Source organism: Rhodoglobus sp. GW821-FHT12B09, from assembly GCF_058809925.1.
Genome location: NZ_JBXATB010000007.1, coordinates 1 through 55,462 on the forward strand (window position 1 = coordinate 1; position 55,462 = coordinate 55,462).

Consider the following 55,462-nt stretch of genomic DNA (forward strand, 5'->3'; position numbering starts at 1 on the left):
GCGCGGGGCGGCGGCGGGGCCGCCCCGCGGCGGCGGCGCGGCCGCGGCGCGCGCGGCTAGAACAGGGGCAGGGAGCGCGGGGCGCGCTGCGTTCCGGCGACGGTCGGGCCGAGGCGCAGGGTGCCGGAGGTGAGGGGCTCGCAGCGCATGCCGCCGTGGCCGCGCAGGGCCTTGAAGGCGCCGGGGGCGAGGGCGACGTCCATCCAGGCGCAGGGGTTCGCGGGCCGGTGGGCGCGGAACAGGATGCCGCCGAGTGCGAAGTCCTGGCCGCGCAGGGAGTCGATGTCGAGCCCGCGCACGATGATGTTGCGGCGGGTGTCGGCGGGGTCGAGGCCGGGGCCCAGGCGCTCGACGGACTCCGCCGCCATGACGGTCACCGACGCCGTGCGGTGCGCCCGCTGCCCGAAGTACCTGTCACCCAGGATGCCGAGGCCGGCCCGGACCTCGATGGAGGCGTGCAGCTCGGGCCCCGTGGCATCCCGAGGCCCGTCCGAAGGACGTCCCTCGTACCGGTGCAGCGGTGACGCCAGCAGCAGCTCGATCGTCACGTCATGGGAGAACACGGATCCAAGCTACCTTTAGGCAGTGGCACATCTCCTGGGCGCTGAGGCGCTGCACCTCGAATTCCCGACGCGCGTCATCTTCGACAAGCTGACCATCGGCCTCGACGAGGGCGACCGCATCGGCATCGTCGGCCGCAACGGCGACGGCAAGTCGACTCTGCTCCGGATGCTCGCGGGCCGCCTAGAACCGGATTCCGGCCGCGTCACGCGCCGCGGCGGCGTGACCCTCGCCATGCTCGACCAGGCGGACGAGCTCGACGGCACCAAGACCGTCCACCAGACCGTCATCGGGGACATCGACGAGCACGTCTGGGCGGGCGACCCCAACGTGCGCGACGTGATCGCCGGCCTCATCGCCGACCTCCCGTGGGAGGCCCTCGTGGGCGACCTGTCGGGCGGCCAGCGCCGGCGCGTGGCCCTCGCCGCGCTGCTCATCGGCGACCACGACATCATCTTCCTCGACGAGCCCACCAACCACCTCGACGTCGAGGGCATCACCTGGCTGGCCGGCCACCTCAAGCGCCGCTGGTCGTCGAACGCCGGCGGGCTCGTGGTCGTGACCCACGACCGGTGGTTCCTCGACGAGATCTGCACCGCCACGTGGGAGGTGCACGACCGGCTCATCGAGCCGTTCGAGGGCGGGTACGCGGCGTACATCCTGCAGCGCGTGGAGCGCGACCAGATGGCGGCGACCATGGAGTCGAAGCGCCAGAACCTCATGAAGAAGGAGCTCGCGTGGCTGCGCCGCGGAGCCCCCGCCCGCACCGCGAAGCCCAAGTTCCGCATCGACGCCGCGAACGAGCTCATCGCCAACGAGCCGCCGGCCCGCGACAGCGTCGCCCTGTCGAGCATGGCCATGCAGCGCCTCGGCAAGGACGTCGTCGACCTCGAGAACGTCAGCGTCGCCTATGGAGACAAGACCGTGCTGACGGATGTCACGTGGCGCATCGCCCCTGGCGAGCGCACGGGCATCCTCGGCGTGAACGGCGCGGGCAAGAGCACGCTGCTCTCCCTGGTGTCCGGCACGCTGCAGCCCACCAGCGGACGGGTCAAGCGCGGCAAGACGATCAAGGTCGCCACGCTCACCCAGCAGCTCGCCGAGCTCGAGGACGTGTGGACCGACCGCGTGAGCGACGTGATCTCCCGCCAGAAGAGCACCTACGTCTCCGGCGGCAAGGAGATGACCCCGAGCCAGATGCTCGAGCGCGTCGGCTTCGCGAGCGCGCAGCTCTCCACCCAGGTCAAGGACCTCTCGGGCGGCCAGAAGCGCCGGCTGCAGCTGCTGCTCATCCTGCTGAGCGAGCCGAACGTGCTCATTCTGGACGAGCCGACCAACGACCTCGACACCGACATGCTCGCCGCCATCGAGGACCTGCTCGACACCTTCCCCGGCACCCTGCTCGTCGTGAGCCACGACCGGTACCTCCTCGAGCGCGTCACCGACAACCAGTACGCGATCCTGAACAAGCACCTGCGCCACCTGCCGCGCGGCGTCGACCAGTACCTGGAGCTGCGCGCCGTCGAAAGCGGGTCGAGCAGGCCGCCTGCGGCCGTGTCGAAGCCGGATGCGCCCTCCAAGCTCGGCGGCGCCGAGTTGCGCAACGCCCAGAAGGAGTACGCGGCGGCCGGTCGCAAGATCGAGAAGCTGAGCGGCCACATCGCCGACGTGCACTCCCGGATGGCCGCCCACGACCAGTCCGACTACACCGGGCTCGGCGCGCTCGCGAAGGAGATCGCCGATCTGCAGGCGCAGCTCGACACCGTCGAGTTCCGCTGGCTGGAGCTCGAGGAGCTGCTCGCCTAGCCGCTAGGGTGTGAGGGTGACTCAGCAACGATCGACCGAACTCCTCCGCGCCAAGCGGCCCCGTCTCACCGGAATCGTCGGCGTGGTCATCGCCGTGGCCCTCGTGGTTCTCGCGGTGCTCTGCTTCTCGGTGGCGTACTTCGCGCCGGCGTCGACCGGGGTCGCACTGGCTGTCGTGTGCGCGGCGATCTCCGTGCTCGCGCTCCGCATCGAGTCACGTGCGAAGGCCGAACTCGTGCCGCTGCGAGTGCTGACGATCGTCGCGTTCGGGGTCGGAGTCGTGGGCGCCGGGATCGGCTTCTACCTCGGCGTCGTGCAGCAGACGCCGTGGGCGATCGGTGCGGCAGTCGGGATGTTCTTCGCCTCCGTCGTCGTCGCCCTGCTGGGCGCGCTCGCCTACGGCGCTGCCGACCAGCGCAGGGTCGCGCTGGGCGGTTAGGCCCCGAGCTCCTGCTGCCAGTCGGCGGGGACGCGCGACGCGGGCCCCGGCACGGTCTGGTCGAGCGGGTGGCAGTCGGGCTCCGCGAGCTGCGGGCCGCTGAACGACTCGCTGGTCTCGTAGTTCCAGAACCAGTCCTCGCCCGGCTCGAACGACTGCATCACCGGATGCCCCGACTCGCGCCAGTGCGCGGTCGCGTGCTTGTTCAGCGAGTCGTCGCAGCAGCCGACGTGCCCGCACTCGGCGCACCGTCGCAGATGGAGCCACCAGGAGCCGGTTGCCTCGCACTCCACGCAGCCGGTGCCGCTCGGGGGAGTTGTCGTGTCGATGCCCAGAGTCGTCATGCACCCCAGTATTCCGAATAGGCTCGCCCTCGTGCCCGTGCCTCTCGATCAACGCAGCGCCTCCGCCCGAATCGCCGGGATCGGAATCTACCTGCCGGACGAGACCCGCACCACGAAGCAGACCGAGCGAGACCTGCGCTCCCAGAATCCCAAGCTGAAGCTGGCGACCGGGTTAATTGGGCGGCTGACGGGCGTCGAGACCGTGCACCTCAGGCCCGAGGGCTGGCAGACCTCCGACCTGGCGGTGGCCGCGGCCGAGCGGGCGCTGGAGCAGAGCCCCGGCGACATCGACCTCGTCATCTTCGCGAGCGCCAGCCAGGACCTCATCGAGCCCGCGACGAGCCACATCGTCGCCGCCAAGCTCGGCCTCGAGTGCCCCGTCATGGATATCAAGAACGCGTGCAACAGCGTCATCAACGCGATGCAGGTCGCCGAGGCGCTCATCGCCGCGGGCCAGTACCGCCGCGTGCTCATCGCGAGCGGGGAGCAGCCGTCGCACGGGGTGCGGTGGGAGCTCGCGGACCACGAGCAGTTCATCCGATCCTTCCCCGGCTACACGATGAGCGACGGCGGGGCGGCCGTGATCCTCGAGGCGACGGACGACGGGGCCACGGGCATCCTCGATTCGAGCTTTGTCGCGGTGAGCCGGCACTGGGGGATCGGCACGCTGCCGACCGGCGGGTCGATGAACCCGCGGGACATGGACCGTGCCTACTTCGACATGGACGGCTCCGGGCTGCAGCAGGCGTTCCTCGAGCTCGGGCCGCAGCCGGTGCTCGACCTGTTGGAGCGCAACGGGCTGGCATGGGACGACTTCGACCTCGTCGCGATCCACCAGGTGGCGCTGCCGTACCTGCCCCCGATCTTCGACCGGCTGGGCGTGGCGGCCGACAAGTCGGTGATCACGATCGCCGACCACGGCAACCTCGCGTCCGTCACCCTCCCGCTCCAGCTGCAGCTCGCGCGCGAGCGCGGGCTCGTGCGCGCGGGCAGCCTCGTGCTGCTCATCGGCCTCGCGGGCGGCATCAGCCTCGGGCTCATGGTGGTGCGGCTGTGAGCCTCGCGGTGGTGGTGCCGGTGTACAACGAGGCGGCGGGCATCGCCGCGACCCTGGACGCGCTCGAGGCCCAGACCGACGGCGACTTCGACGTCTGGTTCGTCGACAACGGCTCGACGGACGACTCCGCAGCGATCATCGCGGCGAGGGGCCGTGCGCGCTGGCACATTGTGCACGAGCCGCAGAAGGGCACGGGCGCCGCAGCAGACACCGGGATGCGCGCCGCCATCGCCGCGGGCGCGACCCTGCTGGCCCGCACCGACGCGGACTGCCTGCCCCGCGCGGACTGGACGGCGGCAGTCCGCCGCTCGCTCGGCACCCTCGGCCTCGTGGGCGGGGAGCTCGTGCCGCGGCACGACGAGGGGCTCCCGCTCCGGCGGCGGGTGCTGCTGCGGGCCGCCGTGGAGCTCGCGGAGGCGTTCGGGCGCATCCGGCCGGGCAACCGCGACCCCGAGTACCGCGGGCCCTACATGATGGCCGCGGGCTGCAACGTGGGCATCCGGGCCGACCTTTATGTCGCGGCCGGCGGGTTCCCGCGCACCGCCATCGAGGACCTGCACGAGGACCGCGCGCTCGTGAACGCCGTGCGGAGGCTCACCGGCAACTACGCGCGGCGCCGGGACGTCGTCGTCTACGGCAGCTCCCGCCGCGTGAGCGCGTGGGGGCTCAAGAACACGCTGCTCTGGTACAAGGACCACGCGTACAAGCCGGAGCACGTCGACATCCGATGACGATCGCCGACGCCGTGAAGTGGGAGGAGCGGGTGATGCGCGCGGCGCACCCCGTCGTCTACCCGCTGCTGCAGACCGCGCGCCGGCCCGTGCTGCGCGTGCCGGGCCTCGGCGTGCTCGTGCGCGACGCCGGCCTGCTGCGCTCGACCCTCCTGGACACGGAGACGTTCACGAAGACCGGCCCCGGCAGCCCGAGCGACCTGTGGACGCCCGTGCTCGGTCCGGCCGTGCTGCTCAACATGGAGGGCGCCGACCACCTCGCACTGCGGCGCAAGCTCGGGAGCCTCTTCGCCCCCTCGTACGTGGAGCCCTTGGCCGCGGCATCCCTGCCCGCCTCGCAGTTGACCGCGCGGCTGAGGGACGGCGGGACCGTGGACATCGTGGCCGAGGTGAAGCGGTACGCGAGCGCGATGATCGCCCAGCTCGTGGGCCTGCCCCTGGAGAGCCTCGACGACGAGCTGTTCGACCGGGTGTCGTCGATCACCCGGTTAGTGCGCCTGGCCCGGCCCCGGCTCACCCCGGCCCAGGTGGGCGTCGCCCGGGGCATCCTGGACGAGCTCACCGCGCACGCGCGCCAGGCCTATCGCTCGGGCGACGAGCAGACGGTGCCCGGCAGGATGCGCGCGCTCGGGCTCACGGAGGACGAGGCCATGGGTGCCGTCGGCGCGTTCGTGCTCACCGGTACCGAGACCCTGGTCTCGTACATCCCGCGCCTCGTCGCCGTCCTGGTGGACTCCGGCTGGCTCCCGCTCATCGCCGCCGACCGGTCCCTCGCCGAGCCCGCGATCGCGGAGGGTCTGCGGGTCACCACGCCGTCGCCCGTGATGCTGCGCAGCGTTGTCGCGCGGGGCGCGATCGGCCCCGTGGCCGTGCGGCCGGGCGACCGCGTGATCCTCGCGACCTACGCCGCGAACCGGGCGCTCGGGCCGTTCGACCCGTCCACGAACGTCGCTGCGCAACTGAAGCAGCTGTGGTTCGGCGCGGGCACGCACTTCTGCCTCGGGGCACCGCTCGCCATGGCGCAGATCCGGCTGGTGCTGGATGCGCTGCTGGACGCGGGGGAGCTGCGCATCGTGTCGCGGACCCCGGCGCGGGGCGTGCTGATCCCGTCGTACGCGTCGCTGAGGGTCGCGCGTGGCTGACATCCTCGCGGCGCTGCTCGAGTCGTGCGAGCGCACGCCAGACGCCCCTGCCATGACGTTGGGGAGGACGACACTCCGCTACCGCGACCTGCGCGACCGGATTCACGGCGTGGCGTCCTCCCTTTCCGTTCGCGGTCTCGTACCCGGCGACCGCGTGCTGTTCTCGGTGCGGCCCGGCCTCGGGGGCATCTGCCTCGCGCTCGGCGTGATCGCGGCGGGCGGGACGATCGTGTTCGCCGATCCGGGAGCGGGGGAGGCGATGTTCCGCGCGCGGGCGGGCCTCGCGGCGCCGAAGTGGGTGGCTGCCGAGTCGCTGCTCTACGCCGTGTCGCGCGGGCCGCTGCGCAGGCTCGCCCGCGCGCGCGGCCTCGAGCTGCCCGACTACGGCACCGTCGTGCCGGAGGCGCGGCACATCTACGCGGGGCCGTGGCTGCCGGGCGTGCCCTGGGGCGCGATCGCCCTCCGCGGGCTGAGCGGGCCCGCCGGGGCCGTATCGGAACCGGGCACCGAGGCCCTCATCATCTTCACCTCCGGCACCACCTCCCACCCCAAGGCCGTGGTCCACTCCCGCACCACCCTCGGCACGGGCCTGGCCGACTTCGCGGCGCACGTGGGGTTTGCCGCAGGCGAGAGGGTGCTCACCGACCAGCTCATGGTGGGCATCCCGGCGCTCATCTCGGGCGCGCACTGGGTGCTGCCGCCCGCCGGCGCGGACCCCGGTGCCAAGCCCGACAAGTACCTGCCGCTGCTCCGGGACGCCGACGTGCTGTTCGCCGTGCCCGCCGCCCTCGACGCCCTGCTGCGCGCAGGGATCGACCCGCCGCACCTGCGGATGCTGCTCGTGGGCGGCGCCCCGGTGCTGCGGCCGCTGCTCGAGCGGGTGCGCGCGCAACTGCCCGGCACGGCCGTGCGGGCGATCTACGGCATGACGGAGATCCTGCCGGTCGCGATCGCCGACGGCGACGAGAAGCTGGCCTTCGACGGGCCGGGCGACTACGTCGGGGAGCTCATGGGCGCCATCGACGCGCGCATCGACGGCGGCGAGCTCGTGGTCGCGGGGGAGGGCCTCGGCAGCTACCTCGGCGAACCGCCTCTCGCCGAGCTCCGCACCGGCGACCTAGCGCGGCTCGAGAGCGGCCGCCTGGTGCTCGGCGGGCGCAGCAAGGACATGTTCATCCGCGGCACCACCAACGTGTACCCGGGGTTGTACGAGCCCGTCATCGCGGGCATCCCGGGCGTGCAGGAGGCGGCGCTCGCGGGCGTGCCCAACGAGATCGGCGACGACGAGCTCGTGCTCGCGATCGTGGGCGACGCGAGTCGCGTGGCGGCCGCGCTGCCGGGCCTCATCGACGCGGCCGTGATGCCCGACCGCATCGTGGTGCTCGACGCGCTGCCGAAGAAGGGGCGCAGCCAGAAGCTCGACCGCGCGGCGCTGCAGGAGCTGCTGTGAGGGTCGCCGTCACCGGCGCGGCCGGATTCGTGGGAGGGGCGGTAGTGAGGGCCCTCAGGGAGCGCCACGAGGTGGTCCCCCTCAGCCGCCGCGAGTGGGACATCACGGCGGGCCCCATCGACGGCCGTGCCGACGCGGTAGTGCACTGCGCGGCGCTCGCCGACGACTCAGCCCCGCTCGGCGAGGCGATGCTCGTGAACCGCATCGGAACCCGCAACGTGGTCGCCAGCTTCCCCGGCGCGCGGCTCGTGCACATCAGCACGTCGAGCGTCTACGACGCGTTCACGCCGTCCGTGAGCATCTCCGAGGACACCCCGCTGCCGAGGAGGTTCCTGAGCAGCTACTCGGAGTCGAAGGCCGCGGCGGAGGCCGAGATCCCCGCCGGCGCCGTGGTGCTGCGGCCGCACGCCGTGTACGGTCCGGGGGACCGCACGCTCCTGCCGAGGGTTCTGGCGGGCATCCGGGGCCGTCGTCTGGTTCTGCCCGAGGGGGCCGAGGTACGGCACACGCTCACCCACATCGACAACCTGGCTGCCGCCGTCGAGCTCGCGCTCACCGGACCGCCCGGCGTCTACAACGTGGGGGACGACACCGACGTGCTGCTCTCGGCGGTGCTCAGGGAGTTCCTCGCGCGGCGGGGGCGGCCGGATGTCGCGATCCGCAGCATCCCGTACGGTGCGGCGTTCGCGGCGGTGGGCGCGCTCGAGAGGCTGTCGCGCCGGCCGCGGCTCACGCGCTACGCGGTGAGCCAGCTCGGCCTCGAGCGGACCCTCGACCTGCGGCGCGCCCGCGAGATGCTCGGCTACCGGCCAGGGCCCACGACTCTGGCCGGCGCAGAGGGCTGGTGACAGTACAGCCTGCGCTGTACTGTGGGGGAATGATCACGCTCGCCTCGCGCCTCGACGTCATGACCCGGCTCGGTCGCGCGATGGCGGATCCGACCCGCTCGCGCATCCTCATGACCATCCTCGAGCGCCCGTCGTACCCCGCGGCGCTCGCGGAGGAGCTGGGCCTCTCGCGGCAGAACGTGTCGAACCACCTCGCGTGCCTGCGGGACTGCGGTCTCGTGGTGGCGGAGCCGGAAGGCCGCCAGTCGCGGTACGAGATCTCAGATCCGCTGCTCGCCCACGCGCTCTCCGACCTCATGCGCGTCGTGCTCACGATCGACGAGGGCGCCGCGACGCACCGCGCTCCGGAGGACTGCTGCTGATGACGGCCACCCTCGAACGGCCTGTGCGCGTCGACGTCCTTCGCCGCCGCATCCGGTGGATCGTCGGCGCGACCATTGCCTACAACGTCGTCGAGGCCGTCGTGGCGATCTCCTCCGGTGTCGCATCGTCGTCGATCGCGCTGCTCGGCTTCGGCCTCGACTCGGTGGTCGAGGTGCTGAGCGCCGCAGCCGTCGCGTGGCAGTTCACCCGGAAAGACCCGGAGCGCTGGGAGAAGCCCGCCCTTCGCGTGATCGCGCTCTCGTTCTTCCTCCTGGCGGCCTATGTCGGCGTGAGCGCTGTGCTATCGCTTCTCGGCGCGGTCGAGCCGCGGCACAGCACGGTCGGGCTGGTTCTCACCGCCCTGAGCGTGGTCATCATGCCGGTGCTGTCCCTGGTGGAGTACCGCACGGGCCGTGAACTCGGCTCGTCGACCGCGATCGCCGATTCGCGTCAGACGCTCATCTGCAGCCTGCTCTCCGCCGCAGTGCTCGTCGGGCTCGCCCTCAACTCGCTGTTCGGCTGGTGGTGGGCCGACTCCGCGGCGGCGCTCGTGATCGTGGGCTTCGCGGTGCGCGAGGGCGTCGAGGCCTGGCGCGGCGACACCTGCGCAACCCCGATCGGGATGCTGCTCGACGACGAGGACCACAACGACGGGAACGGCGACTGATGGCCGAGCACGAGCACGACCACGCCGACTCGGGCCGCGGCCGACTCGCGATAGCCCTGGGCATCACCGCCGCCGTGCTCGTCGCCGAGGTCATCGGCTCGATCATCACCGGCAGCCTGGCGCTCCTCGTCGACGCTGCCCACATGCTCACCGACGCGGGCGGCCTCGCCATCGCGCTCCTCGCCGCGACCCTCGTGAAGCGTCCCACGAACTCGAAGCGCACCTGGGGTATGGCGCGGGCCGAGGTGCTCGGAGCAACCGCCCAGGCCGCGGTACTCCTGGCGGTCGGGATCTTCGTCCTCGTCGAGGCCGTGCAGCGGCTCTTCCACCCGCCGGAGATCACCGGCAGCCAGCTGGTCGTGTTCGGCATCATCGGGCTGCTCGGCAATGTGGCATCCATCATCGTCCTGGCGTCCAGTCGCGGGAAGAACCTCAATCTCCGCGCGGCCTTCCTCGAGGTGCTCAACGACGCGCTCGGGTCGGTCGCCGTCATCGCGGCGGCGATCGTCATCGCCACCACGGGGTTCCAGCTCGCGGACGCCATCGCCGCGATCCTCATCGGAGCCCTCATCCTGCCGCGCGCGGTGCTCCTGCTGCGCGACACCACGAGCGTGCTGCTCGAGTCGACGCCGAAGGGCCTCGACCTCGACTCCGTGCGCGACCACCTGCTCGCGCTCCCGCACGTCACAGCGGTGCACGACCTGCACGTGAGCCAGATCGCCACCGGGATGCCCGTGCTCACCGCCCACGTCGTCGTCGACGACTCGTGCTTCTACGACGGCCACAACGCCCGGATGCTCGACGACCTGCAGCACTGCGTCGCCGAGCACTTCTCGGTGCAGATCGAGCACTCGACGTTCCAGCTCGAGCCCGCCGGGCACGGGGAGCACGAGCACCCCACGCACGACTGACGGGGCGGGCTAGACCCTCCGCCTCCACGCGACGATCGCGATCGCGGCAGCGACGAAGACCACGCCCGCGCCGCCGATCACCCACGGCAGCCAGGCGAAGTCCTGGGAGCCGCTGCTCGGCACCGGGTCGGGCGTCGGGCTCGGCGACGGGGTGCGCGTGGGTGACGGGGTCGGAGTCGGCGTCGGCGTGTGAGTGGGAGTGACGGTCGGAGTCGGCGTCGGGGTGGGGGCAACCGCGGTGACCGTGACCACCCCGGGCAGGAACGTGATGGCGTAGTCGGTCGAGCTCACGCCGGAGGGCTGCACGGGGTAGCTGCCCGGCCCGCTCGTGATGCTGGCGGCCGTCGTGAAGATGAGGGTGCCGGTGAGGTTCGCGAGAGTCTGGCCGTTGACGAAGCCGGTCGCGGACGCCGTGAAGGTGCCGTTGGGCTCGCCCTGGAGCCGCGACTTGCCGAGCGCCGTGATCGTGAGCGGGGCGGGCGTGATCGTCGTGGTGCCGCTCGCGCCGTACCCGATCGTGTAGTTCGTCGCTGCGGCCCCCGTGCAGCTGGTGGTGCCGGGGTAGCCGCCGACGTGGGCGGTGGCACCGGCGGAGGTGGTGCAGGTGGGCTGGGTGCTGAGGGCGGCCTTGGTCTCGCCGTTCACGAACCCGGCGAAGGCCGGGGTGACGGGCGCCGCGGTGCCGTAGGCGGCGTGCGCGTTGGAGGGCGTGATCGTGAGCGTGGCCTTCGTGATCGACATGAGTCCGTCGACGAACGAGGGCGCGTAGTTCGCGGGAGTGCCCGAGCACCGGGTCGGGGCCTGGGGGAAGCTCCCGGGCGCGACCACCGCGCACGTGATGCCGCTCACCGACGACTCCCCGTTCATGAGCCCCGAGTAGCCGGGCGTGACCGCGGGCAGAGCGCCGTAGACGCCGGAGCCCGTCGAGGCGGTGACGGTGAGGGGCGCCTTGCCGATGACGACGGGGCCGGCGTCGTAGACGAAGTTGTAGGCGAAGCCGGGTTCCGCCACCGCACCGGAGCAGAGCCCGGAGGTCGCGTACGTCCCGGCCGCGTCGGTGAGAGCGGTCGAGGACGTGCAGGTGACGCCCGACGTGTCGACGCCGGTCATACCCGCGGGATACACGGGGCCCACGGTCGCCGCGGAGCCGTAGGTCGCGCTGCCGCTGGCGCCGATGTGCAGGTCGGGCACGACCGCGGTTACCTGCACCGAGACCGCGCTGTTCGTGACCGGGGTGGTGCCGTCGGTCACATCGATCGTGAACGTCGTCGTCGCGGTGAGCCCGACCGTGGGGGTGAAGACAAGGCCCTGGAGGCTCGCCGTGACCGCGGCGGGCAGTCCGGTCGCAGTGGTGCTGCCGGCCGAGCTCGTGAAGCCGGCACCCGCGAGCGTGCCGTTGGCGGCGGTCCACGTGATGGTCACGGTGAGGCTGTCGTCGTCGGCATCCGTCACCGAGTCCGTGGCGAACGGCGTGGAGGTGGTGGTGTCGTCCGTGATCGTCACGGGGGTGTTCACGACAATGCCGGGGGGAGCGGCTGCCGCGGAGAGCGGAGCCGTGAGCACGAGCGCGCCCAGGAACAGGACCGCCGCACCGAATACCAGGGGACGCTTCATCCTCACACCGCCTTCTGTACGACGAGGCTCTCATACGCGGGGATCAGCACTCGCTTGCCGTACCGGCGCGAGACGATCCGGAACGGCCGCCCGTCGCCGAGGAGCAGCTCGATGACCTTCGTCAGCTCGGCGCGGGCGAGCGCGCCGCCGAGGCACAGGTGCCGGCCGGCGCCGAACCAGAGCTGCCGGTTCTGCGGGATGTACTCCCGGTCGACCCGGTACTCCCCGGCGAGGTTGTTGGCGGTCCAGGTGAGCACGACGATGCGCTCGCCCGCCCTGAGAGTGTGCTTGCCGATGGTGAGGTCGGCGAGCACCGAGCGGCCGATGATCGGCGCCGGCGACGTGACCCGCAGGGCCTCGCGCACGGCGCCCTCCATCAGCGCCGGGTCGGCGATCAGGGCGTGCTGCTGGCCGGTGTCGTAGAGCAGGGCGGCAGTGCGCGCCATGGCGGATGCCGCGGTCTCGGTGCCCGCAACCATCAGCAGTGTCGACAGCCCCTTCGTCTCCTGCAGGCTGAGGCCGAGGTCGCGGCAGCGTCCGATGATCGTGCTGCCGGGCGCCGTCTCGAACGCCGCGTCGATGTGCCCCGTGAGCTTCTCGACGATCTCCCGGGCCTTCGCGATCTTCTCCGGCGGCAGAACGGTGTCTGCGGTGGTGCCCAGCGCGGTGGCGGCGAGCTCCTCGCCGGTGCGGAAGATCTCGCGGTACACGTCGTCGGGGTCGCCCGAGGCGGTCGCCGCCACGGGCATGCCCAGGAGCGTGACCACCATCTGCCCGACCAGGATGCGGCTCAGGTCTGCGAGGTCGAGGGGCTCGCCGGCGTCGAACGCGCGCCGGGCATCCTGAATGCGACTGCCCCACGCGCGCTCGACGAACTCGAAGCTCGTCTTCTCGGTGAACAGCTCGCGGCTCTTGGTGCGCAGCTCGTAGTGCCCGGGGCCGTCGAACAGGTCGTAGACCCAGTCCCCGAGGATCTGCGCCCACAGGTGCCCGACGCCGCCCTCGCTGAGCAGGGTGAAGTGGTCGGGGTCGTTGAGCACGGCCCGCGCGGTGAGGGGGTCGGCGGTGATCCAGCCAAGCCCCGGCACCTTGAGGAGCGGCTTGGCGAACATGCCCACCCAGTTGAGGAACGGCAGCGCCGGCCGGGCCGCGCTGAGCAGCCGGTGCTCGTGCGCGCGGGCGCCCGAGCCGATCCCGTCCGTGAGCGGGTTGAGCGTGCGCTGGCGCACGGGGGCGGTGAGATCCTCAGCTACGGGCACAGGGCCAATCTAGCCAGATTGTGGCGCCTCGAGCGGCCTTCGACGTCAGATCCGGCGGAGCAGCTCGGCGATCTCGTCGGCGATCGTCGTCGGCCACGGCAGGTCGGGCTTGTGGATGCGCAGCGAGACGATGCCGTGCAGCACAGCCCACAGCCTGATCGCCAGGACCGTGCCCTCCTCGAGGGAGAGGGAGCGCTCGTGCGCGAGCCGCGCGGCGAGGCCCTCGACCATGTCCCAGCCGGGGCTGCCCGGGCCGCCCCGGTGGGCAAGGCGGTCGGCGCTCTCGAAGAGGAGGACGTAGGAGCCCCTGTTCGCGAGGCCCCACTCCGCGTAGCGCCGACCGAGCTCCTCGATCGACCCCGTCCCGAGCGCCTCCCGCAGCGAATCGTTCTGGTCGGCGATGACGGCCTCGACGAGATCCTCCGCGGAGGCGAAGTGCCGGTAGACGGCGGCGGGGGAGACTCCGACGGCCTTGGCGACCGAGCGGAGGGAGAACGGCGCCTGGTCTTCCGGGACGACGAGGAGGTCGCGGGCGGCAGACACGAGGTCGTCGCGGAGTTTCGCGCCCTCTCCGCGCGGGCTGCGTTCGCGCATCCCTGCCTCCCACTTGACATCGATAGGTGTACGCCTGTAAACCTATCTTAGTTCACACCCGTTCACCTAAGGAGCCCGCCATGTTCAGCCCGAAACGTTCCCTCGTCACCGGTGCCTCAGCCGGCCTGGGCGTGGAGTTCGCCCGCGTGCTCGCCGCGCGCGGGTCTGACCTCGTGCTCGCCGCCCGTCGCACCGAACGCCTTGAGGAGCTCGCCGCGTCGCTGACCGGCGTGAAGGTGGAGATCGTCACGATCGACCTCTCCCTGCCGGAAGCCGGGAAGCGCCTGCTCGACGCCGCCGGTCCCGTGGACCTGCTCGTGAACAACGCGGGGTTCGGCACGCACGGCGCGCTCGTCGATGAGGCACCGGAGCGCCTCGCGCAGGAGATCGCGCTGAACGTTGCCGCGGTGGTCGACGCGACGCGGGCCTTCCTGCCCTCGATGATCGCGAACGGATTCGGCGGCATTGTGAATGTGGCAAGCACTGCCGCGTTCCAGCCCATCCCGGGCATGGCCGTCTACGGGGCCTCGAAGGCGTTCGTGCTGAGCTTCAGCGAGGCGATGTGGGCCGAGGCCCGCAAGCACGGCGTGAAGGTCACCGCCCTCGCGCCCGGCGCGACGGCCACCGAGTTCTTCGACGTCGTGGGCACCTCGCAGGCGGCGGTCGGGCGTCAGCAGACTCCGGAGCAGGTCATCGCGACGGCGATGCGCGCGCTCGACCGGCGCTCGACTCCGCCGCACGCGGTCTCGGGCGCCGCCAACGCGTTCGCCGCGTGGGGAACCCGGTTCGTGCCCAAGCGTGTCCTCGGCCCGATGGCCGGGCGGCTCATCGGCTTCGAGGGCTGACCGCGACGTGCTGCGCCGGGTCGCCCTAACCCAGCGCCGGCACGCCGGCAGCCGTCGCGACGAGCACGGCCGCGAGGGACATCCCGGCGATCGCGGCCCACGACAGCCCGGCCACCGCGAGGGGCCGCGCGCCGGTGCGCACGAGCATCCCGAGCCTGATCGCCGCCCCGAGCCCGAACAGCGCGAGTCCGAGTAGCAGGAACTGCACGTCCTCGAATGCGGAGGTCCACTCGGCGGGGATGGCCAGGAAGCTGTTCGCCAGCATCGCCGCGACGAACCCCACGAGGAACAGCGGCACGATCGCCGGCCGCCTGCCCTCCCGGCGCAGCACGGCGCCGGTCACGGCGATCATCGGAGCGAGCAGCGCGACGCGCGTGAGCTTGACCACAACGGCGATCGCCAGCGCGGATGCCCCAGCCACCTGCGCCGTCGCGACGACCTGCCCCACATCGTGAACGCTGGCGCCCGTCCACATCCCGAACTGCTCCGCGTCGAGGCCGAGCACGGGCTGCAGCGCGGGCAGGAGGGCGATCGCGAGGGTGCCGCAGAGCGTCACGAGGGCGACGGGCGTCGCCGTTTCGGAGTCCTTGGACTTCGTCACGCCCGCCATCGCGCCGATCGCGGACGCGCCGCAGATCGAGAAGCCCGCGGCGATGAGGAGCGGCTGGTCGCCGGGAAGCCGGAACGCGCGGCCCAGGCCGAGGGTCAGGAAGAACGTCAGCAGCACGATGGTCACGATGAGCGCGAGCACGAGCCAGCCGAGGCCCGCGATGTCGAGCAGGCTCAGCCGGAACCCCAGCAGCACGATCCCGAGGCGGAGCAGGCGCCGCGCGGCGACGGCGAGGCCGGGCTGCACGGCCTCGCGGACGCGGGCGCGCCAGGGCAGAGCCGTGAACACGACTCCCAGCACGACGCACGCGGTCAGCGTCGGCACCACCGGCAGCGCCCCGTGCGCGAGGCTCGCGAGGGCGAACCCGAGCAGCGCGAGGCCGAGGCCCGGGAGCATCGCCCTCGTCGACCCCGCACCAGTCGACGCGGCGCTAGTCGAAATCAAGGCTCAGCTTGCGCAGGAGTGCGCTGAGCCGCTCCTGGTCGGCCTTCGGCAGCCGGTCGAGCAGCTCGGACTCGGCCTCGAGCAGGGTGCTGATCGCGGCATCCACCCGCTCCCTGCCCGCCTCGGTCATGACGACGAGGATGCCCCGGCCGTCGTTCGGGTCGGTGCGACGCTCCACGAGCGCCCGGGCGACGAGCCGGTCGATGCGGTTGGTCATCGTCCCGCTGGAGACGAGGGTCTGCAGCAGGAGCGCCTTCGGGCTCAACTGGTACGGCGCGCCCGCCCGGCGGAGCGCGGAGAGCACGTCGAACTCCCACAGCTCGAGGTCTGAGGCGGCGAAGGCCGTGCGGCGGGCGCGCTCCAGGTGCCGGGCGAGGCGCGCGACGCGGCTGAGCACCTGGAGGGGGGAGAAGTCGAGGTCCTCGCGCTCGCGCGACCACGCGTCGACGATGCGGTCGACTTCGTCGCTGGCGGGCATCCGTCAATTATCACCGTCTGGCAGACTTGGTGGGTGCCGAACGGCGCGATCCGCCTTGGTGTAATGGCAGCACGACAGCCTTTGGAGCTGTTAGGTCTAGGTTCGAGTCCTGGAGGCGGAGCATGGACACCGAGATCTTCGACACCGTCGCGCGCGTCTTCGAGTTCGTCGGCGTGGGGGCGATGGCCGTCGGCATCCTCGTCGCCGTCGTCCTGGCGATCCGCAGCTGGGCTGCCACCCGCGACGGCGGCCGCGCGTTCAAGACACTGCGCGACTCGATCGGCATGGTGATCCTGCTCGGCCTCGAGATCCTCGTCGCCGCCGACCTGGTGCGCACCGTGACGAGCACCCCTTCGCTCACCGACGCCATCGTGCTCGCGATCATCGTGCTCATCCGCACGGTGCTGAGCTTCTCGCTGCAGGTCGAGATCGAGGGCGTCGCACCGTGGAAGCGCGCCCTCCTGACTAGTCCACAATTGATGGCGAAGGCCGCCCGCGCATCGAAAGAGACCTCATGACAGACCAGAACCTCGCCGTGATCGTTCTCGCCGCAGGGCAGGGCACGCGGATGAAGTCGTCGCGGCCGAAGGTGCTGCACTCGATCGCCGGCCGCACGCTCGTCGGCCACGTGCTCTCCACGGCGCGCGACCTCGCCCCGGTGCGCGTGATCGCCGTCGTGCGGCACGAGCGCGACACCGTCGTCTCCACGATCTCCGAGCTGATGCCCGACATCGTGTTCGTCGACCAGGACGAGGTCCCCGGAACGGGCCGCGCCGTCGAGATCGGCATCGGTGCGCTGCCCCCGGACTTCGACGGCGACGTGGTCGTCGTGAGCGGCGATGTCCCGCTGCTGGATGCCCCCACCCTTGCCTCCCTCATCGCCGAGCACCGGGCGGCTCACGCCTCCGCCACCCTGCTCTCCGCGATCCTCGACGACGCCACCGGGTACGGCCGGATCGTGCGCGACAGCGCCGGCGTGCTCGACCGCATCGTCGAGCAGAAGGATGCCACGGCCGCCGAGCTCGCCATCACCGAGATCAACTCCGGCACCTACGTCTTCAGCGCCGCCGCGCTGCGCGAGCAGCTGCCGCTCGTGGGCACCGGCAACGCGCAGGGCGAGAAGTACCTCACCGACGTGGTGGGGCTGCTGCGCGCCGCCGGGTCCACGGTCTCCGCGCTGCCCGTGCGCGACGGCTGGATGGTCGCGGGCGTCAACGACCGCGTGCAGCTGGCCGAGGCATCCCGTCGCATGAACGAGCTCATCGTGCGCCGCTGGCAGCTCGAGGGCGTCACGATCACCGACCCCGCGACGACGTGGATCGACTCGGACGTCGTGCTCGCCGAAGATGTCGAGATCCTGCCCGGCACCCAGCTCAAGGGCGCGACCCTCGTGCAGCGCGGCGCCACGGTCGGCCCCGACACGACCTTGGTCGACTGCGAGATCGGCGAGAACGCGACGGTCAAGCGCACGGATGCCACGCTCGCCGTGATCGGCGCCGGTGCGAGCGTCGGCCCCTTCGCCTACCTCCGCCCGGGCACGTACCTCGGTGCGGACGGCAAGATCGGCACCTTCGTGGAGACCAAGAACTCGACGATCGGCGCCGGCAGCAAGGTGCCGCACCTCTCCTACATCGGCGACACCACGGTCGGGGAGAAGTCGAACGTCGGCGCCGGCACCATCACCGCCAACTACGACGGCGTGAACAAGAGCGCGACGGTCGTCGGCTCGCACGTGCGCACCGGCTCGCACAACGTCTTCGTGGCCCCGGTCACGATCGGCGACGGTGCCTACACCGGGGCCGGAACGGTCGTGCGCAAGGATGTCCCCGCCGGCGCCCTCGCGATCAACGTCGCACCGCAGCGCAACATGGAGGGCTGGGTCGCGGCCAACCGCGCCGGCACCGCGGCGGCGAAGGCGGCGGAGGACGCGACCGACTCACAGTAGCTCATGTGCTACTTTGAGTTCCATGAACTCCGTCGGGCTGAGAGAGCTCAAACAGAACCCGAGCGAGGTCGTCTCGCGCGCTGAGCACGGCGAGACGATCGTGATCACGGTGCAGGGCAGAGCGGTCGCGAAGCTCACGCCCTTGGTGCCGCAGAGACGGCGATGGGTGTCGGCTGACGAACTCTCTCTCGCGCTTGAAGACCTCGAGCCGGATCCCACTCTGGCTGCGGAGCTCGATGCGCTCCGCGACGACGACCCCGTGATCGACCCCTGGGAGCGTGCTGGGCTGTGATCCTCGTCGACACGAGCTCCCTTGTCTCGCCGCCCGCCCGCTGGCCTCGGCCGATAGTGGGGTCGAGCGTGCTGTGTCTCGCAGAGCTCCAGTTCGGTGTGCACACCGCTCCCGACGCGGCAACCCGGGCCATTCGGGTGCGCAATCTTGCTCGGTACCGCTCTCTCGAGTGGATTCCGTTTGAGGAGCCTGATGCCGAGAGCTACGCGATACTCGCCTCCAAGGTCGCGACCAAGCGCCCGGGCCACGCACGCAGCAAGGACATCCTCATCGCCGCGCAGGCTCTCACCCTCGGCGTCCCGCTGCTCACCCGCCACGTCCGCGACTTCGATCTCGTGAGTGACCTCGTGGAGATACTCGACGGAAACTCCTCCGTTTCGGCACCCTAGAATTAGGGTGCACGGCGTCGTCTGACAGAGAGCGGGAAAATGTCCGAGATCAAGATCACCGGACAGAAGCGGCTAGTCATCGTCAGCGGCCGGGCGCATCCCCAGCTGGCCATCGACATCGCCGACGAGCTGGGTGCCGATCTCGTCCACACGGATGCCCGCACCTTCGCCAACGGTGAGATCTACGCCCGCTACGACGAGAGCGTCCGCGGCTGCGACGCGTTCGTCATCCAGTCGCACACGAACCCGATCAACGAGTGGCTCATGGAGCAGCTCATCATGGTCGACGCCCTCAAGCGCGCCTCTGCGAAGCGCATCACCGTCGTGAGCCCGTTCTACCCGTACGCCCGGCAGGACAAGAAGGGCCGCGGCCGCGAGCCGATCTCCGCCCGCCTGGTCGCCGACCTCTACAAGGCTGCTGGCGCTGACCGCATCATGAGCGTCGACCTGCACGCCGCCCAGATCCAGGGCTTCTTCGACGGCCCCGTCGACCACCTGTTCGCCATGCCGGTGCTGCTCGACCACTTCCAGTCGATCCTCGACCCCGAGACGCTCACCGTCGTCAGCCCCGACATGGGCCGCGTGCGCGTCGCCGACATCTGGAGCGACAAGCTCGGCGCCCCGCTGGCGATCATCCACAAGCGCCGCGACCCGCTGGTTCCCAACCAGGTGACGGTGCACGAGATCATCGGGCCGGTCGACGGCCGCGTCTGCCTCATCGTCGACGACATGATCGACACCGGCGGCACCATCGTCAAGGCCGCCGAGGCCCTCAAGAAGGCTGGCGCGACGAAGGTCATCGTCGCCGCGACGCACGCGATCTTCTCGCACCCGGCATCCGAGCTGCTGCAGAGCGCCGCGATCGACTCGGTCGTCGTCACCGACACCCTGCCGATCCCGGAGGAGAAGCGCTTCCCGACCCTCACCATCCTGCCGATCGCCCCGCTCATCGCCCGCGCCATCCACGAGGTCTTCGACGACGGCTCCGTGACGAGCATGTTCGACGGAGCCGCCTGAGCATGACCCAGATCACCACGCCCCGGCCCTGGCTCGCGTCGTACGCCGAGGGCGTGCCCGACGAGATCGACCTGCCGACCGGCTCGCTCTACGACCTCGTCGAGTCCGCGATCGCCGAGTTCCCGAAGGCGGTCGCCCTCGAGTTCTTCGGCGCGACCACGACCTACGCCGAGATGGGCGAGCAGATCGACCGCGCCGCCGAGGGCCTGCGCCTGCTCGGCGTGCAGAAGGGCGACACCGTCGCGCTCGTGCTTCCGAACTGCCCGCAGCACATCGTCGCGTTCTACGCGGTGCTGCGGCTCGGCGCGATCGTCGTCGAGCACAACCCGCTCTACACGCCGCGGGAGCTGCGCCACCAGTTCGAGGACCACGGCGCCAAGACCGTCATCGCGTGGAACAACGTGGTCGCGACGATCCAGGCCTTCCCCGAGGACGTGGCGGTCGAGAACCTGATCTCGGTGGATGTCACGCGCGCCATGCCGTTCGGAACGCGCGCGCTGCTCCGCCTCCCGATCGCCAAGGCGAAGGAGTCGCGCAAGGCACTCACGACGAGCGTGCACAACACGATCTCGTGGGAGGAGCTGCAGAAGTCCGCTCCCATCAAGCAGGAGATCTTCAAGCCGGACGCCAAGGATGTCGCGCTCATCCAGTACACGAGCGGCACCACCGGCCTGCCCAAGGGCGCGACCCTGACCCACGTGAACCTCACCACCAACGCCGCCCAGGCTCGCGCCTGGGTGCCGACGGTCACGCGCGGCGAGGGCTGCGTCGTCTACGCGGTGCTGCCGATGTTCCATGCCTACGGCCTCACGCTGTGCCTCACGTTCGCGATGAGCATGGGCGCGCGGCTCGTGCTGTTCCCCAAGTTCGACCCGGACCTCGTGCTCAAGGTCGTGAAGAAGCACCCGGCGACGTTCCTCCCGGCCGTCCCGCCGATCTACGAGCGGCTCACTGCGGCGGCGAAGGAGCAGGGCGTCTCGCTCAAGGGCATCCAGATCGCGATCTCCGGCGCCATGCCGCTCTCCGCCGCCGTGGTCGAGCCGTGGGAGGCGCTCACGGGCGGCACGCTCGTCGAGGGCTACGGCCTGAGCGAGACGAGCCCCGTGCTCATGGCCAACCCGGTGGGCCCCACGCGCGTGGCGGGCACGGTCGGCCTTCCCCTCCCCAATACCGAGATCCGCGTCGTCGACCCCGACAACCCCACGAAGGACCGGAAGCCCGGCGAAGAGGGCGAGCTGATCGTCCGGGGCCCGCAGGTGTTCTCGGGCTACTGGAAGAAGCCCGACGAGACCGCCGCCGTCTTCGTCCCGACCTCGGACGAGGGCGCCGACTGGTTCCGCACGGGCGACATCGTGACCGTTGACGACAAGGGCTTCGTCCGCGTCGTCGACCGCATCAAGGAGCTCATCATCACCGGCGGGTTCAACGTCGCACCCAGCGAGGTCGAGGACGCTCTGCGCCAGCATCCCGACATCGCGGACGTCGCGGTCGTCGGCCTGCCGAGCGCGCACAGCGGCGAGGATGTCGTCGCCGCCGTCGTGCTCGCACCCGGCAAGACGCTCGACGAGGAGTCGATCCGCGCGTACGGCCGCGACAACCTCACGGCCTACAAGGTGCCGCGCCACGTGTACCAGGTGGACGAGCTGCCCCGGTCGCTGATCGGCAAGGTGCTGCGCAAGCAGGTCAAGGAGAGGCTGATCGCCGACCACGCGGGTTGAGCAGGCGGTATCCGCCTAGCTGTCCTCCGTGGGCGCCGTCGGCAGCCGCACACCGCCCGGGATGATCCCCATCGCCCGCACGAGCACCTCGTTGCCGCCGTACTCGACGGCGTAGCAGTTCCAGCCCGTGCCCGCGGGGCTGACGAGCTCGAACCGCGCCGAGTAGCTCACGGCCTCCGGCGCGTAGTACGCGGTGTAGACGGAGCACGCGACGGTCGCGGTGCGGCTGGCCGTGCCCAGCGTGACGAGGATGCCCGGCAGCAGCAGCCCGACGAGCCCGACAACGACGACAACCCGCATCACGGTCATCAGGTGCGGGCTGCGCAGCGGACGATCCCCCTGCGGCTGGTACCCCGCGAGCTCGGGTTCGTCGTCGTACTCGTCGAGGTCAGCCATGGCTAGGCCATTGTCGCACTGCGGGTTGAGCCGGTGCCCTGCGCGCCCCAAACAACCCCGTAGCGGAGGATGCCGCGCCGGAACTGGCCGCCCGCGCCCCGCTTTCGCGGCGCGCCGTCCTCCGCAACGGCGGCGACGCCACCCGACTAGTGGCTCGAGCCCTCCGACTCGATCTCCGAGCGGTCGCCCGACCACAGCGTGTGGAACGTGCCCTCCTTGTCGACGCGCTTGTAGGTGTGCGCTCCGAAGAAGTCGCGCTGGCCCTGCACGAGGGCCGCGGGGAGGCGGTCGGCGCGCAGTCCGTCGTAGTAGGCGAGCGAGCTGGAGAAGGCGGGGGTCGGGATGCCCGCGCGAGCGGCATCGGCCACGACGTTGCGCCAGGCGGTCTGCGCGCGCTCCATGACGTCCACGAAGAACGGCGCGGTCACGAGCGCGACCAGTCCGGGGTTCTCGGCGTAGGCCTCCGTGATGCGGTTGAGGAAGCGGGCGCGGATGATGCAGCCGCCGCGCCAGATCTTCGCGATGTTGCCCTTCTTGATGTCCCAGCCGTACTGCTCGGCGCCGGCGACAATCGCGTCGAAGCCCTGCGAGTACGCGATGACCTTGGACGCGTAGAGCGCGAGGCGCACGCCCTCGATGAACGCGTCGGCGTCGCCGGGCTTCCAGGAGTCCTCCGACGGGCCGGGCAGCGACGAGGCGGCGGCGCGCTGCGCGGGCTTCGACGACAGCGACCGGGCGAACACGGCCTCCGCGATCCCGGAGACGGGCACGCCCAGGTCGAGCGCGGTCTGCACGGTCCAGACGCCGGTGCCCTTGGATCCGGCCTGGTCGAGGATCAGGTCCACGAGAGGGGTGCCCGTGGACGCGTCGACCTGCTTGAGGACTTCGGCGGTGATCTCGATGAGGTAGCTCTCGAGCTCGCCCTTGTTCCACTCGGAGAAGATGTCCGCGATCTCCGCGGGGGTTTTGCCGGTGCCGCGGCGGATCAGGTCGTAGGCCTCGGCGATGAGCTGCATGTCGGCGTACTCGATGCCGTTGTGGATCATCTTGACGAAGTGGCCGGCGCCGTCGTGGCCGACGTGGGTGACACACGGCTCGCCCTCGGCGACGGCGGCGATCGACTCCAGGATCGGCCCGAGCGTGACCCACGCCTCATCCGATCCGCCCGGCATGATCGAGGGGCCGTTGAGCGCGCCCTCCTCGCCGCCGGAGATGCCCGCGCCGACGAAGTTGATCCCGGTCTCGCGCACCGCCTTCTCGCGTCGGATCGTGTCGGTGAACAGCGCGTTGCCGCCGTCGATGATGATGTCGCCGGGCTCGAACACGCTCACCAGCTCGTCGATGACCGCGTCGGTGCCCTTGCCCGCCTGCACCATGATGAGCGCGGTGCGCGGCTTGGAGAGCGAGTCAGCGAACTCCTGGATCGTCTTCGACCCGATGAAGCCGGCCTCGGGGTGCTCGTCGAGCAGCGTCTCGGTGCGGGCATAGGTGCGGTTGTACACGGCGACCGTGTTGCCCTCCCGCGAGGCGAGGTTGCGGGCCAGGTTGCTGCCCATCACCGCGAGTCCGACAACGCCAATATTCGCCTGAGTCATGACTCACAGGCTAGTACGGTTGGTGGATGCCCCAGCCCCCGCTCATCGTGGTCATGGGTGTGAGCGGCTCCGGCAAGTCGACCATCGGCGAGCGCCTGGCGGCCGGACTCCACGTGCCCTTCGTCGACGCCGACGACCTGCACCCCCTCACCAACGTGGACAAGATGAGCGCGGGCATCCCGCTCACCGATGAGGACCGGTGGCCCTGGCTGCGGAAGGTCGGGGAGGCGGTGGCCGCGGCATCCCGAACCGGCATTGTCGTTGCCTGCTCCGCGCTCAAGCGGTTGTACCGCGACGCGATCCGCACCGCGGCCCCCGACGCCCTGTTCGTGTACCTCGACGGGCCGCGCGACCTGCTCGCGAGCCGGCTCGGCCACCGCGAGGGCCACTTCATGCCGGCGGCCCTGCTCGACTCCCAGCTGGAGGCGCTCGAGCCGCTCGGCGAGGGGGAGCGCGGCATCGTGATCAGCATCGACCACAGCCCCGAGGCGATCGTCAAGACGCTCCTGCGCGAACTCGTGTAAACTCGGCCACTGAACTTCGGCGAGGGAACCATTCTCGGTTCCGTTATCGACGCGGTGGGTGGACTGCCCAGCGCAATTCCGTATCCACACCACCAGGAGAGTCTCATCATGGCTGACGCCAACAACAACGACAGCAACCACCTCGTCACCGAGGTGCGCGACACCTTCGGCAAGGGCGTTGCCCGCAAGATCCGCGCCAAGGGCAAGATCCCCGCCGTCATCTACGGCCACGGCACCGAGCCGCAGCACGTGACCCTGCCGGGCCACGAGACCGCGCTCATCCTCCGCAAGTCGAACCAGGTGCTCGAGCTCGACATCCAGGGCAAGACGCAGCTGGCGCTCGTCAAGGACGTGCAGAAGGACCCGGTGCGCCAGATCATCGAGCACATCGACCTCATCGTCGTCCGCAAGGGCGAGAAGGTCACCGTCGACATCCCCGTGCACCTCGAGGGCGAGTCCGCCTCCGGCACGAGCGTCAACCAGGACGCCAACACGATCTCGCTCGAGGTCGAGGCCACCCACATCCCCGAGAACATCGTCGTGTCGATCGAGGGCCTCGAGGAGGGCGCGCAGATCCACGCGAGCGACCTCAAGCTGCCCGCGGGCGCTTCGCTCATCTCCGACCCCGAGACCCTCATCGTCGGCATCACCGGCGAGGCCGCACAGGACCTGGGTGAGGATGCCGAGACCGAGGCCGCTCCGGCCGAGGAGGCTGCCCCCGCCGAGGACGCTGAGTAATTCAGCTCTTCCGCAAGGCCGTGGACGACCAATGGCTGGTAGTCGGGCTCGGTAACCCCGGGCCCGGCTACGCCGGCAATCGCCACAACGTGGGCCAGATGGCCCTCGCGGAACTCGCGGACCGCTCGTCCGTGACGTTCAAGAACCACAAGGCCGGCGCGAGCGTTGCCGAGGGCCGCACTTTCGCGGCTAAGGGCCCGAACCTCGTCCTGGCCAAGCCCCACAGCTTCATGAACCTCTCGGGCGGCCCCGTCGCGGCGCTGCTGCGGTTCTACAAGATCGAGCCGGACCACCTGATCGTGCTGCACGACGAGCTGGACATCCCGTTCGACACGATCCGCCTCAAGGTCGGCGGCGGGCACGGCGGGCACAACGGCATCCGCGATATCGCTGCCGCGATCGGCACCCCTGAGTTCGCGCGGGTGCGCATCGGCATCGGCCGTCCGCCCGGCCGGCAGCCGGCCGCCGACTTCGTGCTTCGCGACTTCACCGCCGACGAGCGGAAAGTGCTGCCCAACCTGCTGGCCGACGCGGCGGATGCGACCGAGATGGTCGCGGGGGCGGGGCTCGCTGCTGCTCAGCTCAAGTTCCATACGGCTGGTTGAGTAGTGCGCTCTGGCGCGCGTATCGAAACCCGGGTTCGTGGGTTGAGTAGTGCGCTCTGGCGCGCGTATCGAAACCCGGTTTCGCGGGTTGAGTAGTGCGCTCTGGCGCGCGTATCGAAACCCGGGTTTGCGGGTTGAGTAGTGCGCTCTGGCGCGCGTATCGAAACCCAGGTTTGCGTCGGTGAGGTTTCGATACGGCCGCGGGCGGCCTACTCAACCCGCAGGGTTTCGATACGGCCGCGGGCGGCCTACTCAACCCGCAGGGTTTCGATACGGCCGTGGGCGGCCTACTCAACCCGCCGGGTTTCGATACGGCCGCGGGCGGCCTACTCAACCCGCCTGTCGGTCGCGCCGCCTAGACTCGTCCGGTGATACTCGAAGGATTGATCGCGGCCCTTTCGCGCGCCAAAACGTTCGAGAGCGCTCTCGCGTCGGCGAAGCGCAGCACCGATTTCTCCCTCGTCGACGGGCTCCGCGCCCCTCTGCTCGCCGGGCTCCTGACCCGCGAGGGCGGCCCGCGCGCGGCACTGGCTATCGTCGCGACCGGCCGCGAGTCCGAGGCCCTGCGCCGCTCGCTGGCGAGCTATCTGCCGGATGCCCAGATCGTCGAGTTCCCCGCCTGGGAGACCCTGCCCCACGAGCGCCTCAGCCCGAGCGCCGAGACCGTCGGCAAGCGGATCGCGGCGCTGCGGGCCCTCAAGCTGTGGACCCTTCGACAGGCTCAGGGACCGGTGGAGAACTTCGTCCTCGTCGCGAGCGTGCGCGCCGCCCTCCAGCCGCTCGCCGACAACCTCACGACCATCGAGCCGGTCGAGCTCGTCAAGGGCGGCCGGGGCTACGACCTCGCCCACCTCTCGACGCGGCTCGTCGACCTCGCCTACTCCCGGGTGGACATGGTCACCCGCCGCGGCGAGTTCGCGGTGCGCGGCGGCATCGTCGACGTGTTCGCGCCGACCGACGAGCATCCCCTCCGCCTGGAGTTCTTCGGCGACGAGCTCGAGACTCTGCGCGAGTTCTCCGTCGCCGACCAGCGCTCCCTCGACACCGCCATCGACCGCGCCGAGCTGCCGCCGAGCCGCGAGCTGCTGCTCAGCGAGGACGTCCGCCAGCGCGCACGGGAGATGCAGCACGAGTTCCCGAGCCTCTCGACCATGCTCGCGAAGATCGGCGAGGGCATCCCCGTCGACGGCATGGAGTCCCTGGCTCCCGCGCTCGTCAGCAGGCTGGTGCCGCTGACGCACTACCTGCCGAAGGATGCCGCGGTAGCCGTCCTGGCACCGGAGCGGGTGGCCACCAGGGCGGTGTCGCTGGCCGAGACCAACCGCGAGTTCCTCGCGGCGGCCTGGAACGCGGCGACAGCGGGGGCCGAGGCGCCCATCGACCTCGACGCGGGGGACTTCGTCACCCTGAGCGCCCTGCGCGAGTCCGCCGGCGACCGGCCGTGGTGGACGATGAGCGCCTTCGACTCGGGCGCGCCCGAGGAGCTGGAGGCGTCGGCCCTGCAGGCGTACGTGCGCGTCGACGCGACCGCGGTGCCGAGCTTCGCGGGGCAGGCCGACGGCGCCGTCCAGCACGTGGCCGAGCTGCTGCGCGAGGGCTGGAGCGTGACGGTCGTCGCGGAGGGCGCCGGCCTCGTCGAGCGGGCTGCCGACGTGCTGGGGGAGGCCGGGGCATCCGGCCGCATCGTCGACGCGCTGCCCGACACGCTCGATGCCGGCGTCGCCTACCTGCTGAAGGCGTCGGTCGACCACGGCTTCGAGCTGCCGGAGGCGAAGCTCGCGCTGCTGAGCGAGAGCGAGTTCTACGGCCGCGCGGTCGGCTACGACACCCGGCAGGTGAAGCGCCTGGCGAGCCGGCGCAAGAACGTCGTCGACCCGCTGCAGCTCAAGAACGGCGACTTCGTCGTGCACAACACGCACGGCATCGGCAAGTTCCTCGAGCTGGTGCAGCGCGAGGTGAGCACCGGCGGCCGCAACGCGATCAAGACGCAGCGCGAGTTCCTCGTGATCGAGTACGCGCCCAACAAGCGCGGGTACCCGGGCGACAAGCTGTACGTGCCGACCGACCAGCTGGACCTCCTCTCGCGGTACGTCGGCGGCGAGGCCCCCACCCTGAGCAAGATGGGCGGCAGCGACTGGGCCGCCGCGAAGGGCAAGGCGCGCAAGGCGGTGCGCGACATCGCGGTGGAGCTCGTGAAGCTCTACAGCGCGCGGATGGCGTCGAAGGGCCACGCCTTCGGGCCGGACACCCCGTGGCAGCGCGAGCTCGAGGAGGCGTTCGCCTTCGCGGAGACGCCGGACCAGCTCACCACCATCGACGAGGTGAAGGCCGACATGGAGCGCCCGATCCCCATGGACCGGCTGCTGTCGGGCGACGTCGGCTACGGCAAGACCGAGGTCGCCGTGCGCGCCGCGTTCAAGGCCGTGCAGGGCGGCAAGCAGGTCGCGATGATCGTGCCGACTACCCTGCTCGTGCGCCAGCACATGGAGACGTTCGCCGAGCGGTTCGCCGGATTCCCGGTGCACCTGCGCGCGCTGTCGAGGTTCCAGAGCGACAAGGAGTCGAAGGAGACGATCGCGGGCCTGGCGGACGGCACGGTCGACGTCGTCATCGGCACGCACCGGCTGCTCAGCCAGGGCATCGCGTTCAAAGACCTCGGCCTCGTGATCATCGACGAGGAGCAGCGGTTCGGCGTCGAGCACAAGGACGCGCTGAAGAAGCTCAAGACCAACGTGGACATCCTCGCCATGACGGCGACCCCGATCCCGCGCACCCTCGAGATGGCGGTCACGGGCATCCGGGAGATGTCGACCCTCGCGACCCCGCCGGAGGACCGCCACCCGATCCTGTCGTTCGTGGGCCCGTACTCCGACCGCCAGGTCGCGGCGGCGATCCGCCGCGAGCTGCTGCGGGAGGGCCAGGTGTTCTACGTGCACAACCGCGTCTCGTCGATCCAGCGGGTCGCGTCGCAGCTGGCCGAGCTGGTGCCCGAGGCGCGCATCGCCGTCGCGCACGGGCAGATGTCGGAGGCGCTGCTCGAGCAGGTGATGGTCGACTTCTGGGAGCGCAAGTTCGACGTGCTCGTCTCGACCACCATCATCGAGACCGGTCTGGACATCGCCAACGCCAACACGCTCATCATCGACCGCGCGGACAAGTACGGCCTCTCGCAGCTGCACCAGCTGCGCGGCCGCGTCGGGCGCGGCCGCGAGCGCGCGTACGCGTACTTCCTCTACGACGAGCTCAAGCCCCTGACCGAGACCGCGCACGAGCGGCTCGCCACCATCGCGGCGAACAACGAGCTCGGCGCCGGCATGCAGATCGCCCTCAAGGACCTCGAGATCCGCGGTGCGGGAAACCTGCTCGGCGGCGAGCAGTCCGGCCACATTGCCGGCGTCGGCTTCGACCTCTATCTCCGGATGATCGGCGAGGCGGTCTCGACCTTCCGCGGTGATGTCGCCGAGGGGCAGACCGAGCTGCGTCTCGAGCTGCCGGTGGACGCGCACATCCCGGAGGAGTACGTGGAGTCGGAGCGCCTCCGGCTCGAGGCCTACCAGAAGCTCTCGACCGCGTCGTCGCCGGCCGCGTCCGACGACTCCATCGAGCACGTCCTCGAGGAGCTCACCGACCGCTACGGCGAGCCGCCCGAGCAGGTGCAGAACCTCATCGCGGTGTCGAGGCTGCGGCGGAAGGCGCAGAAGGCCGGCCTCGGCGAAGTCGTCGTCATGGGCGACAAGCTGCGCATCGCCCCGGCCGACCTCGCCGACTCGATCCAGGTGCGGCTGCAGCGCATGTACCCGGGGTCCCGCTACCACGCGGCGGCCGCGGCGGTACTGGTGCCTCTGCCTCCGGAGCCGACGGATGCCGCGCTCATCGCCTGGGTGGACGGCCTCCTCGTCGCGATCTTCGGCGCCGAGGTCGCCGTAGCGCCATGATGCCGGGCGCCCGCGCGGTGGCCGCGGCACTCGCTGCGGTCGCCAACCGCGAGGACGCCCAGAACCTCAAGCGCTTCTTCAAGACCGGCAAGGGCGAGTACGGAGCAGGCGACCGGTTTATCGGTGTCAGAGTGCCGGCGACCCGGTCCATCGTGAAGGGCTTCACCGACCTGTCGCCCGGCGACCTGAACGACCTGCTCGACAGCGACATCCACGAGCACCGGTTCGCGGCGCTCGTGATCATGGCCGCGCAGTACAAGAAGGCAGACGCCGCCGAGCAGGAGCGGCTCGTGGACTTCTACCTCGCTGCGATGCGCCGCGGGCGCATCAACAACTGGGACCTGGTCGACTGCTCCGCCGAGTTCATCCTCGGCGAGTACCTCGTCGACAAGCCGCGCGACCTGCTCGCGCGCCTGGCGCGCAGCGGCATCGTCTGGGAGCGCCGCATCGCGGTGCTGTCGACCTTCGCGTTCATCAAGCACGGGGACGCGACGACGACGCTGGAGATTGCGGAGTCGCTGCTGGCCGACAAGCACGACCTCATCCAGAAGGCAGTCGGCTGGATGCTGCGGGAGGTGGGCAAGCGCGTCGACCCCGAGCTCCTCCTCGGGTTCCTGCGGGAGCACGCGGCGCAGATGTCGCGGGTCACCCTCAGCTACGCGACGGAGCACCTCGCCCACGCCGACCGCGTGTACTTCAGGTCGCTGTAGCTCGTCGGACTCGACCCGCCAGCGTTCTCGAAGAGCGTCAGAGCGCGCGCACCAGGCACACCACGTGCCTGTCGGGGTCACGTACGACACTCTGGCGCTCGCCCCACGGCTGGTCGGCAGGCTCGTCGATGATGTCGAGGCCCAGGGATGCCGCGGCCGCGGTCGCCGCGTCCACGTCGTCGACCGCGAACGACACCGCAACGCCGCGGTCGCTCGCCTCGGCGCCGCGCTGGTGCAGCATCACGTCGAGGGAGCCGCTGCGCAGCCGGGCCAGCGGCGCCTCGACGTAGTACGGCTCAAGGCCGAGCACGCCCTGGTAGAAGGCGAGGGAGGCGTCGAGCGACGACACCGAGACGATGATGCGGGCGAGCGAGACGGTCACGCTGAAGATGCTAGCCGGGTGCTACGAGCTCCTCTACGCCGGAGGCGCTGCGGGAACGTCCGCCGGCACCTCGAGCTTCCGGATCAGCGGCTGCTCCCTCCCGTCGACGCGGTGCACCCGGTAGATCGCGACCGGGATGAGCACGAGCGAGCGCAGGTCGAAGACGGCGTGCAGCACGATCGGGACGACGATCGTGCCCGAGACGACGTAGAGCGCCATCATGATCGCGCCGACGACGGTGGTGCCGATGACGCCCGCGGGCCCCTGGTACAGGTGCAGCGCTCCGAACAGCAGCACGCTGCCCAGCACCGCGGCCAGGGCACTGCCGCTCGCGCCGTAGATCGCGGCGGGCAGCGCGAGCCGGAACGTGAGCTCCTCGACGACCCCCGCGTTGATCGAGAGCAGGGCGCCGAGCCGCAGCTCCTGCCGGTTGCGCGGCAGCATCGACTTGATGTCGCCGACGGTGAGCACCTCGTCCTCCTTGCGCGCGGCGCGCACGCCGGCGATCGTGAGGGCGGTGAGCCCGATGACCAGTCCGAGGATGACGCCGACGGTGATCCCCGGGCTGTCAGCCGCCAGCGCCCGGATGTCCCGCAGCCCCGGCCACTCGACGAGCTCCCGCAGCAGCGGCACGATGTAGCCCCCGGCGAGGAGCAGGAGAGCGACGGAGACCCCGCCGAACGAGAGGAACGAGTCGAGCAGCCACCTGCGGAACATCGCCTGCCGCTTCACCGTCGTGCGGTAGCGCTTGAAGCGCTGGTACTCCTTGCGGTCCTTGCGGATGGTGCGCAGCACGAGCAGCGCGACGAGCGCCGCCAGGGCGAGCCACAGGATCGGCCGCGTGAGCGCCCAGGTGGGGTCGAGCATGGGCTCCATCGTGTCATGGGAATGCCGGGGAATGGTCGAGGCTTAACTCCACAATGACCAGTGCTGTCGGTTTCCGCTCCGAGCGCGGACCCATCCTCATCTCCCTCATGGTCACCACCGGGCTGGTCGCGATCGACGCCACAGTCCTCGCAACGGCGGTGCCGACGATCGTCAAAGACCTCGGCGATTTCGCCCTGTTCCCGTGGCTGTTCTCCGTGTACCTGCTCGCCCAGGCGGTGACCGTGCCGATCTACGCGAAGCTCTCCGACACCTTCGGCCGCAAGCCGATCATCCTCGTCGGCATCGGCCTCTTCCTGCTCGGCTCCATCCTGTGCGGCTTCGCGTGGAGCATGCCCGCGCTCATCCTCTTCCGGGCGGTGCAGGGGCTCGGCGCCGGCGCGGTGCAGCCGATGTCGATCACGATCGCCGGCGACATCTACACCGTCGCCGAGCGCGCCAAGGCGCAGGGCTACCTCGCGAGCGTGTGGGCGGTGTCCTCGGTGGTCGGTCCGACCCTCGGCGGCGTCTTCTCCCAGCTGGACATCTGGCGGGGCATCTTCTTCATCAACATCCCGCTGTGTCTGGTGGCGGGGTGGATGCTCGTGCGCTCGTTCCACGAGACCATCGAGAAGCGCGAGCACAAGATCGACTTCGTCGGTGCTGCGCTGCTCGCGGTCTCGATGACCCTGCTCATCCTCGCGGTGCTCCAGGGCGGCGTGAGCTGGGCGTGGGACTCGTGGCAGAGCATCGGCTCCTTCGTGGTGGGCGGCGTGCTACTGGCGGCGTTCGTGTTCGTGCAGACGCGGGCATCCGAGCCGATCCTGCCGCTGTGGGTGTTCTCGCGGCGCTTGCTCGTCACAACCACCCTCATCGCCCTCGGCGTCGGCGCGATGCTGATCGGCCTCACCTCGTACGTTCCCACCTACCTGGAGGGCTCGCTCGACGTACCGCCCCTCGCGGCCGGTCTTGCGCTCGCCGCCCTGACCATCGGGTGGCCGATCGCCGCGACGCTCTCGGGCCGGTTCTACCTCCGCATCGGCTTCAAGCGCACCGCCCTCATCGGCCTCTCACTCGCCTTCGTCGGGACCGTGGCGCTCGCCGTCACCGCCGCGACGCCGTCGATCGCCACCGTCGCGATCGCGTGCTTCGTGATCGGGCTCGGCATGGGCCTCGTCGCGACCCCCACCCTCATCGCCGCCCAGGCGAGTGTCGAGTGGAACGAGCGCGGCGTCGTCACCGGCACCAACCAGTTCGCCCGCGCGATCGGCAGCGCCCTGGGCGTCGCGATCTTCGGCGCTATCGCCAACGCGATCTTCGGGGCCGGGGATGCCGACTCCCTCCCGCCCGCGACGATCGCCGCCGGTGGCGGCGCGGTGTTCCTCGCCGTCGCGGTGGTCGCGCTGGTGACGGTCGCGGCGGGCGTGCTCATGCCCGCCACTCCCGTCGCGCGCACGGGGAGCGTTCCCGCGGCCGCGTAGCGCTCGTACTGTTGGGCGCGCCTGCTGGGCACGCCTGCCGGGCACGCCTGCTGCGCGAGCCCATTAGGCGCGCACTGCCACCGCGAAGGGCAGTACCCCCGGGGCACCCGCGGCCCGTAGCGCACGGGCCGCGGCCGTGAGGGTCCAGCGCGAGTCGGCGAGGTCGTCAACGAGGAGCACCGGGCCTGCGCTCGATTCGAGAGCCTCGGCGAGCGCCGGCCCCACGGTGAAGGCGCCGAACACCTGCGCGAGCCGGAAGGCGCTGTTGCCGCCGGGACCTCCCGCGGGCGGGACCGCGTAGTCGAGGGCGCCGAGGTACGGCAGCCGGCCCGCGCCGGCGAGGCCGCGCGCGACCGAGTCGATGAGCTGCGGCCGGCTCCGGCTCGGCAGCGACACCACGGCGGCCGGGCGCGCCTCCCAGTCCCAGTCGGCGAGCACGCGCACGCAGGCGGCGAGCATCGCCGGCGTCGCGGGCGCGTCGGGCGAGGCGAAGAGCGCGCGGAGCGTGCTGCCCCAGCCGAGGTCGGTGAGACGGGCGAGGGCACGGCCCTCGGCGGCGCGCTCTCCCATGGCGATGTTGCCCCGGGCGAGGGGAGACCCGACGGGCCACTGCGCGCGGGGGTCGATCGGGACGCCGACCCGGTCCAGGGACGAGGCTGCTGCTGCCGTGGCATCCTCGGCAATGCTCGTCGGATACCACGCGCCCGCGCAGTTGTCGCAACGGCCGCAGGGAACCGCGGAGTCGTCGTCGAGGGAGCGCTGCAGGTACGCCATGCGGCACTCGCCGGTGGTCTCGTAGTCGAGCATGTGCTGCTGCTCGGCCTCGCGCTCGGCGGCGATGCGGGTGTAGCGCTCCTCGTCGTAGACCCACGGACGCCCGGTGGCGACCCAGCCGCCCTGCACCCTGCGCACGGCGCCGTCGACATCGAGCACCTTGAGCAGCAGCTCGAGCGGGGTGCGCCGGATATCGACGCGCGCCTCCAGCGCGGGGGTGCTCGTCGGCTCGTCGTCGAGCTCGCGGATCACCGCCTCCGCCCTTGCCTGCGAGGGCATGCTCGCGGTGGCGAAGTAGTGCCAGATCGCCTCGTCCTCGGGGCCGGGGAGGAGCAGCACGTCGGCGTTGTCCGTCGCCCGGCCCGCGCGGCCGACCTGCTGGTAGTACGCGACCGGCGAGCTCGGCGCGCCCAGGTGCAGCACGAACCCGAGGTCTGGTTTGTCGAAGCCCATGCCGAGCGCGCTCGTAGCGATGAGGGCCTTGAGCTCGTTGTTCTTGAGCCGGGCCTCGAGGACCTCCCGCTCGGCGGTGTCGGTCTGGCCGGTGTAGGCGTGCACGTCGTGGCCCGCCTCGCGCAGCAGGCGGGCCGTGTTCTCCGCCGCCGACACCGTGAGGGCGTAGATGATGCCGCTGCCGGGCAGCTCGCCGAGGTGGCTGAGCAGCCAGGCGAGGCGGGACGCGGCGTCGGGCAGGCGCAGCACCCCGAGGCGCAGCGACCTGCGGGCGAGCGGGCCGCGGATAGTGACCACGCCGATGGAGCCCGTCGAAATCTGTTCTGCGACATCGGCAACGACGCGGCTGTTCGCCGTCGCCGTCGTCGCGAGCACCGGCACGTCGGCGGGAAGTTCGGCGATCAGCTCGCGCAGCCGCCGGTAGTCGGGCCGGAAGTCGTGGCCCCAATCGCTGATGCAGTGCGCTTCGTCGACCACGAGCATCCCGGTGCGCCTCACGAGCTCGGGCAGCTGGTTCTCGCGAAACGCCGGATTGTTGAGGCGCTCGGGCGAGACCAGCAGTACGTCGACCTCGTCGTTCGCGAGGGCGCGCTGGATCTCGGCCCACTCGTGCGGGTTGGTCGAGTTGATCGCGACGGCGCGGACCCCGGCTCGGGATGCCGCGGCGATCTGGTCGCGCATGAGCGCCAGCAGCGGCGACACGAGGATCGTGGGACCCGTGCCCCGCCGGCGCAGCAGCAGCGTCGCGACGAAGTACACCGCGGACTTGCCCCACCCGGTGCGCTGCACCACGAGCGCGCGCGAGTGGTCGTCGACCAGTGCGCTGATCGCCTCGAACTGCCCGTCGTGGAAGTCGGCGTCATCGCGGCCGACGAGCGTGCGGAGGATCTCTTGGGCGTCAGTTCGGGTTGTCATCGTGTTCAGTGTCTCAGGGGCCGACGACGGTCTCTCCACAGATTCACGGATGTGTGCAGATCCTGCCCTGTGGAGAATCCACACTCGCTGCATGACAACAGTGATCAAGAAGGCCACCGCCGCCGACCTCATCGCCGCACTGCCCGCCTTCATCGACCGAGATCCGCTCGGCAGCGTCGTGCTCATCGCGTTCAAGGGCAGGCAGTCGTTCGGCGCGCTGAGGCTGGACATTCCGGGATCCGGGGAGAAGCGCTTCGCCGCGACAGCTCTCGGGCTGTTCTGCAAGATCGAGGGCGCGGAGGATGTCGTGCCGGTGATCTGCTCCGACGGCCCGGCGAGCTCTCAGGCCCACCTGCTCGGGGTGCTGGTCCGGCGCTTCCAGCAGGCGGGCTACCCGGTACGTGATGCCCTTGCTGTCGGCTGCGACGGGTACTCCTCGCACTACGACCCGGATGCTCGGCTGCAGCCCCTCGGGGAGATCGAGGCGGCGGCATCCCGACTCGCGCTCGAGCCGCCGGCAGGCGTTCCCGGTCGCGTGCCGCGCGCGGACGAGCTCGCGTGCCGGCGCATGAACGAAGACCTCGCGAGGCTCCGCGCGCTCGTGGAGGAGGACGAGGACCTCTCGGCGTTCGAGCCCATCGAAGACCTGCCGTTCTTCGTGGAGGGCGCGCTCGACTGGGGGGACGGGGAGTTCGCGGAGCACGGCGCGCTGCTGCTCTTCGCGCTCCAGGGGCCGCCGGTGCGCGACCTCGTGATGCTGCAGTGGGCTTTCGGCCTCGAGCTGGGCGACGCGATGTGGTCGGACGAGACGTGCGCAGGCATCGAGGCCCGGAAGAAGTACACCGACGTCGACAAGCTCGCCGCCGAGCTGATGCTGGGCCGCGGTCCGTGCCCTGACCTTGTGCGCGTGACGCTCGCGATCGCACTCCTCACAAGGGTCATCGCGCTCGCGGATGACGCGGACCGTCCCGCCCCGCTGTGCATGCTCGCGTGGCTGAACTGGGCTCGAGGTCGAGGCTCGGCGGCCGGAGCCCATGTTGACGAGGTGCGCTCGATCGCGCCGGACTACAGCATGGGCGAGCTGCTCGACGCGATGTTCAGCCGCGGGCTGATGCCCGAGTGGATCTTCACACCGCCGACTTCTCCACAGATATAGCGGACCTACTCTCGAACATGTGTTCGATTTGAGATAATACAAGTATGAACTCGAACGCGCTTCTGGAGGCTGTGACCGCAGCAATCCGTGCGCTCGAAGCCGTACCCCGCTCGCTCGAGTCGCTCGCGTCGCTCTCTGATGCCGACCTACTCGAACTACTGCAGGTGACTTCCCGCGAGCGGCAGCTTGCCGATACCCACGCCGCACTCATCGCAGGCGAGATCGACAGGCGCTCCGCGCCGGAGCTGGGTGGCGAGGGGATGGCTCGCCGCCTGGGGCTGCGCACCGCTGAGGAGGTGGTGCGGGTCACCAATCGGTCAACGGCTCGCGACGCGGCTGAGGCGGTGCGGGTGGGTCGCATCGTTGCACACGAGGCCACCCCGTGGTTGGGCGCTGTGTCTCAGTCGATTGTGTCCGGTGCGCTGCCGATCGCGTCGGCCGATGCCATCCGCAGCGGGCTCGGCGCGCCGACCGACAGTGTGACTGACGCCATGCTCGCCGATGCCGCGGCCCGTCTCTGCACGGAGGCCGAGGCCCTCGACCCCGATCGGCTTCAGCGTCGAGCGCGGCAGTTGCGCGACGAGCTCGACGAGTCCGGTGTTGTGGAACGGGAGAGCGCCCGTCGCGCGCAGCGCTCCCTGCGGTTCACGAAGCTCGCCGACGGCATGAGCCGCGCCACGTGGCTCATGGATCCGGAGACCAGCGCAGTCTTTGCGAATCTGTTCGACCGCGCGACCTCCCCGCGCCGGGGAGGACCGCGTTTCGTGGGTGACGACGCTGCCGCGCACGCAGAGGCAATCGTCACTGACGAGCGCACGACCGAGCAGCTCGCATCTGATGTGTTCCTCGAGTTGCTCCGGCAGGGCGCTGCCTCCGACTCGAGCCAGCTTCTGGGTTCAGGCGGTGCAGTCATCACTATTCACGTCACGCAGTCGGACCTGGTCTCGGGTGCCGGCCATGCCTACATCGAAGGTCAGACGGACCCTGTTTCGCTCGCGACAGTTGATCGGCTCGCCTGCGGGGGCGCAACGCAGCTCGTTCTGCTTGACGATGCGGGTCAGCCCCTCGATCTCGGCGACGAGGAGCGACTCTTCAGCCGCCGCCAGCGGCGCGCTCTTGCGGCACGAGACGGGGGGTGCATGGCGCCCGGGTGCGATAGGCCGCCTTCCTGGACGGAGGCGCATCACGTCAAACACTGGGCGCGCGACGGCGGCAAGACCGACATTGCCAACGGCATACTGCTCTGTCGATATCACCATCTCCTGTTTCACAACAATGGTTGGGAGATCGAGTTCGACGGTGCCGACTACCGGTTGACCCCGCCACCGGACGTCGATCCGTCACGCGCAGCGATTCTGCTGTCCTCCAAGAACCCGGTGCGGAAGCGGGTGGCGTGACGTGCGCGCGCTGCCCGTGGAGCTGCTCGCGGTGCTGCGCTGTGCGCGTGTTGCTCGCGGTGCTGCGCTGTGCTCGCGGTGCTGCGCTGTGCTCGCGGTGCTGCGCTCTGTGCGTGTTGCCGCTGTGCGCGCTGCTATCGGCACGCGCCCCAGAGTCCCGCGCCCGTGTCACGGGCGGCGTCCTGCGCCGCGTACGCCTCGTCGCGCAGCAGCACGTTCGGCTTGTACATCTCGACCTCGGCGGCGCCCTCGCGCAGCAGCTCGAGGTTCACATTGACTCCGTCGTCGGTGTACACGAAGAGGAGGGAGCGGCCGTACTGGTCGAGCGGCTCCGCGTCCTGCTGCACCCACACGTGCGCGCCCTCGGGAAGGAGGGACCGGGTGAGAGCGGTGGCCTCGTTGCCGAAGCACTCTAGGTCGTCCCCGATCTCGGGGGTGTTAATTCCGAGCATCCGGACTTTGCGGCCGTCTTCGAGGAAGATCGTGTCGCCGTCGTGCACGTACTCGACAACGGCCTCGGTGGCGTCGGCGGGGATGCCGGAGGCCGGGGTGCCGGAGGCGGGCGTGCCGGAGGCCGGGGTGCCGGAGGCCGGGATACCGGAGGCGGGGGTGCCGGAGGCGAGGGTGGCGTCAGGCGCCGCGACGGGCGCGCTGGCCTGGCTCACTCCGAAGTACGCGACGACAGCGAGCACGGCGAGGATCAGCACGATCCCGATGGCCTTGCGCATCAGACGCCGACTCCCGCGAGTCGGGCGATCACGATCCCCGCCGCGATCGCCACGAGGGTGAGCAGCACGAGCATGATCGGCCGGGGCCCTTGGTTGTTCACCGTATGAGTCTGACAGGCTGGGACCTATGACCGACGCCCCTCATCCCAAGCTCGACGAACTGATCGCGGTGCTCGAGCGGCTGCGGGCGCCCGGCGGGTGCGCGTGGGACCGCGAGCAGACCCACGAGTCGCTCGTGCAGTACCTGATCGAGGAGACGTACGAGCTGGTCGACGCCATCGAGTCCGGTGACCGGGACGAGCTGATCGAGGAGCTCGGCGACGTGCTCTACCAGGTCGTGTTCCACTCCGACATCGCCGCCGAGGCCGGCCAGTTCACGCTCGAGGACGTGGCCGAGCACATGACGAAGAAGATGATCGGCCGGCATCCCCACGTCTTCGGCGACACCACCGCCGAAACGGCGGACGACGTGATGGCCGTCTGGGACGACCTCAAGAAGACCGAGAAGCCGCACCGCACGAGCGTGCTCGACGGGATTCCGCAGGGGATGCCCGCGCTCGCGCTCGCCGACAAGCTCCTCGGTCGCGCGCACAAGGTCGGGCTCATCGACGCCACGCTGCCGGGCGCGGTGAACGTCACCGCAGAGGACGAGCTAGGCCCGCTGCTGCTCGCGATCGTCGCGTCGGCGAAGGCGAACGGACTCGACTCCGAACGGGCCCTGCGCAGGGCGCTGCGGGAGCTGCAGGACGAGATCCGAGAGCACGAGGTGCAGCAGGCGGGCGACGCGGGCGTCATCGGGATCGGCTAGAGCACGAGAGTCGGCTAGAGGCCACAAAAGGGCGATGCCCCCTCCAACCCGAATGGAGAGGGCATCAAGGTTCGTTAGATGAACCTGCGAACCGGATGGATTACCCGACCGTCCGGTTCGCTAGGACGATTTAATCGCACGGAGTCGAACGATGTGCGCCGTTTGGATTCCGACACGCTGACGAAATGGACCGATTCAATCGTTTTCGGTGATTCTCGGGCGTGTCACCCGAACGGGGGAGGCTGCGCCGGCCACCCGGGCGGGTGCGAGAGAATCGACGCATGGCCTCTCCCGTCAATCCTCCTCGCGGCATGCGCGACTTCCTGCCCGCCGAGAAGGCGCAGCGCGAGCGCGTGCTCGCCGTCATCCGGTCCACCTTCAGCGGGCGGGGGTTCGACGAGATCGAGACCCCGGTCATGGAGGACAGCGACCGGCTGCACGCGGGGCTCGGCGGCGACAACGAGAAGCTCGCGTTCGGGGTGCTCAAGCGGGGGCTGACCGTCGACGCGATCCGCGAGGCATCCGAGGCGCTCGATCTCGCCGACCTGGGGCTGCGCTTCGACCTGACCGTGCCTCTCGCCCGGTTCTACGCGAGCCACCGCGCGGAGCTGCCGACAGTGTTCCGCGCGATCCAGATCGCCCCGGTGTGGCGCGCGGAGCGCCCGCAGAAGGGGCGGTACCGCCAGTTCGTCCAGTGCGACATCGACATCATCGGCGAGTCCGGGCCGATGGCGGAGATCGAGCTGATCACCGCGACGGCCGCCACACTCGATGCGCTCGGGCTCGAGGGCTGCAGCATCCGGGTCAATGACCGCCGTCTGCTCACGAGCGCGCTCGAGCTGCTGGGCTTCCCGCCTAAAGAGCACGAGCCGGTGCTCATCACCATCGACAAGCTGGACAAGGTAGGGCAGGAGGGCGTCATCACCGAGCTGCGGGACCGCGGCTTCCCGGCGGGCCCGGTCGACGCGCTCGAGGCGTTCTTCCGCCGACCGACCACCATGGAGTTCCTGCCCTTCGGCGAGGCTGCGATCCGCAAGGTCCTTCCCGAGGGCGTCGACGAGGCCGCGGTGGCCGAGCTCGCGGGCATCGGCCAGGCCGTGAACCAGGTCATCGGCCGCGACATCGTCACCTTCGACCCCTGGCTCGTGCGCGGCATGGGCTACTACACCGGCGCGATCTTCGAGGTCGCCCACCCCTCGCTCGGCTACTCCCTCGGCGGCGGCGGGCGCTACGACGGCATGATCGGCAGGTTCTTGGGCACGGATGTCCCGGCCGCGGGCTTCTCGCTCGGCTTCGAGCGCCTCGTGGAGCTCGTCGAGCTCGACGGCGACGCCGGCCGCGAGGCCGTGGCCCTGGTGTACGACGCGGACGTGGACCCCGTCCGCCTGCTCGCACTCCAGTCGCAGCTCGTGGTGGAGGGCAAGCGCGTGCGCATCGAGCGGCGCCCCAAGAACATCAAGTCGCTGCTCGAGGTGCTCGAGGCATCCGGATTCTCGTCCTACGCGGCGGTCACGGCCGACGGCGGTGTGGGGGAGTGGAAGGCGCTGGGCTGAGGACGATGACCGAGACTGACGCGCGCGAGCACGCCGCCCTCGAGCTGGAGAACGGCATCTCCCAGATCTACCAGCGCTCACGGGCGCGGGTGCGGCATCTCGCCGATCGGTTCGAGGGCGACCTCCAACCACTGGGTTTCGGCATCCTGCGGTACATCATCATCAACGGGCCGCTGCGCGCCGGCGACATCGTGACCGGCCTCGGCATCGACAAGGCCGCCGTGAGCCGCCAGCTCGCACAGCTCAAGCAGCTCGGCCTGATTGCCAGCACACCCGACCCGGACGACAAGCGCGCGACCCTCATCGAGGCGAGCCAGACCGCCAAGTCGGCGCTCGAGGCGTTCCGCGCCGAGGTCAGCGCGGAGTACCGCACGGCGCTCGAGTCCTGGCCCACCGAGGACATCGCGGCGCTCGCGCAGCTGCTGGCGCGGTTCAACGAGTCGTTCGACTAGCCCGCTGAGCCTCCGCGATCGGCACCGGGCTGGTTGCATCGCGCGAGTAGGATGCCTAGCGGACAACCACCACTCACGGTCCACCGCGAATTTGAAGGAGACATCCCTTGGCTTTGATCGAAGCAGTCGGCGCACGCGAAATCCTCGACTCCCGAGGCAACCCGACGGTCGAGGTCGAGGTCCTGCTCGACGACGGCGTCGTCGCGCGCGCGGCAGTGCCGTCCGGTGCCTCCACCGGCGCCTTCGAGGCGTACGAGCTGCGCGACGGCGACAAGGCCCGCTACGGCGGCAAGGGCGTGCTCAAGGCCGTCGACTCCGTGCTCGACGTGCTGGGCCCGGCCATCGAGGGCTTCGACGCCGCTGACCAGCGCCTCATCGACGCGGAGATGATCGCGCTCGACGGCACCGACAACAAGAAGAAGCTCGGCGCGAACGCGATCCTGGGCGTCTCGCTCGCCGTCGCGAAGGCCGCGGCCGACTCGGCAGATCTGCCGCTGTTCCGCTACCTCGGCGGCCCGAACGCGCACACGCTGCCCGTGCCGATGATGAACATCATCAACGGCGGCGCGCACGCCGACACCGCGCTCGACATCCAGGAGTTCATGGTGCTGCCGATCGGCGCCGAGAGCTTCACCGAGGGCCTGCGCTGGGGCACCGAGGTGTACCACGCCCTCAAGGGCGAGCTGAAGAAGGCCGGCCAGAACACCGCTCTCGGCGACGAGGGCGGCTTCGCCCCCGACCTGCCCGGCGCGCGTGCGGCCCTCGACTTCATCGTCGCCGCCATCGAGACCGCCGGCTTCAAGCCCGGCCAGGACTTCGCCCTCGGCCTCGACGTCGCCGCCACCGAGTTCTTCGAGAACGGCGTCTACTCGTTCGAGAAGGCGAGCTACTCGGGCGAGGAGCTCACCAAGTTCTGGGTAGACCTCGTGAACGACTACCCGCTCGCCACCATCGAGGACCCGCTGGCCGAGGACGACTGGGACGGCTACGTGCACCTCACCGAGCAGCTCGGCAGCAAGGTGCAGCTCGTCGGCGACGACTTCTTCGTCACCAACCCCACGCGCCTCAAGAAGGGCATCGACCTCGGGGCCGCCAACGCGATCCTCGTGAAGGTCAACCAGATCGGCACCCTTACCGAGACGCTTGACGCTGTGGCCATGGCGCAGCGCGCCGGCTACAAGGCGATCATCTCGCACCGCTCCGGCGAGACCGAGGACACCACGATCGCGGACATCGCGGTCGCCACGGACGCCGGGCAGATCAAGACGGGCGCTCCGGCCCGCTCCGACCGCGTCGCGAAGTACAACCAGCTGCTGCGCATCGAGGAGGAGCTCGGCGACTCCGCGGTGTACGCCGGGCGCGACGCGTTCCCCCGCTTCAAGGGCTAGAAGCTGCGAAGGCGCCCGTCGATCTCTCGGCGGGCGCCTTCAACGTTTAAGCTCGATCCCATGGCTAGGCGACCCAAGACCGAGCGCGTCGCCGTCAGGCTGCCCGAGGAGACGGCCCCCGAGCACTGGCTGCGCACCATCCGGCTGTCGGGATTCACCCTGCTGATGCTCGGGCTCCTGATCCTCGCCGTGATCGTCCTCGCGCCGAACCTGCGCATCCTCATCGAGCAGCGCCAGCAGATCGCCGCCCTCCAGACAGCGGTGGACAACGCCAAGAACTCGGTGGACGACCTGCAGTCGGACGTGGCCCGGTGGAGCGACCCGGCCTACATCGAGGCGCAGGCCCGCGAGCGGCTGTTCTACGTCTTCCCCGGCGACGTGAGCTACCTGGTGGTGGGGGACGGCACGGAGCCGACCACGTCGGACGGCATCCCGATCAGCGACCAGATCCAGACCACCCAGGTCGACTGGGTGCGCACTCTGCTCTCGTCGGTCTACACGGCAGGACTCACGGATGCCCCGCCCGACGAGCTCGTCGCGCCGGTGATCGAGGGCGCCCAGTGACCCGGCCGCCTTTCGACCCGCCGACCGCCGAGGACGTCCGCATCGTCTCCCGCCAGCTCGGCCGACCCGCCCGCGACGTCGTGGGCATCGCCGCGCGCTGCTCCTGCGGCGCCCCCACCGTGGTCTCCACCAAACCGCGGCTGGCCGACGGCACGCCCTTCCCGACGTTCTACTACCTCACGCATCCCGCGGCCACGGCCGCCGTCTCGACCCTCGAGGCCGAGGGGGAGATGCCCGGGCTCGCGGCGCTCCTCGTCGACGGGGTCGCCGACCGGTACCGGGCGGCGCACGAGAGCTACATCGCCGACCGCGAGACCTACGGCGCCGTCGAGGAGGTGGCGGGCATCTCCGCCGGCGGGATGCCCGACCGCGTCAAGTGCCTGCACGCCCTGGTCGGCCACGCCCTCGCGGCGGGCCCGGGTGTGAACCCGATCGGCGACCTCGCGCTCGAGCGGGCAGCCTGGAGCCCCGAGGTGTGCGAGTGCGCGGAGTACGAGCTGTGAAGCGGCGCGGGCTTCTCGCGGGCGCCCTTGTTGTCGCCTCCGTCGCCCTTCTGGCGGCGCCGGCCCACGCGGACACGGTGCGCGCCGCGGAGTACTGGCTCGACAGCTACGGGATCCGCGCCGCGTGGAACACCACTCGCGGCGAGGGCGTCACGATCGCCGTCATCGACACCGGGGTGGACGGCAGCGTGCCGGAACTGCGCGGCGCGGTCATCTCCGGCGCGGACTTCTCCGGCCTCGGCGCCGCCGACGGGCAGACCCCGGTCGGCCCCGCCGACGAGCGCGACCACGGCACGATGGTGGCGTCCCTGGCGGCCGGGCGGGGCACCGGCGGCGACAACGGCGTGATCGGCGCGGCACCGGCGGCGACCATCCTGCCGATCTCGATCGGGTTCGGCGAGGGCAGCACGACCTCCGACGACCAGATCGCCGAGGCCGTGCGCTACGCCGTCGACGCGGGTGCGAGCGTCATCAACATGTCGCTCACGCGCAACACGCTCGAATGGCCGACCAGCTGGGACGACGCGTTCCTCTACGCAATGGACCACGACGTCGTGATCGTCGCCGCGGCCGGCAACCGCGGCAGCGGCACCACGCAGGTCGGCGCCCCCGCCACGATGCCCGGCGTGCTGACCGTCGCGGGCGTGGACTCGAAGGGCGCGGCGAGCTTCGACGCCTCCGCGCAGGGCATCACGATCGGCGTCGCGGCGCCCAGCGAGGACCTCGTGGGCGCGGTCCCCGGCGGCGGCCACGTGATCTGGAACGGCACCAGTGGGGCCACCCCGATCGTCGCCGGCATCGTCGCGCTGGTGCGGGCCGCGCATCCCGATCTCGATGCAGCCAACGTCATCGAGCGCATCGTGACGACCGCGAAGGATGCCGGCACTCAGGGCACCGACCCGATCTACGGGTTCGGCCTCGTCGACGCGTCGGCGGCCGTCAGCGCCAACGTGCCCCTCGTGACCGAGAACCCCATGGGGTCGCTCGCCGAGTGGATCAAGCTCTACCGCCGTGCACCTTCCACCGCCGTGCCGGTGCCCACCAGCACCGCGACTCAGGCCCCCGCGCCGCCCGTCGTTGCGGGCCCGGTGAACCCGCTCGGGACAGTTCTACCGACGGTCAATCTGCTGCGCAATGTCGGGGTTCCGCTCGGGGTGTTCCTGCTGTTCGGCGGAATCCTCGCCTTCCTTGTCGTCCGGGCGGTGCGCATTGTCAGGTCGTCCCGCCGAACGGAGTAGATTAGTGGCTTACTTCCCCTTCTAGGAGACCACCACTCGTGCGCAAGATTCTCATTGTCGGCGGCGGATATGCCGGGTTCTACACCGCTCTCAAGCTGGAGAAATGGCTCTCCCGCGGGGAGGCCGAGGTGACCATGGTCGACCCGCTCCCGTACATGACCTACCAGCCCTTCCTCCCCGAGGTGGCCGCAGGCTCGATCGAGCCCCGCCACGCGGTCGTCTCGCACCGCCGTCACCTCAAGAAGACGCGCATCCTCTCCGCCAAGGTGTCGCACGTCGACCACGCGACGAAGACCGCCACGATCACCCCGCTCGTGGGCGAGCCGTGGACCGAGACGTACGACATCGTCGTCATGACCGCGGGCGCCGTGTCGCGCACCTTCCCGATCCCCGGGGTCGCGGACGAGGCGATCGGCATGAAGAACATCGAGGAGGCGATCGCCGTGCGCGACCGCATCCTCACCAACTTCGACAAGGCGTCCAACCTCCCGGCCGGCCCGGAGCGCGACCGCCTCCTGACCTTCGTGGTGGTCGGCGGTGGATTCGCCGGTATCGAGGCGTTCGCCGAGATGCGCAGCCTTGCCTCGTCGCTCGTCAAGAAGTACCCGACGATCTCCTTCGAGGACACGCACTTCCACCTCATCGAGGCGATGGGCCGCATCATGCCCGAGGTTTCGCTCAAGACGAGCCTCTGGGTGATCAAGAGCCTCGCCGAGCGCGGTGCCCAGATCCACCTCGACACCCAGCTGTCGTCGGCAGCCGGGGGCGTCATCGAGCTCTCCACCGGCGAGAAGTTCGAGTCGGACACCATCGTGTGGACGGCGGGCGTCATGGCCAACCCCATGATCCGCAACACCGACCTCCCGATCGAGGAGCGCGGGCGCCTGCGCGCCCGTGCCGACCTGCGCATCATCAACGACGACGGGCCCATTGCGGATGCCTGGACCGCCGGCGACGTCGCTGCGGTCCCCGACCTCACGGGCAAGGGCGTCGGCGGATTCTGCGTGCCGAACGCGCAGCACGCCGTGCGCCAGGCCAAGCTCCTCGCGAAGAACATCGTCGCCGACATCCGGGGCGAGGCCACGAAGGACTACTTCCACAAGAACCTGGGCGCCGTCGCGGGCCTCGGCCTCTGGAACGGTGTGTTCCAGTCGGGCAACATCGCCATCAAGGGCCCGCTCGCGTGGATCATGCACCGCGGCTACCACGGCTTCGCGATGCCGATGTGGGAGCGCAAGATCCGCGTCTTCGGCAACTGGATCATCAACTTCTTCGTCGGCCGGGACACCGTCTCACTGCAGGCCCGCATCACGCCGCGCGCCGCGTTCGAGGAGTTCGCCTCCCGTCCGAAGCCCGCTGCCGGACACGAGGCGCCCGCGGGCGCCCCGGTCCCGGTGGGCGGAGCCGTCGCGAAGTAGGGTGGTGGGGCTTAGCCCCGCTGTTCGGGGCCCGGCCCCGGTGGCCCAATTGGCAGAGGCAGACGACTTAAAATCGTTTCAGTCAGGGTTCGAGTCCCTGCCGGGGCACGCGGCGAGGGACCTTCGCCACTAGCGGCGAGCGCGCGCGCCGAGCAGGCTGATCGATACATCACTATCGGAGGCCAGAATGAGTGAGAGAGTCCGACTCGTTGAGCGCGCGGGACCGTGGGGGTTCTTCTTCCTCCTCGCGTATATCGGTGCCGCGATCTACTTCATCTCCCAGTCAGACGGGAGCTTCTGGCGGGTGGTCCTCGGTCTTCTGCAGGCGGCCGTCTGGCCGGTCTACGCCGTCTACCACCTGCTGGGCGCGCTCGGCGCGTAGGCACGGGACCTTCGCCCCTACTGGCGCTGATCGAGGGGTCCAACACTGGTTGTGAGAAAACCACCTCAACCTCTGGAGTCACCATGCGCGCTGTCATCGTCGATAGTTTCACTGCACCTCCCACCGTGCAGGAGGTGGCCCGCCCTACGCCGGCGGCCCACCAGGTCTTGGTGAGGATCGAGGCATCCGGCCTGTGCCACACGGACATCCATGCTGCTCACGGTGATTGGCCCGTGAAGCCGTCCCTTCCGTTCACGCCAGGGCACGAGGGGGTCGGCATCGTCGAGGAACTCGGCGCCGACGTCACCAACCTGCGGCTGGGCGACCGGGTAGCCCTTCCGTGGTTCGGCTACGGCTGCGGAGAGTGCGGCTACTGCATCGACGGCCGCGAGACCCTGTGCGAGTCTCAGCAGAACACCGGCTACTCGGTCAACGGCGGTCTGGGCGAGTATGCGACCGCGGACGCGAGGTACGTCGTCCGCGTGCCCGAGGGAGTATCGCCGCGCGATGCGGCACCGCTCACCTGTGCGGGAGTGACGACCTACAAGGCGGTGAAGGTCGCCCACGTCGTGCCGACGGAACGTGTCGCGATCTTCGGCATCGGCGGCCTCGGCCATCTCGCGGTGCAGTACGCGAAGATCGTGGGCGGGTTCGTCACCGCGGTGGACGTGGTCGACGACAAGCTCGCACTCGCCGCCCGCCTCGGAGCCGATCACCTCGTCAACGCGTCCACCACCGACCCGGTCGCCGCAATTCAGAGCCAGGGCGGTGCCGATGTCGCGATCGTACTCGCGGCCTCGTCGACGGTGTTCGATCAGGCATTCCACTCGCTGCGGCGCGGCGGCCGGCTGATCTGCGTCGGTCTGCCCAAGGACGGCGCGTTCGAACTCCCGATCTTCGAAACGGTGCTCAAAGGGCTGTCAGTGGTGGGCTCGATCGTGGGAACTCGGCAGGACCTGCGCGAGGTTTTCGCCCTGCACGCTGCCGGGCGCACGGAGGTCGTCACGGAGACGCGCGACCTCGCCGACATCGCCGTGTCGATGGACGACGTGCTCGCGGGGCACATCCCGGCCCGGATCGTCTTCGAGTTCGCCGGCGTCGGCACCGCGCAGGGGTGACCTGGTAGCTGCGGGCACGCCCGGCCACGCGCGACCGGACCATATACTCGCAGGACCGGCACGGTCGCCGGCCGTGACGGATTGGTGCGCGAAGCATGCCGATGGCGAGGCTGCGCGGTAGCGTGAGCGCTCTCGTGGGGGTGGCGGCAGTTGTCGCGCTCACCTCGGCCGTGGCCGTCGGGTCCGTCGCCTTCCTCACCCACGAGGGGACGGCCGGCGTGCAGTCCGAGCTCGGGTCCCGCGCGGGCTCTGACCTCGCGCTGCAGGTGTCGCTGTCGCCGACGGCCAACCCCGACGCCCAGGATGCCCAGGTGCGGGCCGCCATCGCGACGAGTCTGGGCGGCACGGGCATCCGGTTCGGTGTCTCTCGCACGGTGGCGGGGGACGTGCGCGTCGAGACGGACACCGCCGGTGCCGCTGTCGAGCAGGGCACGGCGATGAGCATCCCGGATCTGGAGACGCGCGCCGACCTGGTCGCCGGGGCGTTCGCCGAGAAGGAGACCCAGGTCGCCGTGCAGGCGGACGCCGCCCGGGAGCTGGGGCTCGCGCCCGGCAGCACGGTCTCGCTCGACGGCGCGACCTTCACCGTCACGGGAACGTGGCGGGCCAAGGACTACCTCGACCCGCGCTGGTACGGCGACCCGATGATCGAGACCGGTGCCGACGACGGGTACGGCCCGTTCCTGATCATCGAGCGCGCGTGGTCGCGGCTGGAGTCCGAGCCGAAGGCGACCTGGACAGTGGTGCCGGTCGACCTCGCCGACGCCACGTCGGCGAACATCGGCGGGGTCATCGCAAGCTGGTCGCGCATCCAGGCCGACTGGCGCGGGCAGGTCGACGACCTCCAGGGGTTCGGTTTCCAGCGCGGCCTCAGCAAGACCCTCGCGGAGCTCGAGGTGCGCCTCGACGGGCAGCGGGCGATCCAGCCGGTGATCCTGACCCTGCTCGGCGTCCTGGGGCTGGTCGCCGCCCTCGAGCTCGTCACCCTGCTGGCCGGCATCCGCGCGACCGAGTCGTACCTGCACTGGTCGCGCGGCCGCGCACCGTGGCGGATCGCCCGGCGCACGGCGACCGACGTCACGGTGGCGGCGACGGTCGGCGCGCTGGTCGGATGCGGCGCGGCCGCGGCGGTCGGCCTCGCGGTCGGCTTCACGGACGCCCTCGTCGCGCAGGCCCGGACTCTGGCGGTGGTGCCGCTCGCGGCCGTGGCGGTGTGCGCGGTCCTCGCCGTGATCACCTCCCTCCGCTCCCTGAGCGGGATGACCCGCCAGACTCGCGGCGGCCGCTGGGACTCCCGCGCCGCCCGCCGCGTCGCGGTACCGGGGGCCGTCGTCCTCGTGTGCGCGGGCGCGGGCATCGCCGTCTGGCAGTTGCGCCTCTACGGCTCGCCCGTGATCGTGAACGCCGAAGGGGCGAGCTCCGTCGACCCGCTCGCCGTGGCGGCCCCGGCAGCCGCACTGCTCGCGCTCGTGCTCCTGATTGCGGCGCTGCTGCCCTGGCTCGCGCGCGGGGGCGAGCGGGCGACGGCCCGCCGGTCCATCCCCACCACGCTGGCCGCGCGATCGCTGGCCCTGCACGCGGCGCGGTTCACGGCGCCGCTGGTCGTCGTGGCGATCGCGGTCGGCGGCACGGCGGTAGCGTCCGCGTACTCCGCCACCTGGACGTCGAGCTACGACGCCGCGTCGTCCCTCCGGGTCGGATCCGACCTGCACGCGTCCACGACCGACCACTTCTCGGCCGCATCCCAGCGGGCGGTCCGCGACCTCGTGGGGGAGGGGGCCGTCGCGCCCTGGGCCCGGCAGCCGCTAGCCCTGGGCAGTGTGTCGGGCACGATCGTCGGCGCAGCGCCCGAGGCGATCGCGACCCTCGCGAGCGGCGGCGGGATGCTCGACCTCCCGTCCGCGGCCGATAGCGTCCGCATCCCCTCGCCCGGACCGGTGGTCCCGGAGGGCGCCTCGACGCTCTCCCTCACTCTCGCGACCACGAGCCTGACTGCCGCACCCGCGGTCTCTGCTCACGTCGTCGACGCGCTCGGGTTCACCTCGGTGGTCGACTTCGCGGCACCGTCTGGCCCGGTCGTCGACGGCAAGGGGACCTTCGACTACTCCGCAGCGCTCTCCGGGACGGGCCCGCTCACCGTGCTCGCCATCGACTTCCGTTTCGGGAGCGGGACCTTCGCCCAGTCGTCCGCGACCGTGCGCCTCGTGGAGCTCGCTGCGGGCTCCCAGCCGCTCGACCTCGGGCCGTTCTGGATCCCCAACAACCCCGGGGCCGGGGGCGAGATGCCGACGAGCGACGGCACGGGCCTCGGGCTGGCCATCACCGACGAGTCCGCGTCGGCGCGCCTCGTCCCTTCCCTGGACGGCACCGAGTTCGAGCGCGCGCACCCTCCCGTCGTGATCTCCCAGCGGCTCGCGGCGCTCCTCGGCGTCGGTGTGGGCGACACCATCTCCTTCGGGCTCGAGGACGGCGTCGAGCGCATCAGCTGGGACATCGCCGGCGTCGTGCCCGCGATCCCGGGCGCGCCGACCGAGGTGGCGGTGCTGGTCGACCTCGCCGTGGTGCAGCACAGCCAGCTTCGCTCCACGGAGACTCCGGCCGAGCCCCGCGACCTCTGGCTTCGTGCGGACTCGCCCGCGGAGCTGCGGGACTCCCTGCGCCCGCTGCTGCCGGCGTCGACACGGATCGACATCGCGAACGACCCCGCCGCATTCGCCGTGCTGGGGTCGCCGCGGACCGTGCTCTGGGCTGCCGCCGCGGCATCCCTCCTGCTCGCCCTGATCGCGGTCGTCTCGTCGGTGCAGGCCCGGATCCGCTGGGGCCGCGGCGATGTCGCGACGCTGCGCGCCCTCGGCCTCGGGCCGCGCGACCAGCAGCGAGTGCCGGTGCGGGAGTTCGGGGCCGTGCTCGTGCTCGGCCTGTTCTGGGGGCTCGCGGCCGGTGCGGCCGTCGCCCTCCTCACCGTGCCGCAGATAGCGCGCGCCGCGGTGCCCGAGCGCTATCTGTCGATCGGCACCGCCGTGTCCTGGGACGTTCCCGGCCTCGCCGTGCTGGTGAGCGCGCTGGTCGTCGGCCTCCTCGCGCTCCTGCTCGCGCTGGCGAGAGCTACCGCGCGCCTGGCCCGTGCGGCCGTGCCCGGAGGGGGAGTCGAATGACCGTGCTCTCCCGCGCGGCACTGCTGCGCGTCCACCTCCGGCAGGGGCTCGGCACCTCGCTGCTCGTGGCCCTGCTGGTCGCGAGCACCGTGCTCGTGGTCGCCCTCGCGCCGAGGGCGCTCGCCCTGCTCGGGACTGCCGAGCTGCGGCACGAGTTCGCCGCGCAGACCCCCGGGAGCACGGATCTCGTGGGCGAGGGCAGGCTGGGCATCCCGGAGCTCGGCCGATCGGCACCGCTCGACGACTACGTGGGCGAGACTGACGCGAGCCTCGCCGAGCTCGCGGGCCAGCTTCCCGCGCCGCTCGGCGACGCCGCGGGCGACGTCGACTGGGTGGTGCGCACCCTGTCGCGCACGGGATCGATCGCCTCGGCGCCGAACACGGTGCTCTCGCTCTCCCTGGCCTTCGACCTCCGGTGGGACCGGCGGGTGACCCTGGTCGCGGGCAGCGCGCCGGCCGTGTGGACGGGGGACGCCGGCACCCCGATCGACGTCGCGCTGTCGTCGACGGCGGCGGACAACATGGGGGCGTCGGTCGGGGACGAGATCGAGGTCGGCACCGTGCCGCTGCGCATCGCCGAGATCTACGAGGCCGCGGACCCGGCAGAGGAGTACTGGTCGCACGCGCGCGATCTCCTTCGCGGAAGCGTGATCCAGGAGCAGGGAGCGCCGCCGCGAGTGCAGGCATCACTCTACGTCGCGCCGGAGTCCCTGGTCGCGCTCCAGGCGGACTTCGCCGCGGGCGCGCTCTCGGCGTGGGTGCCGATCGACCCGACGGCGTGGGACTTCGCCGACCGCGACGAGATCCAGACCCAGGTGCGCAACGCGACCGCCACGCCGCTCACGCTGCCGAACTACGGAGAGCTGACATTCCGGTCGTCCACCGTGGACGTGCTCGACTCCGTGGCGCGGGCGGTCGCGGCATCCAGCGCTCTCATCGCCCTGAGCGCGTCCGGGTTCCTGGGCGTGCTCATCGCGGCGTATGCGCTGTGCGTCCAGGCGCTCATCCGCCGTCGCGCTCCGGCTCTCACGCTGCTCGACGCCCGCGGTGCTCGACGGGGCCAGCTCAGGGCGATCATGGTGCTGGAGACGGCCGCCATCGTCGTCCCTGGCGCGGTCGCGGCGCTCGTGCTCGCGGCGGTGCTGCTCCCCGCCCGGGTGGGGGTCGGGGGATGGCTCGCGCCGATCGTCGTGGCGGGCATCCCGATCGCCCTTGCCGCGGTGCTGCTGCGGCCCGGCGTGATCCGGGAATCGCGGGGCGACCTCGGGGGCGGCGGCTCCTCGCGCTGGGTGGCAGAGGCCGCGGTGATCGGGCTCGCGGTGATCGCCTTCGTGCTGCTGCAGCGGCGCGGGCTCGTGGAGTCGAGCGGCGAGGTCGGCATCGATCCGCTTCTCGCCGCGACACCCGTGCTCATCGCGGCGGGGGTCGGGATGCTCGTGCTGAGGCTCTACCCGCTGCCCCTGCGCGCGCTCGCCGCGGGGCTCCGCCGCCGCACCCTCCCGTCCTTCTCCCTCGGCGTGGCCAGAGCCATCCGGGAGCCCGCCGTGGGTGCGATCGCGACGCTGGCCCTGGTCGTGGGCATGGCGATGGTCGTCTTCGCCGTGGTGATGGTGTCGACAGTCGGCAGCGCAGTGCAGCAGTCGGCGCGCGACGAGGTCGGCGCCGATCTCCAGCTCACCGCTCACGACCTGCCCGCGTCGCTCGTCACCGACCTGACCGGCATCCCGGGAGTCACGGGCGCGGTCGCGCTCGTGACCAAGTCGGGCGTCGACTTCTCCGACGAGTCGGGGCCGACGAGCGTGACGATCGTGGTCGCCGATACCGAGCAGCTGCACGCGGTGCGGCCCGATATCCCCGCGCTCCCTCCGAAGGTGGGCGGCGGGGCGATCCCGGTGCTCATCTCCGACGACTGGGCGGAGCAGATCGACGGCACCGAGCTCTTCGTCGTCAACAGCGCGGTAGAGCGCGCGGGCACGATCGGCGCGCAGGCCCTGCCCGGGCTCAGCCGCCAGTGGCTGCTCGTCGACAGCTCCGCGGAAGAGGAGCTCGGCCTGGCGGGGCAGACTCCCGGGGTCATTCTGGCGAGCGCGGAGACTGCCGACATCCACGGGGTCGCCGAGGCAGTGGCCGCTGCCGCCCAGGCCGAGCAGCCCGCGACGTTCGACACCAGCGTGCGCGTTCTCACCGCGGCCCAGCGCGCCGACGCGATCTCGGCGGCGCCGGCGGTCGGGGCCGTGCAGGGGACGCTCCTGGCCGCCGCGGTCGCGACCCTCGCGCTGTCGGCCCTCGTGGTCGCCCTCGCTACGGCCGCAGCGGCCGGGCGACGCGGCCGGACCCTCGGTGTTGTTCGCGTGCTCGGGATGTCGCGCCGCCAGGTCGCCGTGCTGACCGCGTGGGAGCTCGCCCCCGCCGCCGGAGTCGCGCTTCTGGTGGCCGCGGGACTGGGGCTCGCCCTGCCGTGGATCATCCTCGCCGTGCTCGACCTGCGCGGGTTCGTCGGCGGCATCGCCGCGCCCGAGCCAGCCCTCGAGCCGGTGTGGCTCGTCCTCGCCGCGGGGATCTTCCTCGCGGTCGTCGTGCTCGCGAGTGTGACAGCGACTCTGATCGGGCGCCGGGTTGCACCGGCGAAGACCATAAGGATGGGAGACTGATGGCCGCGCAGATCGAGTGCTCAGACCTCGTCAAGATCTACTCGGGCGACGGGGTCGAGGTGCAGGCCCTCCAGGGCCTCACGCTCTCCGTGGAGAGCGGGGAGCTCACCGCGATCGTGGGTGCCTCCGGCTCGGGGAAGTCGACGCTGCTCGCGATCCTCACGGGGCTCGAGACTCCGACGGCCGGCCGCGCGATGGTCGCCGGGCACGACCTCCTCGGCATGACCGCGCGGCAGCGCGTCCAGTACCGGGCGAAGACTGTGGGCTTCGTCTGGCAGCAGACCGCCCGCAACCTGCTGCCCTACCTCACGGCGAGCCAGAACATCGCGATGCCGCTCTCGATCCTCGGCGGGTCTGTCCGGGCCCGGGTCGAGCGCGTCGCGGAGCTCGTCGAGGTCCTCGACATCGGAGAGTTCCGCGACCGCCGGCCGGGGGAGCTGTCGGGAGGCCAGCAGCAGCGCGTGGCCATCGCCGTCGCGCTCGCGAACGCGCCCGAGGTGCTGTTCGCCGACGAGCCGACCGGCGAGCTCGACGAGGTGAACTCGCAGCGCGTCTTCGACGCTCTGGGGGCGGTGAACCGCGACCTCGGCGTGACGGTGCTCATCGTGACCCACGACGAGGACGTGTCGTCGCAGGTGCGCCGGACCGTGCAGATCCGCGATGGGCGCCTCTCCACCGAGGTGCACCGCAGCACAGCCCTCGACGAGTTCGGCGGAGAGCTGCACGCCTCCGAGGAGTTCGTTGTCATCGACAAGGTGGGCCGCCTGCAGCTCCCGCAGGACTACGTGCGCACGCTCGGCCTGAGCGGCCTGGTGAGGGTCGAGCTCGCGGAGGGCCATGCCGAGGTCCACCCGAACACCCCCAAGGAGACCCGCGGATGAGCGACGACACCATTCTCCGGGCCGAGGACCTCACCCGTACCTACGGCCGCGGCGACAACGAGGTCCACGCCCTGGCGGGAGTCTCCCTCCAGGTCGCCGCCGGCGAGCTGGTCATCCTCCGCGGCCCCTCGGGCTCGGGCAAGACGACGCTCCTCAACATCCTCGGCGGGCTCGACAAGCCCACCAGCGGCACCGTGCAGCTGGGGGATCGCGACGTCGTCGGGGCGAGCGAGAGCGACATGCTCGACATGCGGCGCAGGGAGATCGGCTTCATCTTCCAGAACTTCGCGCTCCTTCCGTCCCTGACAGCGGCGGAGAACGTTGAGCTGCCGATGCGGATAGCGGGGGTGCCCTACGACGAGCGCGCTACGACGGTCTCGGAGTTGCTCGACATCGTCGGGCTGACCCCGCACTCAGCACAGCGGCCGTTCGAGCTGTCGGGCGGCCAGCAACAGAGGCTGGGCATCGCGCGCGCCCTCGCCAACAGCCCGCGGCTCATCATCGCCGACGAGCCGACCGGGCAGCTGGATGCCACGAACTCCGAGCTCATGATGACCCTGATCTCGGCGCTCGTGCACCAGCGGGGCGTCGCGGCCCTCGTCTCTACGCACGACCCGCGCATGGCGGCACACGCTGACCGCATCCTCGAGCTGCGCGACGGCCGGCTCGTGCACCGGCGCGGCCGGCACGCGCTCGAGGGGGACGGCACGGAGATCGCCGGCGCGTGAGCGGGGGCTGTCCGGTGACCGCTCTCAGAACAGCCAGGCCTGGTTGCGGACGACGGGGAGCTTGCGCCAGAGCTGCCCGAACCCCCAGGTGTCGCCGGCCGCGGTTGCGGCGATGACGATCAGGGCGAGCGCATAGATGATGTGGTAGTCCACGAGCGGGTTGGTCGACGCGGTGTTCGGGGTGAAGGGCCACTCGGCGAGGTACATCAGGACGAGGATGACCGTGCCGGCGACGGCACTGACGCGCAGGCCGATACCGAGCATGACCGCGAGGCCGATGCCGAGCATCCCGAGCATGAAGAGGATGTCGCTGGCGGGGCTGGCGATCCCGGCGAAGAAGGGCTGGAGGGGGCCGGTGACGGCCTCACTGCCGAGGAAGCCCTGGCTGGGCGACCCGCCGTTGATCCACGCGCGCTCGACCGGCGTTGAGAAGCCGAGGCCGAATG

53 protein-coding genes and 2 tRNA genes (1 of these 55 cut by a window edge) are annotated in these 55,462 nt (G+C 70.8%); 41 read left to right on the plus strand and 14 right to left on the minus strand.

Features of this window, described 5'->3' with window-relative positions:
• Positions 1-56: 56 nt before the first annotated feature.
• Positions 57-563, minus strand: coding sequence for an MOSC domain-containing protein (locus tag AC1RTC_RS13045; protein WP_493156330.1), 507 nt, complete (start codon positions 561-563; stop codon positions 57-59).
• Positions 564-585: 22 nt separating this feature from the next.
• Here AC1RTC_RS13045 and AC1RTC_RS13050 point away from each other — a divergent pair, with 22 nt between their 5' ends.
• On the plus strand, positions 586-2,367 hold the full coding sequence (locus AC1RTC_RS13050; protein WP_493156332.1) for an ABC-F family ATP-binding cassette domain-containing protein: 1,782 nt from the start codon (positions 586-588) through the stop codon (positions 2,365-2,367).
• Positions 2,368-2,383: 16 nt separating this feature from the next.
• On the plus strand, positions 2,384-2,806 hold the full coding sequence (locus AC1RTC_RS13055; RefSeq protein ID WP_493156333.1) for a hypothetical protein: 423 nt from the start codon (positions 2,384-2,386) through the stop codon (positions 2,804-2,806).
• Here the strand turns inward: AC1RTC_RS13055 and AC1RTC_RS13060 are convergent.
• Complete coding sequence (locus AC1RTC_RS13060) at positions 2,803-3,150, minus strand: UBP-type zinc finger domain-containing protein (protein ID WP_493156335.1); 348 nt, start codon at positions 3,148-3,150, stop codon at positions 2,803-2,805. The genes AC1RTC_RS13055 and AC1RTC_RS13060 overlap by 4 nt on opposite strands.
• A 31-nt stretch (positions 3,151-3,181) precedes the next feature.
• Here AC1RTC_RS13060 and AC1RTC_RS13065 point away from each other — a divergent pair, with 31 nt between their 5' ends.
• The 8 genes from AC1RTC_RS13065 to AC1RTC_RS13100 are packed head-to-tail and all read left to right on the plus strand — an operon-like array spanning position 3,182 to position 10,319.
• Complete coding sequence (locus AC1RTC_RS13065) at positions 3,182-4,207, plus strand: 3-oxoacyl-ACP synthase III family protein (RefSeq protein WP_493156337.1); 1,026 nt, start codon at positions 3,182-3,184, stop codon at positions 4,205-4,207.
• Entirely contained in the window at positions 4,204-4,938 is a 735-nt protein-coding gene (locus AC1RTC_RS13070; RefSeq protein ID WP_493156339.1) for a glycosyltransferase family 2 protein, read from the plus strand. Before AC1RTC_RS13065 ends, AC1RTC_RS13070 begins: the two co-directional genes overlap by 4 nt.
• Positions 4,935-6,080, plus strand: coding sequence for a cytochrome P450 (locus tag AC1RTC_RS13075; protein WP_493156341.1), 1,146 nt, complete (start codon positions 4,935-4,937; stop codon positions 6,078-6,080). The genes AC1RTC_RS13070 and AC1RTC_RS13075 overlap by 4 nt, the downstream gene beginning before the upstream one ends.
• Positions 6,073-7,530, plus strand: a complete 1,458-nt coding sequence (locus tag AC1RTC_RS13080; protein WP_493156343.1) for a class I adenylate-forming enzyme family protein — start codon at positions 6,073-6,075, stop codon at positions 7,528-7,530. Before AC1RTC_RS13075 ends, AC1RTC_RS13080 begins: the two co-directional genes overlap by 8 nt.
• Positions 7,527-8,378 carry an NAD-dependent epimerase/dehydratase family protein gene (locus AC1RTC_RS13085; RefSeq protein ID WP_493156345.1) on the plus strand — a complete coding sequence of 284 codons (852 nt, stop codon included), beginning with the start codon at positions 7,527-7,529 and terminating at the stop codon, positions 8,376-8,378. Before AC1RTC_RS13080 ends, AC1RTC_RS13085 begins: the two co-directional genes overlap by 4 nt.
• A gap of 29 nt (positions 8,379-8,407) precedes the next feature.
• Positions 8,408-8,740, plus strand: a complete 333-nt coding sequence (gene cmtR / locus AC1RTC_RS13090) for a Cd(II)/Pb(II)-sensing metalloregulatory transcriptional regulator CmtR (RefSeq protein ID WP_493156347.1) — start codon at positions 8,408-8,410, stop codon at positions 8,738-8,740.
• Positions 8,740-9,408 (plus strand): cation diffusion facilitator family transporter, encoded by a 669-nt coding sequence (locus tag AC1RTC_RS13095; protein ID WP_493156349.1) that lies wholly within the window; start codon positions 8,740-8,742, stop codon positions 9,406-9,408. The genes cmtR and AC1RTC_RS13095 overlap by 1 nt, the downstream gene beginning before the upstream one ends.
• Entirely contained in the window at positions 9,408-10,319 is a 912-nt protein-coding gene (locus AC1RTC_RS13100) for a cation diffusion facilitator family transporter (RefSeq protein ID WP_493156351.1), read from the plus strand. The genes AC1RTC_RS13095 and AC1RTC_RS13100 overlap by 1 nt, the downstream gene beginning before the upstream one ends.
• Before the next feature lie 9 nt (positions 10,320-10,328).
• Here AC1RTC_RS13100 and AC1RTC_RS13105 read toward each other — a convergent pair whose 3' ends face one another.
• The 3 genes from AC1RTC_RS13105 to AC1RTC_RS13115 are packed head-to-tail and all read right to left on the minus strand — an operon-like array spanning position 10,329 to position 13,786.
• A complete protein-coding gene (locus AC1RTC_RS13105; protein WP_493156353.1) occupies positions 10,329-11,933 on the minus strand; it encodes an MBG domain-containing protein in 1,605 nt (534 codons plus the stop codon).
• Between the two features lie 2 nt (positions 11,934-11,935).
• Positions 11,936-13,192 (minus strand): cytochrome P450, encoded by a 1,257-nt coding sequence (locus AC1RTC_RS13110; RefSeq protein WP_493156354.1) that lies wholly within the window; start codon positions 13,190-13,192, stop codon positions 11,936-11,938.
• Positions 13,193-13,237: 45 nt separating this feature from the next.
• Positions 13,238-13,786 carry a TetR/AcrR family transcriptional regulator gene (locus tag AC1RTC_RS13115; RefSeq protein ID WP_493156357.1) on the minus strand — a complete coding sequence of 183 codons (549 nt, stop codon included), beginning with the start codon at positions 13,784-13,786 and terminating at the stop codon, positions 13,238-13,240.
• 80 nt (positions 13,787-13,866) lie between these two features.
• Here AC1RTC_RS13115 and AC1RTC_RS13120 point away from each other — a divergent pair, with 80 nt between their 5' ends.
• Positions 13,867-14,631, plus strand: coding sequence for an SDR family NAD(P)-dependent oxidoreductase (locus AC1RTC_RS13120; protein ID WP_493156359.1), 765 nt, complete (start codon positions 13,867-13,869; stop codon positions 14,629-14,631).
• Between the two features lie 25 nt (positions 14,632-14,656).
• Here AC1RTC_RS13120 and AC1RTC_RS13125 read toward each other — a convergent pair whose 3' ends face one another.
• Together AC1RTC_RS13125 and AC1RTC_RS13130 are read right to left on the minus strand one after the other, a co-directional pair.
• Positions 14,657-15,637: a YeiH family protein gene (locus AC1RTC_RS13125; protein WP_493156361.1), complete on the minus strand. Its 981-nt coding sequence runs from the start codon at positions 15,635-15,637 to the stop codon at positions 14,657-14,659.
• A gap of 34 nt (positions 15,638-15,671) precedes the next feature.
• Positions 15,672-16,163, minus strand: a complete 492-nt coding sequence (locus tag AC1RTC_RS13130; RefSeq protein ID WP_493156363.1) for a MarR family winged helix-turn-helix transcriptional regulator — start codon at positions 16,161-16,163, stop codon at positions 15,672-15,674.
• Between the two features lie 49 nt (positions 16,164-16,212).
• On the opposite strand from AC1RTC_RS13130, the gene AC1RTC_RS13135 reads away from it, so the two are divergent.
• The 7 genes from AC1RTC_RS13135 to AC1RTC_RS13165 all read left to right on the plus strand — a co-directional run bounded on the left by AC1RTC_RS13135 (position 16,213) and on the right by AC1RTC_RS13165 (position 21,524).
• Positions 16,213-16,284 (plus strand) — tRNA-Gln (locus AC1RTC_RS13135).
• A 1-nt stretch (position 16,285) separates the two neighbouring features.
• Positions 16,286-16,681: a DUF1622 domain-containing protein gene (locus AC1RTC_RS13140; protein WP_493156365.1), complete on the plus strand. Its 396-nt coding sequence runs from the start codon at positions 16,286-16,288 to the stop codon at positions 16,679-16,681.
• Positions 16,678-18,108, plus strand: coding sequence for a bifunctional UDP-N-acetylglucosamine diphosphorylase/glucosamine-1-phosphate N-acetyltransferase GlmU (glmU, locus tag AC1RTC_RS13145; RefSeq protein WP_493156367.1), 1,431 nt, complete (start codon positions 16,678-16,680; stop codon positions 18,106-18,108). Before AC1RTC_RS13140 ends, glmU begins: the two co-directional genes overlap by 4 nt.
• 22 nt (positions 18,109-18,130) lie before the next feature.
• Entirely contained in the window at positions 18,131-18,400 is a 270-nt protein-coding gene (locus AC1RTC_RS13150) for a type II toxin-antitoxin system Phd/YefM family antitoxin (protein WP_493156369.1), read from the plus strand.
• A complete protein-coding gene (locus tag AC1RTC_RS13155) occupies positions 18,397-18,789 on the plus strand; it encodes a PIN domain-containing protein (protein ID WP_493156370.1) in 393 nt (130 codons plus the stop codon). The genes AC1RTC_RS13150 and AC1RTC_RS13155 overlap by 4 nt, the downstream gene beginning before the upstream one ends.
• 39 nt (positions 18,790-18,828) lie before the next feature.
• Complete coding sequence (locus AC1RTC_RS13160; RefSeq protein WP_493156372.1) at positions 18,829-19,806, plus strand: ribose-phosphate diphosphokinase; 978 nt, start codon at positions 18,829-18,831, stop codon at positions 19,804-19,806.
• Between the two features lie 2 nt (positions 19,807-19,808).
• Complete coding sequence (locus tag AC1RTC_RS13165) at positions 19,809-21,524, plus strand: long-chain-fatty-acid--CoA ligase (protein WP_493156374.1); 1,716 nt, start codon at positions 19,809-19,811, stop codon at positions 21,522-21,524.
• A gap of 15 nt (positions 21,525-21,539) precedes the next feature.
• Here AC1RTC_RS13165 and AC1RTC_RS13170 read toward each other — a convergent pair whose 3' ends face one another.
• On the minus strand, positions 21,540-21,920 hold the full coding sequence (locus tag AC1RTC_RS13170) for a hypothetical protein (protein WP_493156376.1): 381 nt from the start codon (positions 21,918-21,920) through the stop codon (positions 21,540-21,542).
• 146 nt (positions 21,921-22,066) lie between these two features.
• Positions 22,067-23,515 (minus strand): NADP-dependent phosphogluconate dehydrogenase, encoded by a 1,449-nt coding sequence (gene gnd, locus AC1RTC_RS13175; protein WP_493156378.1) that lies wholly within the window; start codon positions 23,513-23,515, stop codon positions 22,067-22,069.
• Positions 23,516-23,541: 26 nt separating this feature from the next.
• On the opposite strand from gnd, the gene AC1RTC_RS13180 reads away from it, so the two are divergent.
• The 5 genes from AC1RTC_RS13180 to AC1RTC_RS13200 all read left to right on the plus strand — a co-directional run bounded on the left by AC1RTC_RS13180 (position 23,542) and on the right by AC1RTC_RS13200 (position 30,027).
• Positions 23,542-24,039 carry a gluconokinase gene (locus tag AC1RTC_RS13180; RefSeq protein ID WP_493156380.1) on the plus strand — a complete coding sequence of 166 codons (498 nt, stop codon included), beginning with the start codon at positions 23,542-23,544 and terminating at the stop codon, positions 24,037-24,039.
• A 108-nt stretch (positions 24,040-24,147) separates the two neighbouring features.
• A complete protein-coding gene (locus AC1RTC_RS13185) occupies positions 24,148-24,777 on the plus strand; it encodes a 50S ribosomal protein L25/general stress protein Ctc (RefSeq protein ID WP_493156381.1) in 630 nt (209 codons plus the stop codon).
• 20 nt (positions 24,778-24,797) lie between these two features.
• Positions 24,798-25,382 (plus strand): aminoacyl-tRNA hydrolase, encoded by a 585-nt coding sequence (gene pth / locus AC1RTC_RS13190; RefSeq protein ID WP_493156383.1) that lies wholly within the window; start codon positions 24,798-24,800, stop codon positions 25,380-25,382.
• Positions 25,383-25,750: 368 nt separating this feature from the next.
• Positions 25,751-29,317: a transcription-repair coupling factor gene (mfd, locus tag AC1RTC_RS13195; protein ID WP_493156385.1), complete on the plus strand. Its 3,567-nt coding sequence runs from the start codon at positions 25,751-25,753 to the stop codon at positions 29,315-29,317.
• Positions 29,314-30,027, plus strand: a complete 714-nt coding sequence (locus AC1RTC_RS13200; protein ID WP_493156387.1) for a DNA alkylation repair protein — start codon at positions 29,314-29,316, stop codon at positions 30,025-30,027. The genes mfd and AC1RTC_RS13200 overlap by 4 nt, the downstream gene beginning before the upstream one ends.
• Before the next feature lie 37 nt (positions 30,028-30,064).
• Here the strand turns inward: AC1RTC_RS13200 and AC1RTC_RS13205 are convergent, their stop codons facing one another.
• Positions 30,065-30,409: a VOC family protein gene (locus tag AC1RTC_RS13205; RefSeq protein WP_493156389.1), complete on the minus strand. Its 345-nt coding sequence runs from the start codon at positions 30,407-30,409 to the stop codon at positions 30,065-30,067.
• A 33-nt stretch (positions 30,410-30,442) separates the two neighbouring features.
• The gene (locus tag AC1RTC_RS13210) at positions 30,443-31,276 is read right to left on the minus strand and encodes a CPBP family intramembrane glutamic endopeptidase (RefSeq protein WP_493156391.1); all 834 of its coding nucleotides are present in this window, start codon (positions 31,274-31,276) and stop codon (positions 30,443-30,445) included.
• Between the two features lie 53 nt (positions 31,277-31,329).
• Between AC1RTC_RS13210 and AC1RTC_RS13215 the strand changes: the two genes are divergently transcribed.
• Positions 31,330-32,754: an MFS transporter gene (locus AC1RTC_RS13215; RefSeq protein ID WP_493156393.1), complete on the plus strand. Its 1,425-nt coding sequence runs from the start codon at positions 31,330-31,332 to the stop codon at positions 32,752-32,754.
• 63 nt (positions 32,755-32,817) lie between these two features.
• Here AC1RTC_RS13215 and AC1RTC_RS13220 read toward each other — a convergent pair whose 3' ends face one another.
• Positions 32,818-34,896 (minus strand): RecQ family ATP-dependent DNA helicase, encoded by a 2,079-nt coding sequence (locus AC1RTC_RS13220; protein ID WP_493156395.1) that lies wholly within the window; start codon positions 34,894-34,896, stop codon positions 32,818-32,820.
• A gap of 91 nt (positions 34,897-34,987) precedes the next feature.
• On the opposite strand from AC1RTC_RS13220, the gene AC1RTC_RS13225 reads away from it, so the two are divergent.
• Both AC1RTC_RS13225 and AC1RTC_RS13230 read left to right on the plus strand, forming a co-directional pair.
• Entirely contained in the window at positions 34,988-36,052 is a 1,065-nt protein-coding gene (locus tag AC1RTC_RS13225) for a DUF4192 family protein (RefSeq protein ID WP_493156397.1), read from the plus strand.
• A gap of 44 nt (positions 36,053-36,096) precedes the next feature.
• Positions 36,097-37,449 carry an HNH endonuclease signature motif containing protein gene (locus tag AC1RTC_RS13230; protein WP_493156399.1) on the plus strand — a complete coding sequence of 451 codons (1,353 nt, stop codon included), beginning with the start codon at positions 36,097-36,099 and terminating at the stop codon, positions 37,447-37,449.
• Between the two features lie 134 nt (positions 37,450-37,583).
• Here AC1RTC_RS13230 and AC1RTC_RS13235 read toward each other — a convergent pair whose 3' ends face one another.
• Positions 37,584-38,177: a thermonuclease family protein gene (locus tag AC1RTC_RS13235; protein WP_493156401.1), complete on the minus strand. Its 594-nt coding sequence runs from the start codon at positions 38,175-38,177 to the stop codon at positions 37,584-37,586.
• 127 nt (positions 38,178-38,304) lie between these two features.
• Here AC1RTC_RS13235 and AC1RTC_RS13240 point away from each other — a divergent pair, with 127 nt between their 5' ends.
• The 15 genes from AC1RTC_RS13240 (at position 38,305) to AC1RTC_RS13310 (ending at position 55,016) form a co-directional block, all read left to right on the plus strand.
• Positions 38,305-38,985 carry a nucleoside triphosphate pyrophosphohydrolase gene (locus AC1RTC_RS13240; RefSeq protein WP_493156403.1) on the plus strand — a complete coding sequence of 227 codons (681 nt, stop codon included), beginning with the start codon at positions 38,305-38,307 and terminating at the stop codon, positions 38,983-38,985.
• A gap of 281 nt (positions 38,986-39,266) precedes the next feature.
• Positions 39,267-40,538, plus strand: coding sequence for a histidine--tRNA ligase (gene hisS / locus AC1RTC_RS13245; protein WP_493156405.1), 1,272 nt, complete (start codon positions 39,267-39,269; stop codon positions 40,536-40,538).
• 5 nt (positions 40,539-40,543) lie between these two features.
• Entirely contained in the window at positions 40,544-40,990 is a 447-nt protein-coding gene (locus AC1RTC_RS13250; RefSeq protein ID WP_493156407.1) for a MarR family winged helix-turn-helix transcriptional regulator, read from the plus strand.
• 107 nt (positions 40,991-41,097) lie between these two features.
• The gene (eno, locus tag AC1RTC_RS13255; RefSeq protein WP_493156409.1) at positions 41,098-42,378 is read left to right on the plus strand and encodes a phosphopyruvate hydratase; all 1,281 of its coding nucleotides are present in this window, start codon (positions 41,098-41,100) and stop codon (positions 42,376-42,378) included.
• Between the two features lie 60 nt (positions 42,379-42,438).
• Positions 42,439-42,942 (plus strand): FtsB family cell division protein, encoded by a 504-nt coding sequence (locus AC1RTC_RS13260; RefSeq protein ID WP_493156411.1) that lies wholly within the window; start codon positions 42,439-42,441, stop codon positions 42,940-42,942.
• Positions 42,939-43,445, plus strand: a complete 507-nt coding sequence (locus AC1RTC_RS13265; protein WP_493156413.1) for a DUF501 domain-containing protein — start codon at positions 42,939-42,941, stop codon at positions 43,443-43,445. Before AC1RTC_RS13260 ends, AC1RTC_RS13265 begins: the two co-directional genes overlap by 4 nt.
• Positions 43,442-44,683 (plus strand): S8 family serine peptidase, encoded by a 1,242-nt coding sequence (locus tag AC1RTC_RS13270; protein WP_493156415.1) that lies wholly within the window; start codon positions 43,442-43,444, stop codon positions 44,681-44,683. Before AC1RTC_RS13265 ends, AC1RTC_RS13270 begins: the two co-directional genes overlap by 4 nt.
• Before the next feature lie 38 nt (positions 44,684-44,721).
• Positions 44,722-46,101: an NAD(P)/FAD-dependent oxidoreductase gene (locus AC1RTC_RS13275; RefSeq protein WP_493156417.1), complete on the plus strand. Its 1,380-nt coding sequence runs from the start codon at positions 44,722-44,724 to the stop codon at positions 46,099-46,101.
• A gap of 34 nt (positions 46,102-46,135) precedes the next feature.
• Positions 46,136-46,209, plus strand: a tRNA-Leu gene (locus AC1RTC_RS13280).
• A gap of 79 nt (positions 46,210-46,288) precedes the next feature.
• Entirely contained in the window at positions 46,289-46,483 is a 195-nt protein-coding gene (locus tag AC1RTC_RS13285; protein ID WP_493156419.1) for a hypothetical protein, read from the plus strand.
• Positions 46,484-46,566: 83 nt separating this feature from the next.
• Complete coding sequence (gene adhP / locus AC1RTC_RS13290) at positions 46,567-47,601, plus strand: alcohol dehydrogenase AdhP (protein WP_493156421.1); 1,035 nt, start codon at positions 46,567-46,569, stop codon at positions 47,599-47,601.
• A 122-nt stretch (positions 47,602-47,723) separates the two neighbouring features.
• On the plus strand, positions 47,724-50,756 hold the full coding sequence (locus AC1RTC_RS13295) for an FtsX-like permease family protein (RefSeq protein ID WP_493156423.1): 3,033 nt from the start codon (positions 47,724-47,726) through the stop codon (positions 50,754-50,756).
• A complete protein-coding gene (locus AC1RTC_RS13300) occupies positions 50,753-53,407 on the plus strand; it encodes an FtsX-like permease family protein (RefSeq protein ID WP_493156425.1) in 2,655 nt (884 codons plus the stop codon). The genes AC1RTC_RS13295 and AC1RTC_RS13300 overlap by 4 nt, the downstream gene beginning before the upstream one ends.
• Positions 53,407-54,288 carry an ABC transporter ATP-binding protein gene (locus AC1RTC_RS13305; protein ID WP_493156427.1) on the plus strand — a complete coding sequence of 294 codons (882 nt, stop codon included), beginning with the start codon at positions 53,407-53,409 and terminating at the stop codon, positions 54,286-54,288. Before AC1RTC_RS13300 ends, AC1RTC_RS13305 begins: the two co-directional genes overlap by 1 nt.
• Positions 54,285-55,016, plus strand: a complete 732-nt coding sequence (locus tag AC1RTC_RS13310) for an ABC transporter ATP-binding protein (RefSeq protein ID WP_493156429.1) — start codon at positions 54,285-54,287, stop codon at positions 55,014-55,016. The genes AC1RTC_RS13305 and AC1RTC_RS13310 overlap by 4 nt, the downstream gene beginning before the upstream one ends.
• Positions 55,017-55,040: 24 nt before the next feature.
• On the opposite strand, the gene AC1RTC_RS13315 is transcribed toward AC1RTC_RS13310, so the two are convergent.
• Positions 55,041-55,462: the 3' portion of a DoxX family protein gene (locus tag AC1RTC_RS13315; RefSeq protein WP_493156431.1), read on the minus strand. The gene runs 148 nt beyond the window's last position; only the last 422 of its 570 coding nucleotides appear in the window; its start codon lies off the right edge, out of view; the stop codon is at positions 55,041-55,043.

Excerpts from the sequence above, each read along its gene's own strand:
- AC1RTC_RS13225 (WP_493156397.1), top strand. The coding sequence starts at position 34,988 with ATGACAACAGTGATCAAGAAGGCCACCGCCGCCGACCTCATCGCCGCA.
- AC1RTC_RS13180 (WP_493156380.1), top strand. The coding sequence starts at position 23,542 with ATGCCCCAGCCCCCGCTCATCGTGGTCATGGGTGTGAGCGGCTCCGGC.
- AC1RTC_RS13170 (WP_493156376.1), bottom strand. The coding sequence starts at position 21,920 with ATGGCTGACCTCGACGAGTACGACGACGAACCCGAGCTCGCGGGGTAC.
- cmtR (WP_493156347.1), top strand. The coding sequence starts at position 8,408 with ATGATCACGCTCGCCTCGCGCCTCGACGTCATGACCCGGCTCGGTCGC.
- AC1RTC_RS13300 (WP_493156425.1), top strand. The coding sequence starts at position 50,753 with ATGACCGTGCTCTCCCGCGCGGCACTGCTGCGCGTCCACCTCCGGCAG.
- AC1RTC_RS13115 (WP_493156357.1), bottom strand. The coding sequence starts at position 13,786 with ATGCGCGAACGCAGCCCGCGCGGAGAGGGCGCGAAACTCCGCGACGAC.
- AC1RTC_RS13150 (WP_493156369.1), top strand. The coding sequence starts at position 18,131 with ATGAACTCCGTCGGGCTGAGAGAGCTCAAACAGAACCCGAGCGAGGTC.
- glmU (WP_493156367.1), top strand. The coding sequence starts at position 16,678 with ATGACAGACCAGAACCTCGCCGTGATCGTTCTCGCCGCAGGGCAGGGC.
- AC1RTC_RS13210 (WP_493156391.1), bottom strand. The coding sequence starts at position 31,276 with ATGCTCGACCCCACCTGGGCGCTCACGCGGCCGATCCTGTGGCTCGCC.
- AC1RTC_RS13305 (WP_493156427.1), top strand. The coding sequence starts at position 53,407 with ATGGCCGCGCAGATCGAGTGCTCAGACCTCGTCAAGATCTACTCGGGC.
- AC1RTC_RS13230 (WP_493156399.1), top strand. The coding sequence starts at position 36,097 with ATGAACTCGAACGCGCTTCTGGAGGCTGTGACCGCAGCAATCCGTGCG.
- AC1RTC_RS13220 (WP_493156395.1), bottom strand. The coding sequence starts at position 34,896 with ATGACAACCCGAACTGACGCCCAAGAGATCCTCCGCACGCTCGTCGGC.
- AC1RTC_RS13235 (WP_493156401.1), bottom strand. The coding sequence starts at position 38,177 with ATGCGCAAGGCCATCGGGATCGTGCTGATCCTCGCCGTGCTCGCTGTC.
- AC1RTC_RS13260 (WP_493156411.1), top strand. The coding sequence starts at position 42,439 with ATGGCTAGGCGACCCAAGACCGAGCGCGTCGCCGTCAGGCTGCCCGAG.
- AC1RTC_RS13310 (WP_493156429.1), top strand. The coding sequence starts at position 54,285 with ATGAGCGACGACACCATTCTCCGGGCCGAGGACCTCACCCGTACCTAC.
- AC1RTC_RS13105 (WP_493156353.1), bottom strand. The coding sequence starts at position 11,933 with ATGAAGCGTCCCCTGGTATTCGGTGCGGCGGTCCTGTTCCTGGGCGCG.
- AC1RTC_RS13060 (WP_493156335.1), bottom strand. The coding sequence starts at position 3,150 with ATGACGACTCTGGGCATCGACACGACAACTCCCCCGAGCGGCACCGGC.
- AC1RTC_RS13165 (WP_493156374.1), top strand. The coding sequence starts at position 19,809 with ATGACCCAGATCACCACGCCCCGGCCCTGGCTCGCGTCGTACGCCGAG.
- gnd (WP_493156378.1), bottom strand. The coding sequence starts at position 23,515 with ATGACTCAGGCGAATATTGGCGTTGTCGGACTCGCGGTGATGGGCAGC.
- AC1RTC_RS13250 (WP_493156407.1), top strand. The coding sequence starts at position 40,544 with ATGACCGAGACTGACGCGCGCGAGCACGCCGCCCTCGAGCTGGAGAAC.
- AC1RTC_RS13240 (WP_493156403.1), top strand. The coding sequence starts at position 38,305 with ATGACCGACGCCCCTCATCCCAAGCTCGACGAACTGATCGCGGTGCTC.
- adhP (WP_493156421.1), top strand. The coding sequence starts at position 46,567 with ATGCGCGCTGTCATCGTCGATAGTTTCACTGCACCTCCCACCGTGCAG.
- AC1RTC_RS13100 (WP_493156351.1), top strand. The coding sequence starts at position 9,408 with ATGGCCGAGCACGAGCACGACCACGCCGACTCGGGCCGCGGCCGACTC.
- AC1RTC_RS13075 (WP_493156341.1), top strand. The coding sequence starts at position 4,935 with ATGACGATCGCCGACGCCGTGAAGTGGGAGGAGCGGGTGATGCGCGCG.
- AC1RTC_RS13185 (WP_493156381.1), top strand. The coding sequence starts at position 24,148 with ATGGCTGACGCCAACAACAACGACAGCAACCACCTCGTCACCGAGGTG.
- AC1RTC_RS13095 (WP_493156349.1), top strand. The coding sequence starts at position 8,740 with ATGACGGCCACCCTCGAACGGCCTGTGCGCGTCGACGTCCTTCGCCGC.
- AC1RTC_RS13160 (WP_493156372.1), top strand. The coding sequence starts at position 18,829 with ATGTCCGAGATCAAGATCACCGGACAGAAGCGGCTAGTCATCGTCAGC.
- AC1RTC_RS13285 (WP_493156419.1), top strand. The coding sequence starts at position 46,289 with ATGAGTGAGAGAGTCCGACTCGTTGAGCGCGCGGGACCGTGGGGGTTC.
- AC1RTC_RS13200 (WP_493156387.1), top strand. The coding sequence starts at position 29,314 with ATGATGCCGGGCGCCCGCGCGGTGGCCGCGGCACTCGCTGCGGTCGCC.
- hisS (WP_493156405.1), top strand. The coding sequence starts at position 39,267 with ATGGCCTCTCCCGTCAATCCTCCTCGCGGCATGCGCGACTTCCTGCCC.
- AC1RTC_RS13130 (WP_493156363.1), bottom strand. The coding sequence starts at position 16,163 with ATGCCCGCCAGCGACGAAGTCGACCGCATCGTCGACGCGTGGTCGCGC.
- AC1RTC_RS13140 (WP_493156365.1), top strand. The coding sequence starts at position 16,286 with ATGGACACCGAGATCTTCGACACCGTCGCGCGCGTCTTCGAGTTCGTC.
- AC1RTC_RS13125 (WP_493156361.1), bottom strand. The coding sequence starts at position 15,637 with ATGCTCCCGGGCCTCGGCCTCGCGCTGCTCGGGTTCGCCCTCGCGAGC.
- AC1RTC_RS13120 (WP_493156359.1), top strand. The coding sequence starts at position 13,867 with ATGTTCAGCCCGAAACGTTCCCTCGTCACCGGTGCCTCAGCCGGCCTG.
- AC1RTC_RS13215 (WP_493156393.1), top strand. The coding sequence starts at position 31,330 with ATGACCAGTGCTGTCGGTTTCCGCTCCGAGCGCGGACCCATCCTCATC.